The organism is Sphingobacterium sp. UBA7253 (assembly GCF_002472745.1).
GTDB classification, from domain to species: Bacteria; Bacteroidota; Bacteroidia; order Sphingobacteriales; family Sphingobacteriaceae; genus Sphingobacterium; species Sphingobacterium siyangense.
Window position 1 is genome coordinate 1 of sequence record NZ_DKSP01000089.1, and the last position, 46,477, is coordinate 46,477.

Consider the following 46,477-nt stretch of genomic DNA (forward strand, 5'->3'; position numbering starts at 1 on the left):
TTTTCTCCAATTCCAGGTATACCAGGGATATTGTCGACGGCATCGCCCCAAAGACCAAGGATATCGATGACCTGGCAAACGTCAGAAATTTCCCATTTTTCAAGAATCTCTTTGACACCTTGTACTTCTGCTCCATTACCCATGCGTGCAGGTTTATAGATAAAGATATTTTCAGACACAAGTTGCCCGAAATCTTTATCCGGTGTCATGCAATAGACCTGAAAATTTTGCTTTTCAGCCTTTTTTGCCAGCGTACCGATAATATCGTCGGCCTCGTAACCATCCATGGTGATGATCGGAATATTGAAGCCCTCAATTAAGCGATTGATATAGGGGATAGAGGCCGCAAGGTCTTCTGGCATAGATTCGCGATGTGCTTTATAAGCTTCAAATTCAATATGTCGTGCGGTAGGTGCCGCCGTGTCGAACACTACTGCTATGTGGGAAGGTTGCTGATTTTTCAATACATCCAATAGGGTATTGGTAAATCCCATGATTGCTCCTGTATTTAACCCTGTTGAGGTAATTCGGGGAGTTTTGCTCAATGCAAAATAAGCTCTATATATCAGAGCCATTCCATCTAGAAGAAATAGTTTTTTCACAAAATTGAATTTTAGTCTCCTTACAAAGGTAAGAAATTCATCAAAGGGTAAGTTTAATAAATTTTTCCGATTTTTGTACTATGACACATTTAATGCAACAGGATTTATGAGAGGACTGGTAACTAAATCGACAGGTAGTTGGTATCAAGTTTTGGGCGAAGATGATAAAAGATACGATTGTCGTATTAAAGGAAAGTTTCGTACTAAAGGAATAAAAACGACTAATCCTGTTGCTGTGGGGGATTGGGTACATTTTGATGTGGAACCTGATCAGGATAGTGCGGTCATTCACGAACTGGAACCTCGTCGAAATTATATCATTCGAAAATCCGTCAATTTGTCCAAACAAACTCAAATTATCGGAGCAAATCTGGATCAAGCTTTTTTAGTGGTGACACTTGCCTCTCCGCCAACATCTTTAGGTTTTATCGATCGCTTTCTAGTAACAACGGAGGCCTACGGAATTCCTGCCGTAATTATTTTCAATAAATTGGATCTTTTTAGTGATGAAGGGTTGGAGATATTGGCAGACTATAAAGCTATTTATGAACATATTGGCTATCCCTGTTTCGAGGTTTCTGCGTTAACCGGTACCAATATCGACGTTGTCAAGCAACTGCTTAAAGATAAAATAACCTTGGTATCAGGTCATTCTGGGGTTGGCAAATCAACGTTGATCAATGCAATCGTTCCTGAATACGGGTTGAAAACTGGTGAAATCTCCGATTGGTCTGACAAAGGAAAGCATACAACTACTTTTGCTGAAATGTTTGATCTTCCTTTTGGAGGGAAGTTAATTGATACGCCTGGTATTCGTGAGTTGGGAATTGTCGATATAGAAAAACAGGAGCTATCCCATTTTTTTCCAGAGATGCGCGCGTTGATGAATCAATGTCGATTTCATAATTGCAGGCATATCAATGAACCCGGTTGTGTCATTATGGAGGCTGTGGAAGAAGGCTCTATTGAGAGTTCGCGCTACGATAGCTACCTCAGTATATATCATAATGAGGATAGTAGATCTTAATCTATATAAATCTTAATCTTTATAAAAAAATAGCGCCTTCTTACATCAGGAAGGCGCTATTTTTTGTAAAGCGCGGTAGGATGAAGCCCTTAATGTATCGCTTGTGTTAAATTTAAAAAATCACGGAGATAGGTACACTCCCGCGAAACGATTGTAAAGAAAGGCGTATCCTTATATTGTGTGCTCAATTCTTTGAAGTATTTATTTTGCATCGAAAAACGATAGAAAGGATTCTTTAATGGCGAATCATAGTATTGCCAACGCGATTCATTGGTATAGACAAAATCTTTCTGCTCACATTTGGCAAGCATAAAGGTACATTTCGCTTTGAACTCTTTGTCTGTGCTCAGCGTACGCGCTTTGCTGTACCATTCTTTTGCTGATTTTGTCTGTAGATAATTTCGTTGCCAGTGAAGTGTTGAAGCTGCGTGGTTGTCGGTGGACGACCAGTCATAGGACACCAGGGACCAAGCATTTCCATAGGTGCTTGTCTGATAGATACCTGTGGCCATTTGGAAATAATACTCGGCTTTTTTCTGGTTGTTCTTTTCCGTTTTTATGGCATTTTCCAAGCGTGCCATGCGTTCAGCATATTTTAGCTTAGTGGTGGATTCTTTACCATATTTTTTGGGGTAATCATTTATCGTTACAATAAATGGATTCGGTGTAATATCGCTTTCATCCGCATCGTACCAGTTTTTAATTTCTTTTATTTTATGGTCTTTAGGAAGTCCCGCTAAAGTTTTTGCTGCTTTTTGGAAATCCAGCTCGCGCAGGTAGGTTGTACCCAGTAATTCCGTGAGATAATCTTTATTGAAATGTTTGATATCCTTCAATAAGAATTTAGATAGGGTATTCTGTTGGGAATTATCCGACAGTAAATTTCTTATTTTTAACAGCGTTTTAGGTGTAAGGCTATTTTCCCAGAAGTGCATTGTTGTCCACTGCATATTATCTTCCAGCGAGTCTTTCACAAAGCCATAGTTGTAAAAGGCATCCGCCTTTACAGCAGCTAAACTAGCCATGGCGGTATCTTGTGTATTCAAATAATGTTTTACGACAAGATTTTGTAGGATATTCCGGCAGATTAAGCTATAGTTGCTATATTCGAAAGCACTATATCCCCAATTTTGCTTGCGGATATCTTCTTTACCATCAAGTTTTGCTTTTTCTTCTAACCAAGATAGCGTTTTGGTCAATTGAACTTCATCTAGTTGTTTACTGCTTTGCCAGTCAGTTAATTGCGTAAGTAATCGGGTAATTTGAAGCTGATCAATCAATTTTGGACTGAGGTCAGTATCTTTTATTTCGGAAAGGTATTCTTTTGCTAACGTATTTTCCTTATTCATCCAGCTTAGGTAGGCAGCAGTAATAAGGCCCAATTGGGGTTGAACATATTTTTTGTCGCGATAAAGTTTTAGGGCAAAATTGCGAAGAGAATCCAGATGTAGTTTAACCTTTCCTTTATCGTCATTTTTACTGTAGTAATTATAATTATCGCTACTGAGGTAAAAAGACTCGTTCATTTCTGTTTCTATCTTATTGACTTCGCGTCCCAATAGTACGGCATTTACGGTGTTGGCAGGATCGAGCTGATAGCAGTCGCTCAGATATTTCAGTGCATAGTCACTTGTGCCAAAGCCTATGATAGCATTGATATTGAACCGATCTGCATCATTTTTTGCATATTGAAATATCTCAGCATCACTGGCTGTGATATAATGGAAATTAGCATAAGCGAGGATGCGCCTTTCTGGACTGGCAGTGAATAATTTAGAAAAGAGATAAGCTGCCCTTGCTGCATCGCCATTTTTGCGGACAGCGCCAGCGTAGTTGGATAGTGCCCAATTGAGGATGGCTTCATCTCCCTTAGCGGATTGCAGGTACTTTTCATAGATCGTCATGCTCTTAGCGTATTCCTGTCCAAATAGATATAAACGGGCGGCTTGATAAGCATAACGGATATAGAGAAAGCTATTTTTGGGGTACTTGGAGATCTGCTGTTCGGCGAGCTCAGCAAATTGTGTAATTTCTTTGAAATTTCGGGTATCCGGATCCCAATAGTTATGTTGAATATTCGTGATAGGTTCCTGCTTTTTGGTGAACATAAAATACGCGCGTTCAGCTTCATGTTTTCCGTCAATCAACGTGCTTAGGAACGTATTTCCTCTAATGGAATCGGGAAGGTTTGTCCAAGCCGACTTTTGCTGATTGCTCGCTAAATTAGCGGTTGCATCGTTGCTATTGTACATCAATTGTTCGATATCCTTAACCTTGACCTGCGAACCTAAGTGTTTAGCCCAGGTTTCGGCATTGATTAAACTTTCTTTGACTGGAGCTTCTTCCGTATAAAGAAATTGGTAGGGGATAAATTGAAAGGCAGAAAATCCATTGTCCTCCAGATTGGGGAGATAATATGTCGTTTGATTGTCGTAAGGATCCACTTCAGGACCACAGGCGATATTGGTTGCAATCTCCCCAAAAAAGAAAGTTAATGTAGTGCTAGAAAGTAGCAATAATTTTTTGTAATTCGGCATTGCCATGGTTTGCTAGTGTAGCTTGATCTAAATGATAAAAAATAATCCGGTGTTCTTTTCCTTTCAGCTCTCCCTTCAAAAATTTTGCCGTTTGTAAGAGTTCCTCCTGATTTATGGATTCAAAACGTATAACATCTCCCTTTTTAAGGTTTGCTTTTGGGAGATCTTTCGTTAAAATATAGAGGTTCGTATTGGGGTTATGGGTAAACAATGACGAGTTTTTGAGATCTTCTTCATTGATATGTTTTGAAATACCGATGTAATTATTATTTCTGAAAACGACAAACCACTGAAATAGCGGTAATGCAATATCCATTTCCATGGGATAGTTGCGTAATGTTCCGCTTAGGTAGGTCTTGAGGTCCTGTTGATTTAAAATGGAGTTTTGATTGCCAAATTGTCTGAGATTTCCCATGTTGTAACACATTAACATCGCTTTTTTCACAGGCGGAATTCCGCTGGTGACTGTGTTTTTGACCTGGTGTAGCCGCAGAGTAGAGCTCACGACAACATCTTTTAAGGCCGGCAATTGTTGTAAATAGGTGAGCAGGTAGAAAAATTTATCACGGGATGTCTTTGTCCAATCGCAGTCCAGTTGGAGTTCGGTAAATTTTTCCTTTCCTGCTTGTTGTATTTTAGCCGTCACAAACGGAACAATTTTATTTGCCAGTCCTCTGATCTGCAGGCTATCCATTTCCACAAAAATACGTTGGTTGACAAATACTACAGGAATCAACTGCTGTTCTTTGGGGACAGGCTGCGAAAATGTAATGGGGCTAATAGGGACGGCTTGTACACCAGATGGATCGAAATCAATATCCATGATGCGGACATAGATAGATTTCGCGTCAATTTCCTTTAAAGAGCGGCTTTCTACGGTGTCTAACTGGAATACTGTCTTCCAAAAATAGAAGCCTGTTTCATGCTTTGTTTTGGTGCAGGAACTTAAAAAAAGTAGAGAGAGCGGTACAAGAAATAAAAATAGTTGTGTTTTACGCAGCATATTCACTTTATTTAGTCGTTATTCAAACAAAATGGGCTTAATTTTGTTTGTTATTCAATAAAATAAAGACGAAATTACAAAGAGATTGTGACTTTATGAAGCCTATTTTCAAATGGATCCTTGGTATTGTAGCGTTTATCCTATTGGTATTGGCTGGAGGTATTTGGTATTTTAGCAATAAGTGGAAGCCTCTTTTAGATACTAAAATCAAACAGCTGGTGTCTCAAGCAACGGACAATTTGTATACTATTAAATACGACGATATCCACGTCAACCTATTATTAGGTAACATAACAATAGACAATCTGCATCTCGTGTCAGATAGTTCCATCTATAAAAAGTTGGAGCTGGTCAAAAAAGCACCAGATAACCGTTTCGAAATTTCCATCAATAGGCTGAAAATAAAAAGCTTTGGAATTCGGAGGGTGTTGATGGATAAGGAACTTTTTCTGAATGATATCACTGTCGAAAGACCAACGATTCATGTCATTAATGAGGTACATCGTTATAATGATACGGTAAGTAGGGGACCTAAAAAAACACTGTATGAGAAAATAAAGGACAATCTGAAAAAAATTCAGGTGCGGGCTGTCAATTTGAATGACATCGATTTTAGATATACGCAAGTCCAAAAAGGGGTTTATCAAGATTTCGAGGTCAAAAAGGTCAAGGTCCGGATAGATGATGTTTTGATCGATTCAACTTCTGAGCACGACAGGCAGCGCTTTTATCATACGAAAATGATTGATATTGAGGTGCCTGGTTTTACCTATAAAACTCCGGATGGGTTTTATAAAGTAAACTTTGATCAGTTGAAAATCAATAGTAAAAACCGCAATGTCCTGCTGACTAAAGTTGCTTATCAGCCGACCCTGAATAAGGCGGCTTATTACCGGAAGAAAGGAGAGGGTGGAAGCTATATGGTGCTGAAAATGGACACACTTCTTTTGACGGGATTCAATTTTGCCGAGCTTTCCCGGGATAAGAAAATATATGCACAAAATGCACGCTTAAAAAATGGTTCACTTTCGATTTACAGTGATAAGCATTATAAAAGCCCTCCAACCAGTCAGATTGGAAATGCTCCGCATATGAAGTTAATGCAAATGTCGACACGCCTGGGAATTGATTCATTGATTTTGGATAATATAGGAATTTCGTATTCTGAAATGAGTGATGAGTATAGTCAAATCGGAACCATTACTTTTGATCACACTTATGGAACACTATTGAATGTGACAAATGATTCGACAAAATTGCTTAAACAGAAGCTAATGCGTGCAAATTTGAGTAGCAATTTTATGAATGCTGGTAAGCTTTCTACCAACTTTGTTTTTGATATGACCTCTAAAGTTGGAGCCTACACCTATAAGGGTACACTTGGGAAAATGGATCTAACAGTCGTTAATAAAATGATTCGTCCATTGTTAAATGTTGAAGTTAAATCGGGCAATCTCAGTCAGATTACATTTGACATTTGGGCTAACGATTACCGTAGTAAAGGAACCTTTAAAATGGATTATGACGACCTCAAAGTTAATATCCTGTCAGAGGCAGGTGATGATGGTCGTCGAGAAAAGAAGGGGCTGCTGTCTTTTATGATTAATCAGGTTTTATTTAATCCGGGCAATCCGGATTTATACGGTAAATATACGGTGGGGCATATTAACAAGCGTCGGGATCCCAATCATCCGTTTTTTAAAGCGATGTGGCAGACTTTGTTGGTTGGAATTAAACAATGTGTCGGCCTTGGTCCAGAACGGGAGGCTAAACTGATGAATACGGCTGGAAAAGTTGAAAAAGTCGTTGGGGGAATCAGCAAGGCCAAGAAAATGATTTCAAGTATATTTAAGAAACACAAAACTCCGGAGGAGTTGCTGAAGGAAGAAAAAGAAGATGAGGCCAAAGAGGCGGCAAAGATTGAAGAGAAGCGGAAGCGTGACCGTGAAAAAGCCGAAAAGGAACTCGAGAAAGAAGGAACGGGAAATTGAGGGGCCGTTTCACGTGGAAAGGTTCCCGTTTGGTGCCGTTGCCCTTATTTTTTAGAAATGGTTGAGGAAGCGATATACTGTATTTATAAATCCTCATTGTCGACTTCGTTAGCGCACCAAAAAATACAACGGAGATAGATTTGCATTTATTGACAGATTTATCTTAGTTTGAGACATTATGATAGATTCGATTTTAAGTTTTATCCGATTTGTTTTCAAATATAAAAATGGACTTGTAGACAAAATCATGTTCTATGTGAGCATGATTTGCGCCGCAATCGTTATTTTTAATGTGGGCTATGTTACTGATCCTACATTGGGGAAATTGCTTGGTAAAACAATTCATTATCTTTTCTTTGTCCTATTTTTCATGATTGCTCTCCGCGAGTCATCTTCCATTTACGCACTCAAAAAAATTGCTGTTGAGCATTACGCGGGCTTAGTTATCCTCATTTACTTTGTATTTATTCTTATTGCCCGTTTTGCAGGATTTGGAGCGCTTTCTGTTTTTTCAAGAGAACAGTGGGTTTATCTAGGAATCTATCTTATTTTTATCGCGGAGTTATCGAAGAGCACACTTTTCTTTGACAATTTTTATTTTAATCCGACAATATTGTTTGTCATCAGTTTCCTGGTTCTTATCTTGCTCGGGACCGTACTCTTGATGCTGCCCCGTACCACGGTAGAAGCTCCGTTAAGTTTTGTGGACGCCTTATTTATGGCAACGAGTGCTGTTTGTATCACAGGCTTGTCAGTTGCCGATATTTCAACCAATTTTAGCATGTTCGGACAAACTGTGGTCATTGTTTTGATACAGGTTGGCGGATTGGGTATTATGACATTTACAGGTTTTTTTGGCTATTTTTTCTCTGGCGGATTTTCTTTTAAGAATCAATTGATGTTTGGTGAAATTCTAGGTGAAAATAAAGTGGCCTCTGTCATTAAAACCCTATTGACCATGATATTTATTACGCTGCTGTTTGAATTTCTTGGCGCCATACTGATCTTTAGTACCTTAGAAAGTGCTAATTTTCCAAATTTAGGGAGCATGGTTTTCTTTTCGATCTTTCATTCTATTTCTTCATTCTGTAATGCTGGATTTTCGATCTTATCAGGGGGTATTACCAATGAAGCCTATAAATTCAATTACCCATTCCAGCTGGCGTTATCTTCGCTTTTCATTCTTGGTGGTTTGGGGTTTGGAATTGTATTGAATTTCTACACCTATATTAAAGAGTCCATATTGCTTTATTATCACCGCTGGATCACAAAGAAAAACTATAAGCATAAAGCATGGAGCTTTAGCTTCAATTCTAAATTGGTGCTGGTTTGTAATGCAATTATTATTGTAGGCGCAACTTTGTTTTTCTACTTTTTGGAGCGAGGGAACACCCTTTCTCTTGAAAGGGGACTCGATGGTGAATGGGCAACGTCCTTCTTTATGGCCAATGCAGCGCGTTCAGCAGGTTACAATAGTGTTGATTTGAGTTTTGTCGGGCCACCGACTGTTTTTTTGATTATGATTCTGATGTGGGTCGGGGCTTCTCCCGGATCTACTGGTGGGGGAGTAAAGGTAACTACCGTTGCTGTTTCGCTGTTGAATATTGTTTCTCTGGCTAAGGGAAAAGAATATATTGAGATTTTTAAAAGGAGGATAGCCGGCGAATCTGTTAACAAGGCTTTTGCGATTATTCTGTTGTCGCTATTCGTCGTAGGGTTCAGTTTTTTTGTGCTCATTTTTACAGATCCCGATAAGAGTATGAAAGCACTCCTCTTTGAATCACTATCAGCCTATACAACATGTGGATTAAGTTTGGGGATTACACCATCACTCAGTATGGGCGGAAAATTGATTATTGCCTTAACAATGCTCGTCGGACGTGTGGGTATGCTGACTCTGCTGGTCGCTTTTATTAAAAATACAACACGGAGAAATATTGTATTTCCGGAAGAAAAGATCTTGTTTTAGGTAGACCGACAAGCGTATTGACTAACTTTTGATGAACTTATCGGAGTAATATGAGCAGGTAGATCGAAAGAGAGCTTGGAAATAACAGTAAATTTATTTTAGTTTGAGATATGAAGTATATTGTTTTAGGATTGGGGCATTTTGGACGTTCTTTAGGAGTACATCTTACTGAGCTCGGACATGAGGTGATTGGGGCAGACCGAAATCTCAGTATCGTTGAACAACTCAAGGACAAGATAACGCACACGGTATGCCTAGATACAACCGACCGAGAAGCGGTATCGTCATTACCCCTTAAAGATGCCCATGCTGTCATTGTTGCTATTGGAGAGGATGAGGGAGCTTCGCTCATGACCGTAGCCCTCTTAAAACAGTTGAAGGTTAAACGTATCATTGGTCGTATCGTTTCAGATTTACAAAAGACTGTTTTGGAAGCAATGGAAATCAATGAATATATTATGCCCGAAGAAGAAGCTGCTGAACGATTGGCGATGCGCTTGGACAATATTGATATTGTCGATTCGTTTAAGGTTTCGGATAAATATTCCATTGTGGAGACTAAAGTGCCTGCTCGTTATGTGGGCATGACATTACGTGAAGCGAACCTGACCAATTTATACAAGGTTATCGTGTTGACCACTGTGAAGATCACAGAAACGAAGAAGGACGGTGTGACCAAAGAACAAAAGGAAGCTTCTGGAATTGCTGCCTCGGAAACGATCATGGAAGAAGGCGATATTTTGGTTGTTTTTGGGGAGTTATCCAATATTAATAAGTTAATTCAAAAAGGAGAATAAAATATGTTATTGACAACAACTGGTACTATTGAGGGACACCAAATTGAACGTTATTTGGGGATAGTCTCTTCCGAAGTGGTTCTGGGAGCGAACGCAATCAAGGATATGATGGCGGGTTTTCGTGATTTTTTTGGCGGAAGATCCAATTCTTATGAACGCGCATTCCAGGAAACACGTGAAGCGGCGTTACGTGAACTTGAAGACCGTGCACGCGCATTGGGTGCTGATGCGGTCGTTGGCGTTCGACTGGACTTTCAAACGGTAGGAACAGGGGGCATGATGATGGTAGGCGCGACGGGAACGGCCGTAAAAATGAGATCTTAATTACTTAAAGCCCTAAATAACATAGGGCTTTTTTAGTGCTTAAAAGATGTGAAATGGATCGATCGGATGGAATACCTGTTATAAACTTTCCACTAACAGCAATCTGAGCGATAATTATAATTGTATATAAAAACAAATTTATCTAAGTTTGGCTTTTAAGACTTTTAAACAACCTAAGAGGATAAATGAAATCATCGGAATTTATCAAAATCGTGTGTAATGCGTGCATAAATACAGCAAAAAGCCAGCTGTGAATGAACGATATAGCGTGAGTTGAATAAATGAGATAGCTTCATCACCTTTAAATGACAAATTTATACGGATGAAAAATTGGTTTAAGGCGAATTCGGCACATTTGATTGTTATAGCGATATTCATTGTGCTCGTGTTTTTTTATTTTACCCCTGTTTGGCAAGGAAAAACGCTGGCGCAGTCGGATGTGGTACAAGCGCAGGCGGCACAGAAGGAATTATTTGATTTTAAGGCAAAGGATGGTAAAGCGCCCTTATGGACTAACTCTATGTTTGGCGGGATGCCGACTTATCAAATTTGGCAAGAAAATGAGAATAACATTGGTACCTATTTCTTAAAAGCGGTTAAGTTCGCCTTTCCGAGCCCAATGGATACGGTGCTATTTTATTTGCTGGGTGCTTATTTCCTTTTTAGCGTCTTACGGATCAAACCCTGGTTGGCAGCAATTGGTGCAATAGCCATTGCGTTTACATCCTATAATTTTATTTATATTGAAGCTGGGCACATAACAAGGGCTAATGCAATTGCATTTATTCCACCCGTTATTGCTGCGGTTATTATGTGTTATCGGGGAAGTAAATTGTGGGGCCCTGTATTATTGGCGCTGTTTCTTTCGCTGGAGATTCGTGTAAATCACTTGCAGACAACCTATTACCTGTTGATAGTCCTGATGGTATACGTGATTTTCACTTTCGTAGATGCAATTAAACAAAAACAATTAAAAGGTTTTTTTATTGCATCGGGTAGGCAGATTATCGCAGTGGTCATCGCTTTGATGGTAAATGCATCAATTTTATTACCAACTTGGGAATATAGTAAATTAAGTACGCGTGGACATGCCAATATTACTAAGGTTGATAATAACAACAGCAAAGAGAAAGGGCTTGATAAAGAATATGCCTATGAGTGGAGCCAAGGGATTGGTGAAACCATTACCTTTTTGATTCCAAATGCCTATGGTGGTTCAACTGGCGGACAATTGGACGAAAAATCACATGTCGCTAAATTCCTAATGGAACGAGGAGGTGCATCGGAGATTCAAGCTGGTCAGATGGCACAAGGCATGCCAACCTATTGGGGCGACAAACGTTTCACTTCGGGACCATGGTATTTTGGGGCCGGAGTTTTCTTCCTATTTGTTTTAGGCCTTGTTATTGTCAAGGACCGCTTCAAGTGGTGGATTCTGGCAACAACCATTTTAGCATTGCTTTTGTCTTTTGGAAAAAACTTTACACTTGTATCAGATCTGTTCTTTGACTATTTCCCAATGTACAATAAGTTTAGGGCTGTTGAATCCATTCTTGTTGTGGTTTCCATTACAGTACCTATGATGGCAATTCTGGCTGTCAATGAGCTTTTGACACGGGCGAAGGAGATTCCAAACTTAGATAAAAAAGTGCTGTATACTTTTATTGGTGTCGGTGGCGTCTGTCTGCTTATTGGCGTGATGCCCGATCTCTTTTTAAGTTTTAGGAATGCGGAGCATAGCAATTTAGTAGCAACTTTTGAGCACCAGATAGGCGACAAGGCCTTTGCGACGGACTTGGCAAACCAGTTGGTTCTGGATCGTAAAGATATCGCAAGCAAAGATGCCTATCGTTCCTTTGTCATCGTTCTACTAACTTTTGGATTTGTTTGGGTCTTTTTAAAGAAGAAACTGAGCGAAGGTGTATTACTGGGGACATTGTTGGTCTTATTCTTGTTTGATTTATGGAGTGTAGATAAGCGCTTTTTGAATGACAAATCTTTTATGGAGAAAGGGGCTACAGTACAGCAAGTATTCCAACAACGTGAAGTGGATCAATTGATCTTAATGGATAAAGATCCAAGCTACCGCGTTCTTGACTTGACTTCGGACCCATTTTCGGATGCCCGTCCATCCTATTTTCACAAATCTTTAGGAGGATACCATGCGGCAAAATTAATGCGCTTCCAGGAAATTTTGGAAAATCAATTTAATGGTGCCCTTAATGAAGATGTGTTGGATATGTTCAACGTACGTTATTTGATTACGACAGATCCTCAGAATCAGTCGCAACGTATTGTAAGAAGAAGTACAGCTGCAGGAAATGCTTGGTTTGTGGATCGGGTAAGTTTTGTGAAAGGAAATGCCGAGGAGATGCAAGCAATCAGTTCTTTTGATCCACATAAGGAGGCGTTTGTGAATCAACAATATCAAAATGAGATTAAGGCTAAAACTTCGAATGCTTCAACGACAGGGGAGATTAAGTTGACATCTTACCATCCGGATAAAATGCAATATGAATATACGGCTGCCAATGATGCCTTTGCTGTATTTTCTGAAGTATTTTATGATAAAGGATGGAAAGCGTATGTGGATGGAAAGGAAACGCCAATTATTCGTGCGGATTATATCCTAAGAGCACTGCAATTACCTGCGGGAACGCATAAGGTAGAATTTGTTTTTGATCCAGAGTCACACAAATTTGGTAATTTATTGACATTAATCTCGTCTATTGTTCTTGTATTGGGAATAGGAGCGGCGATATATTTCTCCTTTAGAGGGAATAAAAAAGAAACAGCGGCTTAGTTGCTGTTTCTTTTTTTATTGTGTGAGCTTTAGAATAATTTGAGCTGCGGATCGGTTATTCTAAAGCTTTTTCTATGATGTGGAGTGGAGCCGTGTGCCAATACAGCTGTTCTGTGCTTAACTGTCGGATACCCTTTGTTGTTGAGCCAGTCGTAATCGGGATAATCCAAGGCGATGTTGTCCATGTATTCATCCCGGTAAGTTTTAGCCAGAATCGAAGCTGCGGCAATCGATAGATATTTCCCGTCGCCCTTGATGATACATGTATGCGGTATTTGCTGATATGGAATAAACTTATTCCCGTCAACAATAATATACTCGGCTTTGGTCTTTAAGAGATCAAGTGCCTTGTGCATCGCCAGGTAGCTTGCATTGTGGATATTTATGCGATCTATTTCTTCTGCTGAAACGCTCGCAACGGCATAAGCAAGGGCTTCGCGCTCAATGATGGGACGTAAAGCCATCCTCTTTTTTTCACTAAGTTGTTTGGAGTCATTAAGAAGCTCGTGATGGTAGTCTGTGGGGAAAATCACTGCTGCAGCGAAAACTGGCCCTGCCAGACAACCTCTTCCCGCTTCGTCACAGCCGGCCTCTATCCACTGCTCCTGATAATATGATAATAGCATGTTCAGTTCTTTAAAATAGCCGAAAATACAAATAAATTTAGAGTTATCTATTGTAACTTCTGTGTGAATATCGACCGTTTACACTAATTAACACTAATAATGTCTTCTTTTGTAAAGATTAAGAGCGCTAGACTATTAAAACGTTGGAATAATTTCCATTAACAAAATAAAAGTTTGTTCTTGTCTAGGCCATATTGTTTCAAATTAAACTTGAGCAATAGTTTTAGAGTCAAAGATTTATCAATTATAGAAATATAAAAATACGTATTATGAGAGGCTTTGTGCTTTTTTTATTTAGTATGCTGATGGGATGGACCGTTTATGGCCAGACGAAGAGCATACAGGGAATGTTGAAGGACGACAAGAATCGAATTGTCGCCGGTGCAACAGTGAAATTAACGTCAAAATTGGATTCCATGACGACAGGATCTAATATGGCCGGGATTTTTATCTTTGATAAAGTCAAGGCGGACACCTTTAAAATTACTGTTTCAAACCTTGGGTTCGAACGCTTTGAGCAGGAATTTAGTATCCCTAAAGGCGAATCAAAGCATATTATTCCAAGTTTGACTTTACAACAGAACTCACAGATGCTACAAGAAGTTGTTGTTGATGGAGTCCCTACAGTCGTTGTCAAAAGTGATACCCTCGAATATACCATGAAAGATCTAAAACTCCGCGATGGGGCTGTTGCAGAGGATGCTTTGAAAAAGTTGCAAGGGGTCGAAGTCGATAAAGACGGCAATGTAACGGCACAAGGGGAGTCTGTTAAGCGGGTTCGTATAAATGGTAAGGACTTTTTTGGTGGAGATGTAAAGACAGCTACACAAAATCTACCGGCAAATATTATCCAAAAGATGCAGGTCATCGATGATTATGGCGATATGGCCAATGTAACCGGTAATAAAACGGGTGATTCAGAAAAAGTCTTAAATATTCAGATTGACCCAAAATACAATACAGGACATATGACTACCTTACGGGCAGGCGTGGGAACCGAAGATCGTTACCAGGCTACAGGGATGTGGATGGGGATGCGCGAAGGTGAACAAATTTCTGTATTGGGAAATTTGAACAATACCAATGCACCCTTATTTGACTTTAGTACTGTAGGTGGCGGTGCGCGTCGTGGCCAAGGTGGTGGCGGCCGTCGCGGCGGCGGCATGTTTGGCGGATCGGACGGTTTAACTAAAATCGGTTCTATCGGGCTGAATTACCGTAAAGACTTTAATGATAAATTGACGGTTTACGGTAGTTACAGTTATAGCCATAGCAACAATACAACAATCTCGCAGCGCTTTCAGGAAAATACACTACCTAATATCATGCAAACGGACAGTGTTCAATCTAATTCCAATACAGTAGGAGCAAGCCACCGTTTTGAAGCAAATGTTGAATGGAAGCCTACAACGAAAGACTATATCAAAATTTCTCCTCAATTTGGTTACGACAATAGTGATGTAACGACAGGTACTAATTCGCTAACTTACCGTAGTAGTGTATTTAATAATTCACAGGCCCAAGATATTGTTGCAAATTCTACTGCACCGAGATTTGGGATTAGCGGATTGTACAACCATAAATTTAATGACAAAGGAAGGAATGTTTTTGTAAACATGAACTTCAATAATGCAAAAACAACGAAGGATCAGAATGCCATTTTAGATAGGCTATTGGCTGATCCCAACAATGCAAACGCTCCTCTAGATTCGATCTATGAAAAAACGATTCTAGAAGCAAATAATAAAAGTTGGAATGGGGGCGCTTCAGTGAATTATACTGAACCTGTTTCTGAGAAGGGAAAAGTAGAGTTTACCTATGACTTCAACAAAAACAAGTATGACAATTCGAATAAACAACAAGGGTTTGATCGCGATGGAAACCTTATTGCAGAAGATCCCAAGTTGAATTTTGATTATAATTATGATTATTCGTTCACAACACATAAAATCGGGGCAAACTATTTGTATAGTGGCGATAAAATAACCTATTCCATTGGAGCTGCTGCTCAGCCTTCTCAATTAAGAGGTGATGCGATCAGTTCAGGGTTAGTCGTGCCAATTCATCGCAACAATATGAACTGGATGCCTATTGCACGTTTTGAGTATAAATTTTCGAGACAGTCCAATATCTCTGTCAATTATTCGGGAACACCGAATGAGCCTTCAGTAACGCAGATCTTGCCGTTTGATATGAGTACAAACCGGACGAGTATTGTGATCGGTAACGCCAATCTGAATCCGGAATTTAGCCATCAATTGAATGTAAGATTCCGTAAGAATGATTTTCAAAAAGGAAACAACTTCTTTGCGTTCGTTAATGCCGGTTTGACTAACAACAAGATTGTGAGCTTGAGCAAAAGCTATTTTGATGATTTAATGGATTATCAAACTGGCCAAACAAATTCAACGTTAGTTTCTGAAACCCGCTATTTGAATGAAACAAGCGATAAGCCATTTAATGTGAGTTCTTTCTATCATTATGGTAAATCACTGAAAGAAAAAACATATAATATTATGTTAATGGGGGGTGTGTCTTACAATAAAAATATTGGATATGTTTCCACAGAGAAAGATGATAACGTAGGTCAAAAGAACATCGCCCGGAATATTGTATTAAATCAAGGTTTAATGTTTAGATATAATCCTTCCGAGAACCTAGAAATCAATCCAGGGGTACGCTACCAATTTAATCATACAGAGAATTCATTGACAAATCGTACGACGAATGTCTCGTCCTGGACACCAACATTGATTGGTTCTGTTAACATAACAAAAACAACCATTTTCGGAGCGGATCTATCCAAGCAATTCAACAGTGGTTATGGAGCCGGTATTAATGCAAATCCTTTCGTCATAAATACCTATTTGGAGCAGAAGTTCTTGAGTCAACAACGTGGTACTGTGCGTCTACAAGCATTTGACTTGTTAAATCAGCAAACGAATGTTTCAAGAACGGTGAGTGAGTCTATGATTACAGATAGCCGTACCAACCGTTTGGGTCGATATTTTATGATTCTGTTTACTTATAAATTCCAAAAATTTGCGATGGGAAATCCAGAAGGAGAGAATAGATTTCCGGGCGGAATGAGACCTCCGCGTATGTAATCTGATTCCCATAGGATATAAAAACGGTCATAGTGATTTCGCTATGACCGTTTTGCATTTAAAAATGCCTAGTTTTGTGAAGACTTCATATGCCCATACGATTTTGAAGATTGAGTAACGTAGCAAAAAATGTAAGATTTTGTATTTTTTGTTTTAGGGAAGACTGTCAAGGTTAATGGGCACAAAAAATAGATAAACTAAAAGAAGCTACAGCAAGTTTGTACTGCATGGAATACGAAATTATTAGACTTTCAAACGGAATACGCGTAGTATTTCAATATCAAAATTTACCGGTTACTCATGTCTGCATGGTCATCAACGCGGGGTCTCGGGACGAGTCTGCTGGAAAGTATGGTGTAGCCCATTTTATTGAGCACCTTTTATTTAAGCGTACTGAAAGACGCTCTACACAACAGATTATAAATCATTTGGAATCCGTTGGCGGAGATTTAAATGCTTATACGACGAAAGAGTATACCTGTGTACATGCCTCTATTCTTCAGCCTTATTTAAATCGTGCGTTAGATCTTTTTGAAGATATCTTCTTTCATTCCACTTTCCCCGATATAGAATTGGATAAAGAAAAATCTGTCATTGTAGATGAAATGGCATCTTATCTGGATAGCCCGGAAGAGTCTATTGTGGACGATTTTGAAGATCTGGTTTTTCAGGGATCGGGTTTAGGGCATAATATTTTGGGCCTGGAAGATCAGCTTCTTGCACTGCAAAAGGGTGATATTGTCGATTTTATGCGGGCAAATTATGATACAAATGAAATGGTTATTGGTATCACGGGCAATTATACGCTAAAAGAAGTTGAGCGATTGTTGCACAAAGTATTTGGGACCGTGCCTTCAAATACGATAGCACGTCTCCGCAATGACGTCAGACCACTTGTTGAACAGCATGTTGCCGTAGGCAAGCCAATCAATCAGGTGCATTATATGCTCGGTTCTTTAGCTTATAATTATCGAGATGACCGTAAGACGGGGCTGCTGCTTTTAAATAATATGCTTGGTGGAATGGGAATGGGATCTATCCTGAATCTCTCCATACGGGAGAAATATGGAATAGCCTATACCATTGAATCTAATTATACTATTTTTTCGGATACAGGGTTATTTAGTATTTACCTCGGTACCGATGAAGAAAAAGTTGAAAAAGCTAAAAAACTCGTCTTTAAAGAACTTGCGAAGCTGAGTGAGCAACCGCTATCTGAAACTGCGGTAAAAAAGGCGAAGCAGAAATTTATTGGGCAGATTGCTTTGACCGAAGAGAATCGTATGAGTATGATTATCTCTGCCGCGAAAAACGTGATGGACTATGATCGTGTCATTTTATTGGACGAAGTAATTGAAAAAATTCAGGATTTGACGAATACAGAGCTGCTGGAAATAGCGCAAGATGTATTTGACCCGAAGAAGATGTTGTCGCTAAGTTTTGTCCCCGAAGACTGAATTTAAGGACCTGTATAGATTCTTCAGAGAAGATGAATAATATGAGATCGATCGGCCGACGATGGGAATAATAGCTGGCTGACATGAATTTATATTGCATATAAAAAGCAATTTATCTAAGTTTGCGCTTACGGGAATTCGTTCTTCTCAACCATTGACTGCCGAAGGCAGATTCAATACCTATGGTAGCAGACAAATAAATGAATAAAAAATATAAGGGATGAAAACAGCATATGTATTTCCTGGTCAAGGGGCCCAATTTGTTGGAATGGGGCAAGACCTGTATAATTTAAATGATGAAACGAAAGCCTTGTTCGAACAGGCTAACGATATTTTAGGGTTCCGCATCACGGATATCATGTTTTCCGGTACAGACGAGGAGTTGAAACAAACGAAAGTAACCCAACCTGCTATTTTCTTGCATTCGGTTATTTTGGCGAAAGCGCTGGGAGAGTCTTTTCAACCGGACATGGTTGCAGGTCACTCATTAGGTGAGTTTTCGGCTTTGGTAGCAGCCGGTGCATTGAGCTTTGAAGATGGTTTGAAATTGGTTGCACAACGCGCCAATGCGATGCAAAAGGCATGTGAGCTTCAACCTTCGACGATGGCTGCGATATTAGGTCTGGAAGATGCTATAGTGGAAGATATCTGTGCTCAGGTTGATGATGTCGTGGTAGCTGCAAATTATAACTGTCCTGGACAATTGGTTATTTCGGGATCTATTGAAGGCGTGGATAAAGCTTGTGCTTTATTGACCGAGGCTGGTGCTAAGCGCGCATTAAAATTAAACGTGGGTGGAGCATTTCACTCACCATTGATGGAATCTGCCAAAGTGGAATTGCAAGCGGCTATAGAAGCTGTAGACATTTTGTCGCCTAGCTGTCCGATTTATCAAAATATCGATGCCAAACCACAGACAGATCCAGCGGTTATCAAGCAAAACCTTATTGCGCAATTAACTGGCGCTGTACGGTGGACACAGACAGTACAAAATATGTTGGCCGATGGTGCAACAGCTTTTGTAGAAGTTGGTCCAGGAAATGTATTGCAGGGACTGGTTAAGAAGGTAGACCGTCAAGTTCAGACTTCCGCAGCATCAGTGACCGCGTAACAAAATATTCAGTATAAAAAAGGAATTATTTTGCAGTGCCCTCAAAAAGTGTCCAACTTTTTGAGGGCATTTTTTATGAACGAAAAATCCAAATCACATCAAGAATTACCTGTAAAAATGGATAAGACATAGGGATCATTTTCGGAGATTACTCGGTGCTTCTTCGGAGCTCGTTCGGTACTTCTTCGGTTGGAAGCGAAGAAACACCGAACGAGCTCCGATCAATATCCGTCTTTTGACCGAGAGAATGCAGAATCAACGATGGGCTTAAAAACTATTTATCCTTAAACATACTGTAATGATCTTTCATAACTTGCAGGACAAAATCATTGGGGGTCATTTTTTCCGGATGTTTAACCTCCATCACCGTTTCCAGGCGTTGTACTAAAGCAGTTAAAATTCCTACGTCTCTTCTATCAAAAGCTGTTTGATAGATCTCTTTGACTGAGTTAGCATCCTTGTCGCTCAATTTAATCACTTGAGGAAATAGGATAGGGTGATTGTCGAATGTCTCTTCATAGATTGTGTCGCTCAATTTTAAGGTAGGTTTGAGACTGATAACAGAAGTTTCACCCGCAATATCTCCAATGCGTTGTCCATTTTTGGATAAAACGATCGAAGTAATGGCGACACCACCCATCGTCATCCAGATATCTACGATAGATAGGCTCCATCTGGACAAGTATTGATAGAAGTTGGCACGTGAGCCGTCAAGTTTGACGACCTTTATTTTCATGATTTTCTTGCCTACTGTTTGGCCTCCGAAGGCTGTTTCAGTAATCAAAGTATAAAAAAATGCAGGTAAGGTCAATGCCATCATAATCCCATAAAAGAGATAGGGATCTCCTGTGTTCATGTTAATGCTGTCCAAGAGAAAAAAGCAAAAGAAATAATAACAGACTATAATAAAATAATCTATTGCAAATGCGATCATTCTTGAGCCAAGACTGGCAAGATTATATTCGATTTTTACATTTTGTGCCGTATTTATCTCAAGCTTATTCATATGCAAATTAGTTGAATTTAATGTAATATAGCATATCTAGGTCATTTTAGCTCTAATTTGTGCTTTTCAATCATGGATATTTCCTATATTTGGTTATGCCAGTTAAAAAAATTAATGAGAGAAGCATCCTTTGTAGAACGAAATAAAGAAAAATGGACGTTAATTGAAAATAATTTATCAATTAATATGCAGGTTGATCCAGATGAATTGGCCTCAAATTACATTGAGCTCACAAATGATCTGGCGTATGCGCAAACCTTTTATCCTGAAAGTAAGGTAAAGGCTTATCTGAATGAACTGGCCGTGACCGTCCATCAGAAAATCTATAAAGATCAGAAAGCTTCCAATAATAAGTTTAAATCTTTTATCACCGAAGAGATACCACAAGCAATTTGGTCCATCCGTAGACCTTTGTTATACTCCTTTTTAATTTTTGTTTTGGCTTCGGTCATTGGTTTTGTGTCGTCTGTATACGATATGGATTTTATTCGGCTTATTTTAGGTGACTACTATGTTGATTCGACGATAGAAAGCATAAAAGCAGGAGATCCTGCTGCGGTATATGAAAAGGGGAGTAACTTTGGGTCAGCAATTTGGATTACGATTAATAATGTGCGGGTTGCCTTTATGGCCTTTGCTGCTGGACTATTTTTCAGTGTAGGAACAGGTTATGTTTTGTTTAGCAATGGTATTATGCTTGGTGCATTTCATCATATGTTTTTCCAGTACGGCGTTATGGGGAAAGCCATGTCGGCGATTTGGATTCATGGCACTATTGAGATTTCGGTAATTATTGTGGCTGGAGGATGCGGGTTGGCCATCGGTAATAGCATTCTATTTCCCAAATCGTTTACACGTTTGACATCTTTCGTCCGCGCAGCAAAGATTGCGATGAAAGTTCTCGTCAGCACAATTCCTTTTTTTATTATCGCTGGTACATTGGAAGGTTTTGTAACACGGTATTATAATGTGTCAATTTGGTTATGCTTATTGATTATCGTTTTATCCTTACTGGCTATCCTTTATTTTTATGTTATTAATCCTTATCGACTAGCAAAACGATTTCAATGGAAATAGATTTTGAGTTTCAAAAAGAACGGAAGGTAGGGGACTTTGTTCAAAGTTTCATAGATCTTTTTAAATTGATCTATAGACACTTTGTTTCTACTATTTTTGGTTTATCTGCGGTACCTCTAGCAGGGATTGCCTTGGTTTATTATTTTCTGTCTACAAAAATCACATTCTCTGCCAACAGTGATTCTTTTGAGGATATCGATGCTTTTACTTGGGCTGGATTACTCATTTTGGCGCTGGTAGCTTTGGGGCTTTACGTTTATGGTATTTCTATCGAATATTTTTTACTGCTCAAAGAGCGCAAAAGTACAGCATTTTCGGGCGCAGAGGTGCTGAAGAATTTCCGATCAAACCTCGGGAAATACTTTATGTTTTTAATTGCCATGATATTGGCGTTAATTGTCGTCTTTATTCCCCTGGCCATCGTCGCTGCAATTTGTGCTTTTATCCCTTTCGTCGGGAGTTTTGCGATCGGTATTTTGGGGTCGATGGTCGGCATTTGGTTATTTTGCTCATTTTTATTTTATCGGGAAGGTTATTCGGATCTAGGGAGCTGTTTTACAGATGCCTATGTGATGCTGAGCAAAAAATTGATTCAATATGGTATCGCGACCTATATCGTGAATTTTATTTTTCAAATGGCGGTCATGATGATTTCCATAGTTCCTTTGATTATCATGGGGCTTTTATCATTCAACTTCTTAGGTATAGATGCCGCCTTTTTTGATTCATCCTGGGGAAAACTGCTGATGACATTGGGAGGCTTATTTATCACGTTATTTACCCTTTTTCTGTATATGTCCGGTGTTTTGGCCAATGGTATTATTTATGAAACGGCCAAGGACCTCAAATTTGGAGAACGTATTTATGGCATGATCGAAAAGATAGGAGGAAAAGATGAATAGACTCTTCGTTTTTTTTGGTATCGCCTTATTATCCATTTTTTATGCTTGTGATCCAAAACCAAGGGATACGGATTCCAATAGTGATAGAATCGATTCGCTCAATGTGAGAATAGATTCGACCTTGGTGGGAACAGATTCTGTCGCTATTGACTCAATAGCCGTAAAAGCTCCTAATGGCCAACAGGAAAACGATGAAATTGACCTGTGGGATCCAACATTATTTGATTCAATCCCAAAATATACCGAAGAACGTTCGTTTAAAATGGATCCTTATCAGGATATCATCAAACGTTACGAGACTGATGATTTTGTTTATTCAGAAAATATTAAGGATCGCGTAGGCGTATTACAGCGCATCCTTGCGCGGCTCGCGGACTGGATTGGAAGTATCATGCCAGATAATCCCTATAAATTTCGGGAAGAGTTTGGTTATGTATTTGCTTTTTTAGCTGTTATTGCGTTAGCGTTTATCCTTTATAAAGTGCTCTACAACAGAAAACAATATTTTATTAAACATAGTGAAGAAGAGAGTGAACTTGACGTTTTAGCGTATGTAGAGCGAAACCTGATGAATAGCAATCTAGAACCTTACATTCAGGAGGCTATTGCGCAAAGGAATTATGCGTTGGGAATCCGATACTTACAGCTATTGAATATTCAGAAACTAGCGCAATCAGATCATATAAAATGGAAGCTGAGCAAAACAAATGCTGAATTTGCAGAAGAGATTCAAAACGAGGAGCTCCGTCGTGGATTTGCTGAATGTACAAGAATATTTGATTATGTCTGGTTTGGTCAATTTGAATTGGCAGAAGACAATTTTAGTCAATATCAGCAATTGTTTCACCAATATCAAAAACAGATTAAATGAAGGGATCGGTAAAATTTGGATTGATATTATTGACTGTTGTGTTAGTGCTAATAGCTCTTATCGATGCAACAAGTAAGAAACCTATTATCTGGGATCGGACTTTTGATGCAAAGGATAAAAATCCCTTTGGAGCTTATGTATTGCGTCAAGAACTGAAGCATATCATTGATCAAAAGAATACAACGATTGAGCGACCATTGTATGAGTATCTGGATAGCACAAAGAAAACAGACGCTAACTTATTTTTTTATACCTCCTATTTTTCGATGGGTGAAGCCGCGGAAGATAAGTTACTTGATTATGTAAACCGGGGTGGGAAAGCAATGATTGTAGCTGAGGATATTGATAATTATCTGTTGGATTCCCTGGGTTTGAAAGCAGATAATTTCTATGGTTTTAAAAAAGGTGTAGATATAAAAAGTCAGTTGCGCGTTCGGTTGATGAACGATAACAATAAAATTCATTACAGTAAATCAGATCTTGGCGAAGTATTTAAAAAACTTCCTAAAAATGCGACTATTTTGGGCTCGATCACCTATAAGGAATTTGCGCTACCGAACTTCATCGCGGTTCAATTTGGTAAAGGAACGTTCTATCTTCACCTGACCCCTGATTTATTTGGGAACTATTACTTGCTGAATTCCGCCTCGCAATATGCCTATGTTGCGAAGTCGTTATCTTATCTAAATGATAAGCCGATCGCTTGGTATGATTTTAAAGCGAATATGGAGCAATATCGGACACCTTTGCGTGTATTGCTTATGAATGATGGTCTTCGGCAAGCCTGGTATGTTTTGTTAGCGGGGCTAGTCCTTTTGCTTGTGTTTAGAAGTAGACGTGAGCAGCGGGCTGTGGCGGTAGTGAGTCCGGAACCAAATCTCTCGAAGGAGTTCTGTGGAACCATCGCTACTTTATATTATGAAAATGGTGCACCAGGTAATATGGTCGCAAAAAAAATAGATTACTTCCTGCACGATCTTCGGATGCGCTTTCATTTGGACACGCTGATGTTGCGGGAAGAAGAGTTCAGTGAGGAACTGGCCGAGCGGTCTGGGGTTTCGCTCGCAGAGACACAGTCTTTAATCAGGCTGATTGTTCGTATGCAAGATGCTAAACAACATGATGTGGCTGATCTCAAATTGATTAATGATACAATAGAAGAATTTAAACATAAAGCAAAAATGATATGAGTGACTTCGATAAATATATATCTTTTGAAAATCGAATAGATGTGTCCGTTTTATTCGATAAAATGGCGCAGGTAAAGTCGGAGGTGAAAAAAGTAATCGTTGGGCAAGATCAATTGATTGACATGCTCTTAATCTCGATCTTGGCTTCAGGGCATTCTTTGATCGAGGGCTTGCCTGGGGTGGCAAAAACATTATCCGCAAAATTGATTGCCAAAACTATTCACAGTGAATTCAAGCGGATTCAATTTACACCGGATTTAATGCCTTCGGATGTAACGGGATCGTCGATACTCGATTTGAAAAGTAATGAATTTGAATTTCGTCGGGGACCTATTTTTGCAAATATTGTTTTAATCGATGAAATCAATCGTGCTCCGGCAAAGACACAAGCCGCACTTTTTGAAAGTATGGCGGAGCAACAAGTGTCGGTCGATGGAACGACCTATCGATTGCCAGGACCGTTTATTGTTTTTGCGACACAAAACCCCATCGAACACGAAGGTACTTATCGATTGCCGGAAGCTCAGCTCGATCGTTTCTTGTTTAAGATCAATGTGAATTATCCTGAACTTGAACAGGAACTGGAAATATTAAAGGAGCACCATGCCCAAAAAGCAGAGAATAAAGAGGATCAGGTTCAGGCTGTAGTTTCGGCCGCAGAAATTTTAGAATTCCAGAAATTGATCAAATCTATCTTTGTTCACGAAGAGTTGTTAACTTACATTGCTCAAGTTATTATAAAGACACGCACGAATCCAAGTTTGACCCTTGGGGCATCACCGCGGGCTTCTATTGCTTTGTTGGAATCAGCAAAGGCTTCAGCTGCCTTGACAGGCCGAGACTTTGTTACTCCTGAGGATATTCGGAGGGTGGCATCTGCCGTACTGGGCCACCGTGTTATGTTAACTCCAGAAAGGGAAATGGAAGGATTTACCACCGCTTATGTCATCGACCAAATCATTAATTCTGTAGAAATTCCAAGATAATGAAGAAATTAAGGCAGCTTTTTCTAACAAATCAATTCTTCTACACCCTATTAGGTGTAGCAACACTCTTTACATTTTCTTTTTTCGTTAAAGGATTGTTGATTGTGGCTTGGATTGTTTTTTGGATATGGTTGGCTGTTTTGGCTTTTGATTTTATTGTCTTGTTTTCAGGAAAGGGGCGAATTGAGATCACAAGGATATATCCTGAAAAATTATCCAATGGCGATGAAAACCCGATGCGTCTGATTGTGAATTCTTTTTACCCGTTTGGGACAAAAGTGGATATTTTGGAGGAGTTTCCGGTACAGCTTCAAATTCGGGATAAAGATTTTGCGACAAGTTTGCTGGCCTTTCAGCGTTCGGAAATTTCGTTTTCCTTGCGGCCCACACAAAGGGGAGTTTATCAGTTTGGTCGTTGTATGGCTTTGGTTAAGCGTTTTGGATTTTTCAAAAGAAGGTTTGTTACCAATCAAGAACAGGAAATACCCTGTTATCCATCCTATATTCAACTCCGAAAATACCAGCTTTTGGCAACAAGTAATCGGTTGAATGAACTGGGGATAAAGCGTATTCGACGGATTGGTTCGGCTATGGAATTTGACCATGTTAGAGAGTATGTGCAGGGGGATGACTATAGACACATGAACTGGAAGGCATCTGCAAAAGTAAAGAAGCTGATGGTCAATCAGTACGAAGAGGAGAAGTCTCAGCCAATTTATTCTTTTATTGATTTAGGTCGGGCAATGCGTATGCCATTCAACGGTCTTACCTTATTGGACTACTCGATCAATGCAGCACTCGTTCTTTCCAATGCGACCATCTTAAAGCAGGACCGTGCCGGATTATTAACCTTTTCAAAGGATATCAATGCATTTATAGCGGCTGAGAAGAGGAATAATCAAATGCACAAGATTTCGGAGGCACTATACCAGGTGTCGACCAAATTTGAGGAGTCGGAATTTGGAAGATTATATAGTTATGCCAATGCACATATTAATAAACGTTCGCTGATTTTTGTCTATACAAATTTTGAGACCTTAGATTCCTTAAGACGTCAGCTAAATTATCTGTCGATGTTAAATAGAAGCCACATTATTGTCGTTGTTGTTTTTAAAAACGTAGAAATAGAGGATTTAGCGAAGAGTACGCCGAAAAAGACAATAGATATTTACAACCAGGTCATTGCTGAAAAGTTTATCTATGAGAAACAACTTATCGTACAGGAACTGATTCGCAATGGGTTTCAGACAATCTATACAGCACCGGAAAACCTGACCATTAACTCCATCAACAAATATTTGGAAATTAAGGCACGTGGCCTTATTTAATGATGGAGGTATCTTTGACCATTACTTTTGTCCACAAATGCTGATATTTTTCGATCGCTTTTAAATGAATCGGATGTGTCTCGTACGTTGTAATATCTTTAAGGTTTTTGAAAGTGACAATCAACGTATAGTCAAAGCTGTTGTCTACGACAGGTCTCGGGTTTGTCTGCGCCGGAACTCCATAATTGAGCGTTTTGATGACGTCGATTTTTCGAAGGTCCTCAAAAAATCCAACAAAATTCTTTTTTTCTTTTTCACTGAGATCTTTTTTTAGCCAAAAATTGACAACGTGTACAATGGTGCTGGACTCGATAGCCTCATCCGATTGAACTGTATTTGCCCATGTGGGAGCAGTTACGAGCACCATGGGTGCTAGAAGAAAGTTGCGTCTTTTCATGATTGAAACGGTTTAGAAGCTTTAAGATACAAAACCTTCGTGAATTCACCAATACCAATGACGCTCATCGTGAGAAAAGGTTTTTTGTGTTTAATGAAAAATAGGCGTTTTTAACAAACAAAAAAAGGAAGACATCATGTCTTCCTTTTATCTTTTTATGGAGGGTAGGCTCTTACAAACCAAACTCTTCTTTCACTTTATCGATATAATCCAGTTTTTCCCAAGTAAAAAGTTCAACCTCAATTTGCTTTTTCTCGCCAGTTGAGCTTTCGAATTCCTTGGTTACTTTTCTTGGTGTTCTTCCCATGTGTCCATAGGCAGCCGTTTCTGAATAAATTGGATTTCTCAGACCCAAACGCGTTTCAATTCCGTAGGGAGTCATATCAAACAAATGAGCAATTTTTTCAGCAATCTGACCATCGGTCAAATTTACTTTGCTCGTTCCATAGGTATTTACATAGATTCCCATAGGATCTTTTACACCAATTGCATAGGAAATCTGTACGAGAATTTCATCTGCAACACCTGCTGCCACTAAGTTTTTAGCAATATGGCGCGTTGCGTATGCAGCAGAACGGTCTACTTTAGATGGATCTTTTCCTGAGAAAGCCCCTCCACCATGTGCACCTCGGCCGCCGTAGGTATCGACAATGATCTTGCGACCGGTAAGTCCTGTATCTCCGTGAGGTCCACCGATAACAAATTTTCCAGTTGGATTGATATGAAACTTAATTTCATCGTTAAATAACAACTGAAGTTCTGGTTTCAATTGTGCTTTAACACGAGGAATTAAGATCGTTTTGATGTCATGTGTAATTTTATCCAACATAACTTGTTCCGTATCGAAGTCGTCATGTTGTGTGGAGATTACGATTGCTTCGATTCTTTTTGGTTTGTGATCGTCGCTATACTCAAGGGTAACCTGAGATTTTGCGTCCGGGCGCAAATACTTGATTTCGTTATTTTCGCGACGTAGCTCGGCCAATTCATAAAGTAAGCGATGCGATAGGTCCAATGCCAGAGGCATAAAATTTTCAGTTTCGTTGTTTGCATAACCGAACATGATACCTTGGTCGCCCGCACCTTGTTCTTGCCTTGTCTTGCGGTCTACGCCCTGGTTGATATCAGCAGACTGCTCGTGAATCGCCGAAAGAACGCCACAGGAATTTGCCTCGAACATGTATTCAGACTTGGTGTAGCCAATCTTTTGGATCACCGAACGGGCTATTTTCTGAACATCGAGGTATATGTTTGATTTAACTTCCCCGGCAAGGACAACCTGTCCTGTGGTTACTAGTGTTTCAATAGCGACGCGAGAATCCTCGTCCCATGCTAAAAAATTGTCTATTAATGCATCTGAAATTTGATCCGCAATTTTGTCTGGATGCCCTTCAGAAACAGATTCTGACGTAAATAAATAAGCCATGCTTTACGTAATTTTTAATATTGGATTTGCGCTAGAATGAAATAACAGCAAAGTGATAAGAGCCGTGATAGCGAAGGGTTTTTAGCACTTTTTTACTGTGGTTGCAATCTCCTTGTCGTTGCCTTGTAACGCAACAGCACGCAAATCAGTCCACATTCTATTTTTTGTGCGACAAAGCTACAATACTTTGAGGATTATTTAAAATCAAATTTATATTTTAACTTTTAAAAGCATAGGGAAGTGCGCTAATTAGTATAAAGATTACATTATTTTAAGAAATTGGTAATTTCCGCTATCTTTGGATATGTCAGAACGTAAACAAATACTGTTTGTTATTAATCCTATTTCAGGGGGGAAAAATAAAACTTCCTTTAAAAAACAAGTGCTGGATGTGCTTGATCTGCAGAAGTTTGATCCTACTTTTCAGCAGACCGCGAGACCGAACCATGCTTACGAAATTGGGCTGAAAGCGATCAAAGAAGGCTATGATGCAGTTATCGCGGTCGGTGGTGATGGGACGATCAATGAACTGGGCTCCGCTTTGGTAGGATCTGGAATTCCATTGGGGATTATTCCTGAAGGTTCTGGTAACGGCCTGGCGCTTTACTTGGGGGTTCCAATGAATGAAGCTGCTGCTATCCGTCGGATTAATCGTTTTGAATCGATAGAGGTGGATTGTGGTGTAATTAATGATAGACGATTTTTTAATATCGCGGGTTTAGGTTTTGATGCCTCTGTAAGTGAAAATTTTGCGAATGAAAATATTCGCGGACCTTTGGGCTATATGAAGTCCGTTTTTAATGTGCTCAGCAAGTATCAGCCTGCACATTACAAATTGACGATTGATGGAAAGGTATACGAAAGGCAAGCGTTTATGATCAGCGTAGCGAACTCTCCCCAATATGGAAATAATGCCTATATCGCACCACAGGCTTCGGTTAACGATGGCATTTTAGATGTCTGTATCGTGCACAAATTTCCGCTTTACATTTTGCCAAAGATGATTTTCCATCTTTTTAATAAATCGGCAGATCAATCCAGTTATGTCGAGATCATTCCTGGAAAGAACATACAGATCGAGATTGATAAGGTGTCACCGGTTCATGTGGATGGGGAGCCGATCGAACTTGGCGATAAATTGGATATTTCTATTATGCCAAAAGCATTAAAGATAATTTGTTAAGATCATGAGTAAAAATAAGAAACAGTCCTATGAGGGCGTTGTATATTCAACAGATGACAGCTTCAGCTATCAGCTGGCTGATTTTTTTCAGGAAGCAGATACGTTACCTGTAAATCAGCAAAACTTAAAAGTGCAGCTTGACCGGAAAATGCGGAAGGGGAAAGTTGTTACGTTGGTTACGGGGTTTGTTGGAAAAGCGGAAGACTTGGAGAATTTAGGTAAATTGTTGAAAACGAAGTGCGGAGTGGGTGGAACAGTGAAGGATGGGGAGGTCATCATTCAGGGAGAGTTTAAACAAAAGATCTATGATTTGTTACTTAAAGAGGGGTATCGCGTAAAATTAGTTGGTGGTTAAACAAGTATATCAGGGATAATCGTGGTAAATCTAATGAATTGTCTATTAGGCAAGTATGCTTTGAGTGTAGGATGTCTAGTTGTTCAGAAACATGAGTAATCACTTACTTTTTGTCGTTTAAAATCCTTGATTTTTTTGCATATCAAAAAAAAAATGGCTTTCATTGTAAAATAATTATTGCGAATAAGCGATTTAGCATAGAGTAATAATGATTATATAACGGGAACTGCTGAGAAAAATAACACTGATTAATGGTGTGTTCAGTTTGAAAAAACAAATTTGATTTTTTTTATATATTTGAGATGAATATTTTAAATTTGACATTAAATATTAAATTTGCTTTGCAAAATTGGTCTCAAAAGCGAATAAGAGTGCATATAATTTAAACAACATTATATATTTAAACAACAGTAAAAAACTAAAAATTAGAAAAATGGCAAACGCACCTAAAACTGCTGCAAAACAAGAGAGCAACAACGGAGGATCTTTCTTTGCTCAAGCTGCAATCATCATCTGTTTCATCGTGGGTTTCTGTGTATGGAAATTTGTGATGGGCAATCCAACTAACTTCGTTGACAACAATCCTGAAAATGCTCCAAATCCAGGTAACTACTTAGGAATGGTTTACCATGCTGGGGCTATCGTACCTGTTTTGCTTGGTTTATTCTTGATGGTATGGGTTTTCTCAGTAGAACGTTTTATCGTTATTAACAAAGCTTCTGGTAATGGTAACGTAGGAAACTTCGTTCGTAAAATTCAAACATTGATTAATGGTGGAAACATCGATTCAGCTATCGCTGAGTGTGACAAACAAAAAGGTTCAGTAGCAAATGTTGTAAAAGCTGGTTTATTGAAATACAAATCAGTATCTGCAGATCCTGAAGTAAACACTGAAAAAGCTGCTATTGCAATTCAAAAAGAAATCGAAGAAACTACAGCATTAGAAATGCCAATGTTAGAGAAAAACTTAAACGTTATCGCTACATTAGTTTCTATCGGTACATTATGTGGTCTATTAGGTACAGTAACAGGTATGATCAAAGCGTTCTCGGCATTAGCAACAGGTGGTGCTCCAGATTCAGCTAAATTGGCAAACGGTATCTCTGAGGCCTTGATCAATACAGCAACTGGTATCGCGACTTCAACATTCGCTATCGTATTGTATAACATCTTTACTGCAAAAATCGATAAATTAACTTACTCTATCGACGAAGCTGGTTTCTCAATCGTACAAACATACGCTGCAAACCACAAATAAGAACTATGATGAAAGTTTTTGATTTTATTTTATGGAAATCAAAAATCAAAAGCATCATAGGATAGAAGATTGAGTTTTTAATTTAAAAAGAAGAATTTAAAATGGGTAAAGCAAAAGTAAAAAGAGCCAGTACGTCGATCGACATGACAGCGATGTGTGACGTATCGTTCTTACTGCTTACGTTCTTCGTCTTAACGGCGACTGCGCGCCAACCGGAAGCATTGACGGTGGATACCCCAGCATCGACTACAAAAGATAAGTTACCTGATTCAAATGTAGGTATGATCACAATAGGCGATCAAGGTAAAGTTTTCTTCGGTACGACTGATCAACAGGTTCGCGTAAAAGCACTAGAAAGAATGTCAGCAAAATATGGCGTTGGCTTTTCACAAGAAGATTATGATCGTTTCAAATTGATGGAAAACTTTGGTGTACCAATGTCTAAATTGAAAGGATTATTAGCTCTGGATGGAAGTAAGCGTACGGAAAAAGGTGTGCAAACTGGTATCCCGGTTGATAGTACAGAGAATACTTCAAATGAGTTGTATTACTGGGTTCAAAATGCCCGTCTTGCAGCTGAGGAAGTAAATAAAGAAAAGGAAGCATCTGATAAAAACTTCGTGCATCCAGGACCTTTAAAGATGGCTATCAAAGCAGATGCGAATGAAAAATATCCTTCGGTTAATTTAGTTATTGAAACGTTGCGCAATCAAAAGCAAAACAAATTTAGTTTCATAACAGGCATGCGTGCTGAGGAGAAATAATTGACGATTTAATAAGAACAAACAATGGCAGAATTAAATCAGGATAGTGGTAAAAAAGGCAAAGGCGGGAAAGTAAGATCCAAGAAGAATGGCGGTAAGGTCGACCTTACAGCGATGGTGGATTTGGCGTTCTTGTTGATTACCTTCTTCATGTTGACCACATCCTTAAATAAACCGCAAGCGATGGATGTGGCTATGCCAGACAAAAATAAAATTAAGGAGCAACAAAGCGATGAATTGCTTACAGCAGATAATCGCTCCCTGACAATTTTATTGGGTTCTGACAATAAAGTCTCTTGGGTATATGGTCAAGTTGCTCGTCCGATCGAAGGTCCTACTGTTGCTGGTTACGGTGCAGATGGGATTCGTAAGGTTTTGATGGAGAAAAAGGCATATGTACCTCGCGTTTCAGGCGGTAAAGACATGATCGTAATCATAAGACCGAGTGATAAATGTACACAACGTAATCTTGTTGACATTCTTGACGAGATGAAAATTGTAGACGTAAAACGCTATATGATCGGAAAGATTACTCCAGAGGAAGTGGACGTGTTAAAACGTGACAATATCTATAATGATTAGTTATTAGATTGACACAAAAAACTAAAATAAGATGATAGGGTCAAAATTAGATATTTTTAAGAAAGAATGGCTTGACGTCGTTTTTCAAGGCCGCAATAAGGAGTACGGAGCTTATGAGCTTCGTAAGCTAGCGCCTAAAGCGACTAACAGGGGACTTCTTGTCGTTATCGGCATTGTAGTCATAGCCAGTTTCCTTAGTGTTTATGGAAGTAAGCTGTTCCCGAAGAAAGCCGTTGAGGCTCCTCCTGCAGTAACTGAAGTTACTTTGGAAGACCTTGAAGAAATCAAACCACCAGAGCCTGAAGAAGAGGAGCCGCTTCCACAAGAACCGGAAGAAAAACCTCAACAAGTGGCTATGGATGTACCGAAAGAAGATTTGGTTCGTTTCCCTGAACCTAAAGTAGCTCCTGCAAACAAAGTTGTGGAAGAAGTTGCTTCTCAGGAAGAGTTGAAAGATCCAAATAAAACGCCAGCGCGTATTACTTTGAAAGGTAGCCCGACTGGTACTTCTGTTGCACGTGGTGAATTTGGTTCGAAAAAACAAGATGGCGCAATAACTGGTGCTGCAAAAGGCGATCCAAATGGTAATGGAGATGAAATTCTTCCATTTAATGCCATCGAGGTTCAGCCAATGCCTGTAGGCGGTATGCAAGCATTTATGTCTTGGGTAGGTTCAAACTACGAGTATCCAGCTGCGGCAACTGAAAATGGTGTAAATGGTGTCGTTGAGGTATCTTTCGTTGTAGAAAAAGATGGTAGCTTAACAGACATCAATATCAAACGCGATTTGAAATATGGTACTGGTGATGCAGCCGTAAGGTTGCTTAAGAAAGCGAAGAAATGGAAACCTGGTATTCAAAATGGTCGTCCAGTTCGTGTAGCGTACACTTTACCAATTCGATTGAACCTTCAAAATTAGAATGACAAATTTTAATTCGAATAATAGTTCAAATTATAGACAGAAATCGCCTCTGAAGCGGTTTCTGTCTATTTTGGGACTATTTATGTTTGGCTTTTATTTTGTTTTGGGCCTTTTGATTATATTCTGGGACAATTTTCCCATTGAGATTAATCCAACCTACAAAACAATCTTTGGTGTCGTATTGATCCTGTATTCTTTTATGCGATTTGTGCGGCTTTGGCAAAATAATTTTTAATTAACTGCCCTCTTCTTTTTGGCTAAAACCAATTCTCTCTTCAAAAATTAAACTATTTTTTAATTAAACTGTCTTATTTTATGATGTATCATATGAGAAAATATAAAATGATTCTTGTGATGCTTGGCATCTGTATGGGCATTTTTGTTTCCTGCGAAAATAAAACAAAGCAAACGAAAGAGAGCGATGATATTCTAACGGGTAAGCTACCCGTTATTGTGGATCAAACTTTGTTGCCTATTATCCAAGAATCTGCGGATGTGTTTGAGAGTTCTTATCCAAATTCGAGTTTGGAGCTTATTGCTCGTCCTGAAATTAAAGCGGTGAATGCATTGCTTGGCGATTCGGCCTATGTGGTTGTGTTGACGCGCAAGCTGACAAATGAGGAAGATAGCTACTTTAAAAAGCGAGGTATTCAACCTAAAATATTCCAAATGGCGTCGGATGCCGTTGTATTGATCAATAATCGTAACAGTGCTGATACTATAATGCCTCAAAAAGACGTTAAGTCTTTGTTGGAAGGTAACTTAGCAGGACAACGACTGATCTTTGACAACGCCAATTCAAGCACACTGCGCTATTTGAAAGATTATTTTAAATTGAACAAAATCGATCCGAAAGCTGTTTCTGCTTTGAAAGATAGTGAGGATGTGATGAAATATGTGAGCGAGAATGCGAATACAGTAGGCGTTATTGGTTATAATTGGTATTTAAAAGCTGTAGAAAAAAATTCGAATTTATTGGATAAAATTCGTACATTGAGCATCGAAAGTGTTGGTAAGGAGGGCGAAAAGGTCAGTTTTTATAGACCATCCCAATCTACTATCGCCGACGGCTTATATCCTTTTGTAAGACCTGTCTACATTATGAACTATCAGCCGAATATGGGCTTAGGTTTAGGCTTCAGTGCCTTTTTGACAGGAGATCGTGGACAACGTATTGTATTGAAAGCTGGACTGGTTCCTGCTACAATGCCTGGACGTGAGATCATTATTAGAGATGAAAGTTATATTAAATAGATAATAAATAGTACAAAAATAGATTATGACAAACAGTAAATTATTATTTAGTCTTTTATTGGCGGGATCTGTGGGCACAGTAAGTGCACAAAGTTTGAAAGATGCTAGAGCAGCCATCGAGGCTGAAAATTATGGTAAAGCGAAAACTATCCTTCAACAGTTAGTGACTAAGCAACCTAAGAATGGAGATAATTATTTCTATTTGGGTCAAATTTATTTGGTAAACGACAGAGCGGATTCTGCCGCTGCGATTTTCAACCAAGGTTTGGCTGCTGATCCAAAGGCTACAATCAACAATGTAGGTTTGGGCTATGTTGACTTAATGAAAAAGGATAAAGCGAGCGCTGAATCTAAATTCGCTTTGGCAACAGCAAAATTAGGTAAGAAAGATTACGAGCCATTATTGGAAATCGGTCGTGCATATATAAAAACGCCTGAGCCCGATTATGCGAAAGCTTTGGAATACCTAACGCAAGCGAAAGAAAAAAACAAAAAAGATGTTGCAATTCCTATCGCATTAGGTGATGCATACCGTGGTTTAAAAGAAGGTTCATTAGCTTATACAAGCTATGGTGAAGCGACTGATATCGATCCAAATTCAGTACAAGCGAAAGTTGGACAGGCTGTTATCGTACGTGGAGCGCAGGCTTTTGATGAGGCAATTGGACAATTGCAGACTATCGCTACAGAAACTCCGGCATACGCACCTACTTACCGTGAGTTGGCTGAAACATATAACCAATGGTCTAGATTGCCGGGTACTTCTGACGAGAAATATGTCGAGTTAAATAAAAAAGGTGTTGAGCAATACAAAAAATACCTGGAAGTTGCGGGTGATAATTCATTGGAAGCTAAAATCCGTTATGCCGATTTCTTGGTTTACGCGCGTCAATACGACGATTTGAAAGTAGTTTCTGAAGAATTAGCTCAAAACCCTTCTGTAGATCCAAAAATCTATCGTTATTTGGGGTATATCGCCTTCCAAAAAGCTAAAGATTATCCGAAAGCATTGGAGTACTTAAACCAGATGTTTAGCAAAATGGAAAAAGATCGTGTAATTCCATTGGATTATATGTATCTAGGTATGTCTGAGATTGCTGCAAATAGCCCAAAACCAGCGGCTGCTGGTGCAGATAGCACGGCTACTGCGGCTCCGGTATTGACAGCAGAGAATACGGCGAATATTCAAAAGGGTATTGCTGATATTAAGAAAGCAATTGATTTAGACAAAGAATTGTTGGGAGAAACAGCTGAGTTGGCATTTGCTAAATACCAAGAGCAAGAATTGCAGACAGCAGCCTCTTTATTCGAGCTAGTTGCTTCTTATAAAGATAACAAAACATATTTGTTTGATGCAAACTACTATGCTGGAGAAGCCTATTACCAAATCGGTGCAAAGGAAGATGCTGCTAGTAAGAATGAAGAACAAGTCGTCGTTAATCAAGAATTGAGAGATAAAGCAATTGCTGATTTGCAAAAAGCACAGACTTTCTTATCTGTTATTGAAACGACAGACAATAAAGAAGCACAAGATAAATATTTGATCAATGCGCTTTATTATAAAGCTTTTGCTGCCTTAACCGCGGACAACTTGGAGCAACCTAAAGGTGATTTTGTTGCACCATTCCAAAAATTGATCGAAACCATCAATCAACGTGGCGCACAAGAGAAGAATAAAAATTATTTGATCGATGCAAATACATATATCGGACTTTACTATTACGTGAAGCAAGATCTTCCTAAAGCGAAGGAGTGCTTCCAAAAAGTATTGGCTATAGATCCGGCAAATGAAGCTGTTAAAGGTTACTTAGAGGGCCTGAAATAAGCTTAAATAAAATCATTCTAAATTAGGCGTAGATAGTAATATCTACGCCTTTTTTGTTTTGATTTTTACCTTGAAATCTCTATATTTAGAGATAGTTACCAATATAAATTTTAATTGAGATGGAGCAAGCCAATAGTATGCCGATAGACTACTTGCCTATATTTATACAGCTTTTAGTAGCTGTAGGATTTGGAGTAGGTACCATAATTATTACACATCTTATCGGGCCAAAAGTCCGCACGGAAAACAAGCTTGGAGCTTTTGAGTCGGGAATTGAAGTTGTCGGAAATGCCAGGCAGCCTTTCTCCATAAAATATTTTTTGGTCGCTATCCTGTTTGTCATATTTGATGTTGAAGTTATTTTCATGTATCCATGGGCAGTCAACTTCCGGGAAATGGGACTACAGGGCTTGATCGAGATGTTTATTTTCATGGGACTGCTCTTGTTGGGCTTTATCTATGTGATCAAGAAAAAAGCATTGAGTTGGGATTAGATATTCCCGTGATGGTTGGCCTTTGGGCCAGCAATACTTAAACCTATAAATCGACTTTTCATGAGTGATATAAAATTGGCAGAAGCTCCTCCGGGAGTAGAAGGCGCAGGTTTTTTTGCGACAAGTTTGGACAAAGCCATTGGCTTGGCCCGAGCCAACTCCTTATGGCCTTTACCCTTTGCCACATCCTGCTGTGGTATCGAGTTTATGGCTACGATGGGCTCTACTTACGATTTGGCTAGATTTGGTGCCGAACGCCCGAGTTTTTCGCCGCGTCAGGCAGATATGCTATTGGTGATGGGTACCATCGCTAAGAAAATGGCTCCGGTGTTAAAGCAGGTGTATATCCAAATGGCCGAGCCGCGCTGGGTAATTGCTGTAGGGGCCTGTGCATCTAGTGGGGGTATTTTCGATACGTATTCTGTGCTACAAGGAATAGACGAAATTATACCGGTTGATGTGTACGTGCCTGGTTGTCCTCCCCGTCCAGAAGCAATTTTGGATGGTGTGTTGCGTCTACAGGATATTGTAAAGAATGAATCATTGAACCGGAGAAATACACCCGAATACAAAGCGCTGCTTGAGAAGTACGGAATACATACAAATAAATAGATGATGGAAAACAGTTTTTTATTGGATAAGCTCCAAGGAAATTTTCCGGCAAAGATTAACGAAATTCAAGATGCACACAATTTATTGACGATTGTCGTGGATACGGAAGATGTGATTGATGTACTTCGTTTCTTGAAATCGAATAAGGAGTTGCAGTTTATCCATCTCACGGATATTACGGCGGTACATTATCCGCATTTAGAAAAGGAGTTTGCTGTGGTTTATCATATTCATAGTCTCGTTCATAATATCCGAATCCGAGTGAAGGTCTTTTTGTATGGGCCGAATCCTGAGATTCCGACAGCAACCGTCGTTTGGAAAGGTGCGAACTGGATGGAGCGTGAGACTTTTGATTTTTTTGGTGTCAATTTTATAGGACATCCCGATTTGAGGAGGATTTTGAATGTAGATGATATGGAGGTGTTTCCAATGCGTAAGGAATATCCTTTAGAGGATCCAAATCGCGTAGATAAGAAAGATTTGTATTTCGGCCGTTAATTTATACGATATGAGCGAATTTATAAGCAAGATAACATCTAATCAGCCTGTCTTCGAAGACAACGATCCGCAAGACGAGTTGATTACCCTGAATATTGGTCCCACGCATCCCGCCACGCATGGCGTATTTCAGAACGTGGTACAAATCGATGGCGAGCGTATTGTGAGTGGCGTGTCCACGATCGGTTATATTCACCGCGCATTTGAAAAAATTGCTGAACATCGACCTTTTTATCAAATAACACCTTTGACTGATCGTCTAAACTATTGCTCGTCTCCAATCAATAATATGGGCTGGCATATGACCGTTGAAAAATTACTTAAAATAGAGATTCCTAAGCGGGTGCAATATATGCGTGTTATCGTCATGGAGCTTGCCCGTATTGCGGATCATATTATTTGTAATGGTATTTTGGGGGTAGATACGGGTGCTTTTTCGGGCTTTTTGTATGTGATGCAGGAACGCGAGTTTATCTATGAAATCTTTGAAGAAATCTGTGGCGCTCGTCTGACAACGAACATTGGTCGTATTGGAGGCTTCGAGCGTGATTTCAATGCTATAGCCTTTGAGAAAATACGTGAATTTCTGAAACGCTATCCTCCGGTATTGCAAGAGTTTGAAGAGTTGTTTGTTCGTAACCGCATTTTTATAGAACGAACGTCGGGTGTTGCTGCTGTAACAGCAGAAGATGCCCTGGATTATGGCTGGTCTGGTCCTATTTTACGTGCGACAGGTGTAGATTACGATGTGCGTGTACAGAATCCTTATTGCTCGTATGAAGAATTTGATTTCGATGTGCCTGTTGGCACGACAGGTGATGTATACGATCGTTTCATGGTTCGCAATGCCGAAATGTGGCAATCACTTCGGATTATTGAACAGGCATTAGCGAAAATTGAGAAAGAGCCTAAAGGAGTCTTCCATGCGGAGGTTCCTGATTTCTATTTACCTCCGAAAGAACAGGTGTATACCAATATGGAAGCTCTAATTTACCACTTTAAAATCGTCATGGGTGAGGTGGATACACCTAAAGCCGAAGTTTATCATGCGGTCGAAGGGGCAAATGGTGAACTTGGTTTTTATTTGATTCATGATGGTGGACGGTCACCTTATCGTCTGCATTTCAGGAGACCTTCTTTTGTCAATTATCAGATGTTTGCACCAATGAGTGCAGGAATGCTGATTTCAGATGCTATTATAAATATGAGTAGTCTTAACGTTATAGCTGGAGAATTAGATGCTTAGTGTAAAACAACATAATGAAAATGTAACGTTTTCTCCAGAATTGTTAGCCAAGTTTGGAGAAGTGGTAAGCCGTTATCCCGAAGGAAAGCAGAAATCGGGCTTATTGTCCATTTTACATTTGGTTCAGGCGGAATACGGCTGGGTCAGCGCAGATGCGATGGATAAGGTTGCTGTTTACCTGAATATATTACCGATTGAGGTATATGAGGTGGCAACCTTCTATACCATGTTCCTGTTGCAACCCAAAGGAAAATACGTACTGGAGATTTGCCGTACCGGGCCTTGTTGTTTGGTCGGTGCAGAGCGTATTATGGGGCATTTAGAGCAAAAGCTCGGTGTAAAGGAGGGGCAGGTCACAAGCGATGGGCTTTTCTCTTGGCGTGGTGTAGAATGTTTGGCTGCCTGTGGTTTCGGACCAGTCTTACAGATTGGCCCTGAATATACATTCTATGAGAATCTGACAGAAGATAAAGTCGACGAATTGATTGATAATTTAAAAGCTAAAACAGAATAATATGGCACGTAAACTTTTGTTGACTCATATCGATGTTCCGGGCATCAATACCTTTGAGGTCTATCGACAAAAAGGTGGTTATGTTGCTGTTGAAAAAGTATTAAAGACAATGTCTCCTGAGGATGTTGTCGAAGAAGTTAAGAAGTCTGGATTACGTGGCCGTGGGGGAGCTGGTTTTCCTACGGGGATGAAATGGTCCTTTTTGGCTAAACCTGAGGGGGTGCCACGCTATTTGGTCTGTAATGCCGACGAGTCTGAGCCAGGGACATTCAAAGACCGTTATTTAATGACACATATTCCGCATGCACTCATTGAGGGAATGATTGTATCCAGCTTCGCTTTGGGGGCTCACACGTCGTATATCTATGTGCGTGGAGAGATGATGCCACAGATCAGAATTTTGGAGCGTGCTATTGCTGAAGCCAAGGAAAAAGGGTTTTTGGGTAAAAATATTTTAGGTTCGGGGTATGATCTGGAGATCTATGTTCAACCGGGAGGTGGAGCGTATATCTGTGGTGAGGAAACGGCTTTATTAGAGTCTTTAGAAGGTAAACGAGGTAATCCGCGTATTAAACCCCCTTTTCCGGCGATAGCGGGTTTATATAACTGCCCGACAGTGGTGAATAATGTGGAATCTATTGCAACGACAGTTCCCATTATAAATTTGGGTGGTGAAGAGTATGCTAAGATCGGTGTAGAGCGTAGTACCGGAACAAAATTAATTTCCGCTAGCGGAAATATTGTAAAACCAGGTGTCTACGAGATCGAACTCGGTCTGCCTGTTGAAGAATTTATTTACTCGGACGAATATTGTGGTGGTATTGCCAACGGAAAACGAATGAAGGCTGTCGTGGCCGGAGGCTCTTCGGTGCCTATTTTACCGGCTAATCTGATCTTGAAAACTGCTGCTGGAAATAGTCGATTGATGACTTATGAGTCATTGGCTGATGGTGGCTTCCAAACTGGTACAATGCTCGGATCAGGTGGTTTTATCGTATTTGATGAGGATCAGTGCGTGGTGCGTAATACCTGGAATTTTGCGCGATTCTATCATCATGAAAGCTGTGGTCAATGTTCGCCTTGTCGTGAAGGAACAGGCTGGATGGAGAAGGTGTTGCATAAGATCGAGAGCGGTCACGGCTCGATGTCAGACATTGATTTGCTGTGGGATGTGCAGCGGAAAATTGAAGGCAATACAATCTGTCCATTAGGGGATGCTGCAGCATGGCCTGTGGCAGCAGCAATAAGACATTTTAGGGATGAATTTGAATGGCATATCCTGCATCCGGAAGAGTCACAAACACGGAATTATGGACTGGCACATTATGCTGATCCTTTACAACCAATAGTATCATAATAGAAGCTGTAACGATAAATTAATCATATCATGGCAGAAGCGGAAGATATAAAGTTTAAGGTCACCATCGATGGTATACCGATAGAGGTTGCTCCTGGGACAAGCATATTAAATGCAGCGAGACAGATCGGCGGCGATATAGTCCCTCCGGCAATGTGTTACTACTCCAAACTGGAGGGGAGTGGCGGTAAATGCCGTACCTGTTTGGTAAAAGTCTCCAAGGGATCTGAAAAAGATCCAAGACCGATGCCGAAATTGGTGGCTTCTTGTCGTACAACGGTGATGGACGGTATGGAAGTACAAAATATTACTTCGCCAGAGGTGGTGGAAGCAAGAAAAGGTGTTGTTGAAATCTTATTGATTAACCATCCCTTAGATTGCCCAATCTGCGATCAGGCTGGTGAATGTAAATTGCAGGATCTTGGATATGAACACGGCAGCGCTCATACACGCTACGAATTCGATCGACGTACCTTCGAACGCATTGATCTGGGCGATAAGATCCAATTGCATATGAACCGTTGTATCTTATGTTACCGTTGTGTTTATGTCGCAAATCAGTTGACCGACCAGCGTGTACACGGTATCTTAGGACGAGGAGATCATGCCGAGATATCGACTTATATTGAAAATGTAATCGATAATGATTTCTCCGGAAATGTTATTGATGTATGTCCTGTGGGCGCTTTGACCGATAAAACCTTCCGTTTCAAGAACAGGGTATGGTTTACGAAGCCTGTCGATGCTCATCGCGACTGTCCGACATGTTCGGGTAAGGTAACCTTATGGTATAAGGGAGAAGAGGTCATTCGGGTAACTGCTCGAAAGGATGAGTTTGGTGAAGTGGAAGAGTTTATCTGTAATACCTGTCGCTTTGATCAGAAAAAAACAAGCGATTGGGTGTTGGAGGAACCGACAGAAATAGACCGACATTCCGTCATTTCTGCCAATCACTACGAGTTATTTAATCCGCCGAAAGTTGTTAAGGAGAATCCATTACTACAGGAACAAAATCGCGAACAGTTGGCTAGAACAGAAAAATTGAAATAATCACAAACATGGAGTGGTCTTTTGTCATAGAAAAATTAATACTGGTGTCTGTTATTTTTGTTATCACCTTGGTGATCGCGATGTATTCGACACTTGCGGAACGTAAAATTGCAGGCTTTATGCAAGATCGATATGGTCCTGATCGGGCTGGTCTCTTTGGTATTTTGCAACCGTTGTGTGATGGAGGTAAATTCTTCTTTAAGGAGGAAATTATCCCGGCGGGCGCACACAAAGTGCTCTTTATTTTGGGGCCTACAATTGCGATTATAACGGCATGTATTAGTTCAGCCGTTATTCCTTGGGGGCAGGAATTGCAGATTGGAGATCGCACAATTTCTTTGCAGGTTGCGCAAGGAATCAATGTTGGGGTGTTGTATATGTTTGGTGTGATTGCACTTGGCGTATATGGCATCATGTTGGGTGGCTGGGCCTCCAATAATAAATTCTCGCTTATGGGTGCAATTCGTGCAGCATCACAGAGTATAAGCTATGAGATTGCAATGGGATTGTCGCTTATCGCTTTGTTGATGGTAACGCGTACCTTGACACTGGAAGAAATCGTTGCGCAGCAGTCGGGCTTTGTCAATTGGAATATCTGGGCACAGCCCTTGGGTTTTATCATTTTTATGGTCTGTGCTTTTGCCGAATGTAATCGGGTTCCCTTTGATTTGCCTGAATGTGAAACGGAGCTTGTCGGTGGTTACCATACAGAGTACTCCTCCATGAAATTGGGACTCTACATGTTTTCCGAATATATTAACATGTTCGTTTCCTCTGCATTGATGGCATCACTTTATTTTGGCGGATATAATTTCCCTTTTATGAATGATCTGGGATTATCTGCCAATATGATCACGATCATCGGGGTGGTTGTATTCTTCATTAAAATATTGCTGTTTATCTTTTTCTTTATGTGGGTGCGTTGGACTTTACCACGTTTCCGCTACGATCAATTGATGAATCTAGGCTGGAAGATGTTGATTCCATTGGCGATTGCCAATATTGTACTTACAGGTGTATTTACATTGATTAAAGATACTTATTTCTCATAAGAAAGGACTTTTTATGCAACTAACCAATCGTAAAAAAGTAATCGAACAAAAACCGATGACATTTTCGGAAAGAATTTACTTTCCGGCTATTATCAAAGGTTTACGCATTACATTAAGGCATTTTTTTAAGAAAATTCCAACCATTAAATATCCTGAGGAAATAAGGCCTTATTCGAAAAACTTCAGGGGGCAACATTCGCTCAAACGTGATGAGGAAGGGCGTGAGCGGTGTACAGCCTGTGGATTATGTGCTTTGTCCTGCCCTGCAGAGGCGATTACAATGACTGCTGCCGAGCGAAAGAAAGGTGAAGAAAATCTTTACCGCGAGGAAAAGTATGCGTCAGTATATGAAATCAATATGTTGCGATGTATTTTCTGTGGTCTATGTGAAGAGGCCTGTCCGAAAGAAGCGATCTATCTGGATGGACCACATGTGACAGCAGATTATCTCCGTAAGGATTTTATCTATGGAAAAGATAAATTGGTAGAACCAACTTTTGATATTACCAAATTAAAGAGCTAAACCAGGAAATTATGACAGTATTTTATTTTGTAGCCTTCTTGTCTATTTTCTTTGCGCTGCTGACCATTTTTACAAAAAATCCTGTACACAGTGTACTGTATCTGGTCATTACGTTTTTTACGTTTACAATACATTATATTCTTTTGAATGCACAGTTTTTGGCTGTGGTGAATTTCATCGTATATATGGGAGCCATCATGGTTTTGTTTTTATTTGTATTGATGCTGCTCAACCTGAATAAGGATACCGAACCCATGAAATCCAATTTGGTTAAGTTTATGGGTGTTATCGCCGGCTGTTGCCTATTGGTGACTTTCTTCGGTGTATACCGCGTATTTGATATTTCTAATCCCTTGACTGTTGTTAATCCAGAAATCGGGTTGGTTAAGAATCTGGGTAAGGTGTTGTTTAACGAATTTTTGCTTCCTTTTGAGTTATCATCATTATTGTTATTGACGGCAATGATTGGAGCAATATTATTAGCTAAGAAAGAACCTAAACAAATCTAATGGAAACAGTTGTTCAACAGTTGCAGGGGGTGCCAATAAATCATTATCTGATTTTTTGTGCGATTATTTTCGTTATTGGTGTTATCGGTGTTCTTATTCGCCGTAACGTCATTATTATTATGATGTCTATTGAATTGATGCTGAATGCGGTGAACCTTCTTTTAGCTGCTTTTTCAGTGCAGCATGGCGATTCGTCAGGACAGGTCTTTGTCTTCTTTATCATGGCATTGGCGGCGGCAGAAGTTGCCGTAGGCCTTGCGATTATTATTATGGTATATCGGAATACGAAGTCTGTGGATATCGATTCCTTAAATAAACTTCGTTGGTAGAACTTAAGAAATAAATACGATGAGTGAATTAGTTTGGTTGATTCCCCTTTTGCCCTTAATCGGGTTTATAGTGAATGGATTGGGTAGGAATACCTTTTCCAAAGGTATGATAGGCGCTGTTGGCAGCGCTGTAGTGCTTATTTCTTTTGTATGTAGCTGCCTTCTGTTCTCTGAAGTTTACCAAGCGAGACAAGCTGGACAAGCAGGCATCGTTGAACAACATGTATTTGATTGGATTGCAGTGGGCAATCTCAAGATCGGTCTTTCCTTTTTGGTAGATCCGTTAAGTGCGATCATGCTCTTAATCGTTACGGGAATTGGTTTCCTTATCCATGTCTATTCCATTGGTTATATGCATCATGATAATGGATTTGGTAAGTTCTTCGCTTATTTGAATCTCTTTATCTTTTTTATGTTGCTATTGGTATTGGGATCCAATTACCTGGTCATGTTCATCGGTTGGGAAGGTGTAGGACTATGTTCCTATTTATTGATTGGCTTTTGGTATAAGAATAGTTCGTATGCAAATGCAGCAAAAAAAGCATTTGTGATGAATAGAATAGGGGATTTAGGTTTTCTGCTTGCGGTATTTTTAATACTTGGGACTTTTGGCTCCTTAGAATTTTCGACTGTATTTCCAGCGGCCAAGAATTTTGCTGTTGGTGATATCACAGTCGTTAGCATTACCATTTTGTTATTTATTGCTGCAACAGGTAAATCGGCGCAGATACCTTTGTTTACCTGGTTGCCAGATGCCATGGCTGGCCCGACACCCGTGTCGGCCCTGATCCATGCGGCGACGATGGTTACAGCCGGTATTTATATGATTGCACGTTCCAATGTATTGTTTATCCTTTCACCGTTTACGTTGCAGCTCATTTCTGTCATAGCTATCTGTACAGCACTATTGGCGGCTGCGATTGCACTGACGCAGAATGATATTAAGAAGGTATTGGCGTATTCAACCGTTTCACAACTTGGGTATATGTTCCTTGGCCTTGGTGTCGGAGCATTTACGGGAGCATTTTTCCATGTATTGACTCATGCCTTTTTCAAAGCATTACTATTCTTAGGGGCCGGATCTGTTATACATGGTATGAGTGAGGAACAGGATATGCGTAAAATGGGCGGCTTGAAGAAAGCAATGCCTATTACTTATCTGACGATGTTGATGGGGACAATTGCGATTGCAGGAATTCCACCATTCTCTGGCTTCTTCTCGAAAGACGAAATATTGGCGGGGGCTTTTGCCGCTAGTCCGGTCTTATGGGGTTTAGGTTTTATTGGCGCATTAATGACGGCATTCTATATGTTTAGGATGCTGTTTATGACCTTTTTTGGAACATTCCGTGGCACGGAAGAACAAAAACATCATTTGCATGAATCTCCAAAGAGTATGACCATGCCACTCATTGTATTGGCTATACTTTCTGTGGTTGGAGGCGTGATCAACTTACCAGCTGTTTTGGGAGGTAATCATTGGCTTGAGGATTTCCTGGCGCCAGTGTTCTCAGAGGGAAAAGCGATAATACCTGCAACTCATCATTTGGAACACAGTACTGAATATTTATTAATGGCCGTTTCTGTTGTTGGAGTATTGATTATGGTTGCTT

42 protein-coding genes are annotated in these 46,477 nt (G+C 39.7%); 35 read left to right on the forward strand and 7 right to left on the reverse strand.

Annotated elements, in window-relative coordinates; translation table 11 throughout:
* A partial coding sequence (locus tag B2X72_RS08580) for a 5'-3' exonuclease (protein ID WP_414711792.1) occupies window positions 1-602 on the reverse strand: 602 nt, incomplete at its 3' end.
* A gap of 106 nt (window positions 603-708) precedes the next feature.
* On the opposite strand from B2X72_RS08580, the gene rsgA reads away from it, so the two are divergent.
* A complete protein-coding gene (rsgA, locus tag B2X72_RS08585) occupies window positions 709-1,629 on the forward strand; it encodes a ribosome small subunit-dependent GTPase A (RefSeq protein WP_201669779.1) in 921 nt (306 codons plus the stop codon).
* 89 nt (window positions 1,630-1,718) lie between these two features.
* Here the strand turns inward: rsgA and B2X72_RS08590 are convergent, their stop codons facing one another.
* Window positions 1,719-4,172, reverse strand: coding sequence for a hypothetical protein (locus B2X72_RS08590; RefSeq protein WP_286849129.1), 2,454 nt, complete (start codon window positions 4,170-4,172; stop codon window positions 1,719-1,721).
* On the reverse strand, window positions 4,132-5,169 hold the full coding sequence (locus B2X72_RS08595; protein WP_088163336.1) for a hypothetical protein: 1,038 nt from the start codon (window positions 5,167-5,169) through the stop codon (window positions 4,132-4,134). Before B2X72_RS08595 ends, B2X72_RS08590 begins: the two co-directional genes overlap by 41 nt.
* A 95-nt stretch (window positions 5,170-5,264) precedes the next feature.
* Here B2X72_RS08595 and B2X72_RS08600 point away from each other — a divergent pair, with 95 nt between their 5' ends.
* The 5 genes from B2X72_RS08600 (at window position 5,265) to B2X72_RS08620 (ending at window position 13,053) form a co-directional block, all read left to right on the forward strand.
* Complete coding sequence (locus B2X72_RS08600) at window positions 5,265-7,160, forward strand: hypothetical protein (RefSeq protein ID WP_286849131.1); 1,896 nt, start codon at window positions 5,265-5,267, stop codon at window positions 7,158-7,160.
* A gap of 178 nt (window positions 7,161-7,338) precedes the next feature.
* Window positions 7,339-9,129: a TrkH family potassium uptake protein gene (locus B2X72_RS08605; protein WP_286849134.1), complete on the forward strand. Its 1,791-nt coding sequence runs from the start codon at window positions 7,339-7,341 to the stop codon at window positions 9,127-9,129.
* Between the two features lie 110 nt (window positions 9,130-9,239).
* The gene (locus B2X72_RS08610) at window positions 9,240-9,926 is read left to right on the forward strand and encodes a potassium channel family protein (protein ID WP_075990332.1); all 687 of its coding nucleotides are present in this window, start codon (window positions 9,240-9,242) and stop codon (window positions 9,924-9,926) included.
* A gap of 3 nt (window positions 9,927-9,929) precedes the next feature.
* Entirely contained in the window at window positions 9,930-10,250 is a 321-nt protein-coding gene (locus B2X72_RS08615) for a YbjQ family protein (protein WP_046673052.1), read from the forward strand.
* A 322-nt stretch (window positions 10,251-10,572) separates the two neighbouring features.
* The gene (locus B2X72_RS08620; RefSeq protein WP_286849136.1) at window positions 10,573-13,053 is read left to right on the forward strand and encodes a YfhO family protein; all 2,481 of its coding nucleotides are present in this window, start codon (window positions 10,573-10,575) and stop codon (window positions 13,051-13,053) included.
* A gap of 29 nt (window positions 13,054-13,082) precedes the next feature.
* On the opposite strand, the gene B2X72_RS08625 is transcribed toward B2X72_RS08620, so the two are convergent.
* Window positions 13,083-13,679 (reverse strand): ribonuclease HII, encoded by a 597-nt coding sequence (locus B2X72_RS08625; RefSeq protein ID WP_075990330.1) that lies wholly within the window; start codon window positions 13,677-13,679, stop codon window positions 13,083-13,085.
* Between the two features lie 269 nt (window positions 13,680-13,948).
* Here B2X72_RS08625 and B2X72_RS08630 point away from each other — a divergent pair, with 269 nt between their 5' ends.
* The 3 genes from B2X72_RS08630 to fabD all read left to right on the forward strand — a co-directional run bounded on the left by B2X72_RS08630 (window position 13,949) and on the right by fabD (window position 19,354).
* Window positions 13,949-16,786 (forward strand): outer membrane beta-barrel protein, encoded by a 2,838-nt coding sequence (locus B2X72_RS08630; protein WP_286849140.1) that lies wholly within the window; start codon window positions 13,949-13,951, stop codon window positions 16,784-16,786.
* A 227-nt stretch (window positions 16,787-17,013) separates the two neighbouring features.
* Window positions 17,014-18,243 (forward strand): M16 family metallopeptidase, encoded by a 1,230-nt coding sequence (locus B2X72_RS08635; RefSeq protein WP_286849142.1) that lies wholly within the window; start codon window positions 17,014-17,016, stop codon window positions 18,241-18,243.
* 220 nt (window positions 18,244-18,463) lie between these two features.
* Window positions 18,464-19,354 (forward strand): ACP S-malonyltransferase, encoded by an 891-nt coding sequence (gene fabD, locus B2X72_RS08640; protein WP_120335223.1) that lies wholly within the window; start codon window positions 18,464-18,466, stop codon window positions 19,352-19,354.
* Window positions 19,355-19,628: 274 nt separating this feature from the next.
* On the opposite strand, the gene B2X72_RS08645 is transcribed toward fabD, so the two are convergent.
* The gene (locus B2X72_RS08645; protein ID WP_088163328.1) at window positions 19,629-20,360 is read right to left on the reverse strand and encodes an RDD family protein; all 732 of its coding nucleotides are present in this window, start codon (window positions 20,358-20,360) and stop codon (window positions 19,629-19,631) included.
* 114 nt (window positions 20,361-20,474) lie between these two features.
* Here B2X72_RS08645 and B2X72_RS08650 point away from each other — a divergent pair, with 114 nt between their 5' ends.
* From B2X72_RS08650 to B2X72_RS08675, 6 genes are read left to right on the forward strand one after another with little or no spacing between them, the layout of a single operon-like run.
* Window positions 20,475-21,437, forward strand: a complete 963-nt coding sequence (locus B2X72_RS08650; protein ID WP_286849145.1) for a stage II sporulation protein M — start codon at window positions 20,475-20,477, stop codon at window positions 21,435-21,437.
* Window positions 21,428-22,339, forward strand: coding sequence for an ABC transporter permease (locus B2X72_RS08655; RefSeq protein WP_286849147.1), 912 nt, complete (start codon window positions 21,428-21,430; stop codon window positions 22,337-22,339). Before B2X72_RS08650 ends, B2X72_RS08655 begins: the two co-directional genes overlap by 10 nt.
* On the forward strand, window positions 22,332-23,210 hold the full coding sequence (locus B2X72_RS08660; RefSeq protein ID WP_286849150.1) for a DUF4129 domain-containing protein: 879 nt from the start codon (window positions 22,332-22,334) through the stop codon (window positions 23,208-23,210). The genes B2X72_RS08655 and B2X72_RS08660 overlap by 8 nt, the downstream gene beginning before the upstream one ends.
* Complete coding sequence (locus B2X72_RS08665) at window positions 23,207-24,400, forward strand: DUF4350 domain-containing protein (RefSeq protein ID WP_286849152.1); 1,194 nt, start codon at window positions 23,207-23,209, stop codon at window positions 24,398-24,400. The genes B2X72_RS08660 and B2X72_RS08665 overlap by 4 nt, the downstream gene beginning before the upstream one ends.
* A complete protein-coding gene (locus tag B2X72_RS08670; RefSeq protein ID WP_286849153.1) occupies window positions 24,397-25,386 on the forward strand; it encodes an AAA family ATPase in 990 nt (329 codons plus the stop codon). Before B2X72_RS08665 ends, B2X72_RS08670 begins: the two co-directional genes overlap by 4 nt.
* A complete protein-coding gene (locus B2X72_RS08675) occupies window positions 25,386-26,714 on the forward strand; it encodes a DUF58 domain-containing protein (protein WP_286849155.1) in 1,329 nt (442 codons plus the stop codon). The genes B2X72_RS08670 and B2X72_RS08675 overlap by 1 nt, the downstream gene beginning before the upstream one ends.
* Here the strand turns inward: B2X72_RS08675 and B2X72_RS08680 are convergent.
* Together B2X72_RS08680 and metK are read right to left on the reverse strand one after the other, a co-directional pair.
* Window positions 26,707-27,111, reverse strand: a complete 405-nt coding sequence (locus B2X72_RS08680; protein WP_198386003.1) for a Dabb family protein — start codon at window positions 27,109-27,111, stop codon at window positions 26,707-26,709. The two genes, B2X72_RS08675 and B2X72_RS08680, sit on opposite strands and share 8 nt — an antisense overlap.
* Before the next feature lie 172 nt (window positions 27,112-27,283).
* A complete protein-coding gene (metK, locus tag B2X72_RS08685; protein WP_201667001.1) occupies window positions 27,284-28,537 on the reverse strand; it encodes a methionine adenosyltransferase in 1,254 nt (417 codons plus the stop codon).
* A 304-nt stretch (window positions 28,538-28,841) separates the two neighbouring features.
* Here metK and B2X72_RS08690 point away from each other — a divergent pair, with 304 nt between their 5' ends.
* The 20 genes from B2X72_RS08690 to nuoL all read left to right on the forward strand — a co-directional run.
* Window positions 28,842-29,720, forward strand: a complete 879-nt coding sequence (locus B2X72_RS08690) for a diacylglycerol/lipid kinase family protein (protein ID WP_286734148.1) — start codon at window positions 28,842-28,844, stop codon at window positions 29,718-29,720.
* Window positions 29,721-29,724: 4 nt separating this feature from the next.
* Window positions 29,725-30,075: a translation initiation factor gene (locus tag B2X72_RS08695; protein ID WP_075990317.1), complete on the forward strand. Its 351-nt coding sequence runs from the start codon at window positions 29,725-29,727 to the stop codon at window positions 30,073-30,075.
* 433 nt (window positions 30,076-30,508) lie between these two features.
* Window positions 30,509-31,333: a MotA/TolQ/ExbB proton channel family protein gene (locus B2X72_RS08700; RefSeq protein WP_075990316.1), complete on the forward strand. Its 825-nt coding sequence runs from the start codon at window positions 30,509-30,511 to the stop codon at window positions 31,331-31,333.
* 101 nt (window positions 31,334-31,434) lie between these two features.
* Window positions 31,435-32,097, forward strand: a complete 663-nt coding sequence (locus B2X72_RS08705; RefSeq protein WP_112375110.1) for an ExbD/TolR family protein — start codon at window positions 31,435-31,437, stop codon at window positions 32,095-32,097.
* Window positions 32,098-32,121: 24 nt separating this feature from the next.
* A complete protein-coding gene (locus B2X72_RS08710; protein ID WP_075990314.1) occupies window positions 32,122-32,679 on the forward strand; it encodes an ExbD/TolR family protein in 558 nt (185 codons plus the stop codon).
* A 31-nt stretch (window positions 32,680-32,710) separates the two neighbouring features.
* Window positions 32,711-33,598: an energy transducer TonB gene (locus tag B2X72_RS08715; RefSeq protein WP_088163319.1), complete on the forward strand. Its 888-nt coding sequence runs from the start codon at window positions 32,711-32,713 to the stop codon at window positions 33,596-33,598.
* A gap of 330 nt (window positions 33,599-33,928) precedes the next feature.
* On the forward strand, window positions 33,929-34,855 hold the full coding sequence (locus B2X72_RS08720; protein WP_172462423.1) for a PstS family phosphate ABC transporter substrate-binding protein: 927 nt from the start codon (window positions 33,929-33,931) through the stop codon (window positions 34,853-34,855).
* Between the two features lie 25 nt (window positions 34,856-34,880).
* Window positions 34,881-36,680, forward strand: coding sequence for a tetratricopeptide repeat protein (locus B2X72_RS08725; RefSeq protein ID WP_088163317.1), 1,800 nt, complete (start codon window positions 34,881-34,883; stop codon window positions 36,678-36,680).
* Between the two features lie 119 nt (window positions 36,681-36,799).
* The gene (locus B2X72_RS08730) at window positions 36,800-37,174 is read left to right on the forward strand and encodes an NADH-quinone oxidoreductase subunit A (protein ID WP_088163316.1); all 375 of its coding nucleotides are present in this window, start codon (window positions 36,800-36,802) and stop codon (window positions 37,172-37,174) included.
* A gap of 60 nt (window positions 37,175-37,234) precedes the next feature.
* The gene (locus B2X72_RS08735) at window positions 37,235-37,786 is read left to right on the forward strand and encodes an NADH-quinone oxidoreductase subunit B (RefSeq protein WP_088163315.1); all 552 of its coding nucleotides are present in this window, start codon (window positions 37,235-37,237) and stop codon (window positions 37,784-37,786) included.
* A complete protein-coding gene (locus B2X72_RS08740) occupies window positions 37,787-38,284 on the forward strand; it encodes an NADH-quinone oxidoreductase subunit C (RefSeq protein ID WP_075990307.1) in 498 nt (165 codons plus the stop codon).
* Between the two features lie 10 nt (window positions 38,285-38,294).
* Entirely contained in the window at window positions 38,295-39,530 is a 1,236-nt protein-coding gene (locus B2X72_RS08745) for an NADH-quinone oxidoreductase subunit D (protein WP_075990306.1), read from the forward strand.
* Entirely contained in the window at window positions 39,523-40,044 is a 522-nt protein-coding gene (nuoE, locus tag B2X72_RS08750; protein ID WP_286849161.1) for a complex I 24 kDa subunit family protein, read from the forward strand. The genes B2X72_RS08745 and nuoE overlap by 8 nt, the downstream gene beginning before the upstream one ends.
* 1 nt (window position 40,045) lies before the next feature.
* Window positions 40,046-41,401 carry an NADH-quinone oxidoreductase subunit NuoF gene (gene nuoF / locus B2X72_RS08755; protein ID WP_075990304.1) on the forward strand — a complete coding sequence of 452 codons (1,356 nt, stop codon included), beginning with the start codon at window positions 40,046-40,048 and terminating at the stop codon, window positions 41,399-41,401.
* A 30-nt stretch (window positions 41,402-41,431) separates the two neighbouring features.
* The gene (locus B2X72_RS08760; RefSeq protein ID WP_075990303.1) at window positions 41,432-42,451 is read left to right on the forward strand and encodes a 2Fe-2S iron-sulfur cluster-binding protein; all 1,020 of its coding nucleotides are present in this window, start codon (window positions 41,432-41,434) and stop codon (window positions 42,449-42,451) included.
* Window positions 42,452-42,459: 8 nt separating this feature from the next.
* Window positions 42,460-43,503, forward strand: coding sequence for an NADH-quinone oxidoreductase subunit NuoH (nuoH, locus tag B2X72_RS08765; RefSeq protein WP_075990302.1), 1,044 nt, complete (start codon window positions 42,460-42,462; stop codon window positions 43,501-43,503).
* A gap of 13 nt (window positions 43,504-43,516) precedes the next feature.
* On the forward strand, window positions 43,517-44,026 hold the full coding sequence (locus tag B2X72_RS08770; protein WP_070560982.1) for a NuoI/complex I 23 kDa subunit family protein: 510 nt from the start codon (window positions 43,517-43,519) through the stop codon (window positions 44,024-44,026).
* A gap of 11 nt (window positions 44,027-44,037) precedes the next feature.
* On the forward strand, window positions 44,038-44,535 hold the full coding sequence (locus tag B2X72_RS08775; protein ID WP_046673083.1) for an NADH-quinone oxidoreductase subunit J: 498 nt from the start codon (window positions 44,038-44,040) through the stop codon (window positions 44,533-44,535).
* Entirely contained in the window at window positions 44,535-44,864 is a 330-nt protein-coding gene (gene nuoK, locus B2X72_RS08780) for an NADH-quinone oxidoreductase subunit NuoK (RefSeq protein ID WP_046673084.1), read from the forward strand. Before B2X72_RS08775 ends, nuoK begins: the two co-directional genes overlap by 1 nt.
* Window positions 44,865-44,883: 19 nt before the next feature.
* The coding region (nuoL, locus tag B2X72_RS08785) for an NADH-quinone oxidoreductase subunit L (RefSeq protein WP_286849164.1) at window positions 44,884-46,477 on the forward strand (1,594 nt) is incomplete at its 3' end.

Excerpts from the sequence above, each read along its gene's own strand:
- B2X72_RS08590 (WP_286849129.1), bottom strand. The coding sequence starts at position 4,172 with ATGGCAATGCCGAATTACAAAAAATTATTGCTACTTTCTAGCACTACA.
- B2X72_RS08675 (WP_286849155.1), top strand. The coding sequence starts at position 25,386 with ATGAAGAAATTAAGGCAGCTTTTTCTAACAAATCAATTCTTCTACACC.
- B2X72_RS08720 (WP_172462423.1), top strand. The coding sequence starts at position 33,929 with ATGAGAAAATATAAAATGATTCTTGTGATGCTTGGCATCTGTATGGGC.
- B2X72_RS08655 (WP_286849147.1), top strand. The coding sequence starts at position 21,428 with ATGGAAATAGATTTTGAGTTTCAAAAAGAACGGAAGGTAGGGGACTTT.
- B2X72_RS08775 (WP_046673083.1), top strand. The coding sequence starts at position 44,038 with ATGACAGTATTTTATTTTGTAGCCTTCTTGTCTATTTTCTTTGCGCTG.
- B2X72_RS08730 (WP_088163316.1), top strand. The coding sequence starts at position 36,800 with ATGGAGCAAGCCAATAGTATGCCGATAGACTACTTGCCTATATTTATA.
- nuoK (WP_046673084.1), top strand. The coding sequence starts at position 44,535 with ATGGAAACAGTTGTTCAACAGTTGCAGGGGGTGCCAATAAATCATTAT.
- B2X72_RS08735 (WP_088163315.1), top strand. The coding sequence starts at position 37,235 with ATGAGTGATATAAAATTGGCAGAAGCTCCTCCGGGAGTAGAAGGCGCA.
- fabD (WP_120335223.1), top strand. The coding sequence starts at position 18,464 with ATGAAAACAGCATATGTATTTCCTGGTCAAGGGGCCCAATTTGTTGGA.
- B2X72_RS08695 (WP_075990317.1), top strand. The coding sequence starts at position 29,725 with ATGAGTAAAAATAAGAAACAGTCCTATGAGGGCGTTGTATATTCAACA.
- B2X72_RS08650 (WP_286849145.1), top strand. The coding sequence starts at position 20,475 with ATGAGAGAAGCATCCTTTGTAGAACGAAATAAAGAAAAATGGACGTTA.
- B2X72_RS08665 (WP_286849152.1), top strand. The coding sequence starts at position 23,207 with ATGAAGGGATCGGTAAAATTTGGATTGATATTATTGACTGTTGTGTTA.
- B2X72_RS08680 (WP_198386003.1), bottom strand. The coding sequence starts at position 27,111 with ATGAAAAGACGCAACTTTCTTCTAGCACCCATGGTGCTCGTAACTGCT.
- rsgA (WP_201669779.1), top strand. The coding sequence starts at position 709 with ATGAGAGGACTGGTAACTAAATCGACAGGTAGTTGGTATCAAGTTTTG.
- nuoF (WP_075990304.1), top strand. The coding sequence starts at position 40,046 with ATGGCACGTAAACTTTTGTTGACTCATATCGATGTTCCGGGCATCAAT.
- B2X72_RS08705 (WP_112375110.1), top strand. The coding sequence starts at position 31,435 with ATGGGTAAAGCAAAAGTAAAAAGAGCCAGTACGTCGATCGACATGACA.
- B2X72_RS08635 (WP_286849142.1), top strand. The coding sequence starts at position 17,014 with ATGGAATACGAAATTATTAGACTTTCAAACGGAATACGCGTAGTATTT.
- B2X72_RS08740 (WP_075990307.1), top strand. The coding sequence starts at position 37,787 with ATGATGGAAAACAGTTTTTTATTGGATAAGCTCCAAGGAAATTTTCCG.
- B2X72_RS08700 (WP_075990316.1), top strand. The coding sequence starts at position 30,509 with ATGGCAAACGCACCTAAAACTGCTGCAAAACAAGAGAGCAACAACGGA.
- B2X72_RS08770 (WP_070560982.1), top strand. The coding sequence starts at position 43,517 with ATGCAACTAACCAATCGTAAAAAAGTAATCGAACAAAAACCGATGACA.
- B2X72_RS08595 (WP_088163336.1), bottom strand. The coding sequence starts at position 5,169 with ATGCTGCGTAAAACACAACTATTTTTATTTCTTGTACCGCTCTCTCTA.
- metK (WP_201667001.1), bottom strand. The coding sequence starts at position 28,537 with ATGGCTTATTTATTTACGTCAGAATCTGTTTCTGAAGGGCATCCAGAC.
- nuoE (WP_286849161.1), top strand. The coding sequence starts at position 39,523 with ATGCTTAGTGTAAAACAACATAATGAAAATGTAACGTTTTCTCCAGAA.
- B2X72_RS08625 (WP_075990330.1), bottom strand. The coding sequence starts at position 13,679 with ATGCTATTATCATATTATCAGGAGCAGTGGATAGAGGCCGGCTGTGAC.
- B2X72_RS08600 (WP_286849131.1), top strand. The coding sequence starts at position 5,265 with ATGAAGCCTATTTTCAAATGGATCCTTGGTATTGTAGCGTTTATCCTA.
- B2X72_RS08615 (WP_046673052.1), top strand. The coding sequence starts at position 9,930 with ATGTTATTGACAACAACTGGTACTATTGAGGGACACCAAATTGAACGT.
- B2X72_RS08610 (WP_075990332.1), top strand. The coding sequence starts at position 9,240 with ATGAAGTATATTGTTTTAGGATTGGGGCATTTTGGACGTTCTTTAGGA.
- B2X72_RS08725 (WP_088163317.1), top strand. The coding sequence starts at position 34,881 with ATGACAAACAGTAAATTATTATTTAGTCTTTTATTGGCGGGATCTGTG.
- B2X72_RS08605 (WP_286849134.1), top strand. The coding sequence starts at position 7,339 with ATGATAGATTCGATTTTAAGTTTTATCCGATTTGTTTTCAAATATAAA.
- B2X72_RS08660 (WP_286849150.1), top strand. The coding sequence starts at position 22,332 with ATGAATAGACTCTTCGTTTTTTTTGGTATCGCCTTATTATCCATTTTT.
- B2X72_RS08715 (WP_088163319.1), top strand. The coding sequence starts at position 32,711 with ATGATAGGGTCAAAATTAGATATTTTTAAGAAAGAATGGCTTGACGTC.
- B2X72_RS08710 (WP_075990314.1), top strand. The coding sequence starts at position 32,122 with ATGGCAGAATTAAATCAGGATAGTGGTAAAAAAGGCAAAGGCGGGAAA.
- B2X72_RS08760 (WP_075990303.1), top strand. The coding sequence starts at position 41,432 with ATGGCAGAAGCGGAAGATATAAAGTTTAAGGTCACCATCGATGGTATA.
- nuoH (WP_075990302.1), top strand. The coding sequence starts at position 42,460 with ATGGAGTGGTCTTTTGTCATAGAAAAATTAATACTGGTGTCTGTTATT.
- B2X72_RS08645 (WP_088163328.1), bottom strand. The coding sequence starts at position 20,360 with ATGAATAAGCTTGAGATAAATACGGCACAAAATGTAAAAATCGAATAT.
- B2X72_RS08620 (WP_286849136.1), top strand. The coding sequence starts at position 10,573 with ATGAAAAATTGGTTTAAGGCGAATTCGGCACATTTGATTGTTATAGCG.
- B2X72_RS08630 (WP_286849140.1), top strand. The coding sequence starts at position 13,949 with ATGAGAGGCTTTGTGCTTTTTTTATTTAGTATGCTGATGGGATGGACC.
- B2X72_RS08670 (WP_286849153.1), top strand. The coding sequence starts at position 24,397 with ATGAGTGACTTCGATAAATATATATCTTTTGAAAATCGAATAGATGTG.
- B2X72_RS08745 (WP_075990306.1), top strand. The coding sequence starts at position 38,295 with ATGAGCGAATTTATAAGCAAGATAACATCTAATCAGCCTGTCTTCGAA.
- B2X72_RS08690 (WP_286734148.1), top strand. The coding sequence starts at position 28,842 with ATGTCAGAACGTAAACAAATACTGTTTGTTATTAATCCTATTTCAGGG.